The sequence below is a fragment of the Polymorphum gilvum SL003B-26A1 genome, assembly GCF_000192745.1.
Taxonomy (GTDB): domain Bacteria; phylum Pseudomonadota; class Alphaproteobacteria; order Rhizobiales; family Stappiaceae; genus Polymorphum; species Polymorphum gilvum.
This window is the reverse complement of the sequence record NC_015259.1, coordinates 1257953-1312740: the sequence shown is the minus strand read 5'-3', so window position 1 is coordinate 1312740 and position 54788 is coordinate 1257953. Positions and strand designations below refer to the sequence as shown.

At 66.9% G+C, this 54788-nt stretch carries 60 protein-coding genes and 1 riboswitch (2 of these 61 running past the window's edge); of the genes, 37 read left to right on the top strand and 23 right to left on the bottom strand.

Features of this window, described 5'->3' with window-relative positions; genetic code table 11:
- The 5 genes from SL003B_RS24160 to SL003B_RS06185 all read left to right on the top strand — a co-directional run.
- A protein-coding gene (locus SL003B_RS24160; protein ID WP_013651972.1) for a cold-shock protein crosses the window boundary here: on the top strand, positions 1 to 150 show its 3' portion. 603 nt of this gene lie to the left of the window's left edge; 150 of the gene's 753 nt are visible here — the last part of the coding sequence; the start codon falls outside the window, past its left edge; it ends in the stop codon at positions 148 to 150.
- A gap of 91 nt (positions 151 to 241) precedes the next feature.
- Positions 242 to 769 (top strand): GNAT family N-acetyltransferase, encoded by a 528-nt coding sequence (locus tag SL003B_RS06200; RefSeq protein WP_242390337.1) that lies wholly within the window; start codon positions 242 to 244, stop codon positions 767 to 769.
- On the top strand, positions 766 to 1614 hold the full coding sequence (locus SL003B_RS06195; protein WP_013651970.1) for a 23S rRNA (adenine(2030)-N(6))-methyltransferase RlmJ: 849 nt from the start codon (positions 766 to 768) through the stop codon (positions 1612 to 1614). Before SL003B_RS06200 ends, SL003B_RS06195 begins: the two co-directional genes overlap by 4 nt.
- Positions 1615 to 1707: 93 nt before the next feature.
- Positions 1708 to 2139, top strand: a complete 432-nt coding sequence (locus tag SL003B_RS23795) for a hypothetical protein (protein ID WP_013651969.1) — start codon at positions 1708 to 1710, stop codon at positions 2137 to 2139.
- Positions 2140 to 2167: 28 nt separating this feature from the next.
- Positions 2168 to 2836, top strand: coding sequence for a ribonuclease T2 family protein (locus tag SL003B_RS06185; protein WP_013651968.1), 669 nt, complete (start codon positions 2168 to 2170; stop codon positions 2834 to 2836).
- A 12-nt stretch (positions 2837 to 2848) separates the two neighbouring features.
- Here SL003B_RS06185 and SL003B_RS06180 read toward each other — a convergent pair whose 3' ends face one another.
- Complete coding sequence (locus SL003B_RS06180; RefSeq protein ID WP_148259259.1) at positions 2849 to 3121, bottom strand: hypothetical protein; 273 nt, start codon at positions 3119 to 3121, stop codon at positions 2849 to 2851.
- A 207-nt stretch (positions 3122 to 3328) separates the two neighbouring features.
- Here SL003B_RS06180 and SL003B_RS06175 point away from each other — a divergent pair, with 207 nt between their 5' ends.
- Positions 3329 to 3952: a glutathione S-transferase family protein gene (locus SL003B_RS06175; RefSeq protein ID WP_013651966.1), complete on the top strand. Its 624-nt coding sequence runs from the start codon at positions 3329 to 3331 to the stop codon at positions 3950 to 3952.
- Between the two features lie 10 nt (positions 3953 to 3962).
- Here SL003B_RS06175 and SL003B_RS06170 read toward each other — a convergent pair whose 3' ends face one another.
- Genes SL003B_RS06170 through SL003B_RS06160 form a run of 3 tightly spaced genes read right to left on the bottom strand, consistent with a single transcriptional unit; the run spans position 3963 to position 9620 of the window.
- Positions 3963 to 7145, bottom strand: coding sequence for an efflux RND transporter permease subunit (locus SL003B_RS06170; protein ID WP_013651965.1), 3183 nt, complete (start codon positions 7143 to 7145; stop codon positions 3963 to 3965).
- 6 nt (positions 7146 to 7151) lie between these two features.
- Complete coding sequence (locus SL003B_RS06165) at positions 7152 to 8939, bottom strand: efflux RND transporter periplasmic adaptor subunit (RefSeq protein ID WP_242390336.1); 1788 nt, start codon at positions 8937 to 8939, stop codon at positions 7152 to 7154.
- Between the two features lie 9 nt (positions 8940 to 8948).
- On the bottom strand, positions 8949 to 9620 hold the full coding sequence (locus SL003B_RS06160) for an outer membrane protein (RefSeq protein WP_013651963.1): 672 nt from the start codon (positions 9618 to 9620) through the stop codon (positions 8949 to 8951).
- A 337-nt stretch (positions 9621 to 9957) separates the two neighbouring features.
- Between SL003B_RS06160 and SL003B_RS06155 the strand changes: the two genes are divergently transcribed.
- The 6 genes from SL003B_RS06155 (at position 9958) to SL003B_RS06130 (ending at position 16069) form a co-directional block, all read left to right on the top strand.
- A complete protein-coding gene (locus SL003B_RS06155) occupies positions 9958 to 10944 on the top strand; it encodes a calcium/sodium antiporter (protein WP_013651962.1) in 987 nt (328 codons plus the stop codon).
- A 66-nt stretch (positions 10945 to 11010) separates the two neighbouring features.
- Complete coding sequence (locus tag SL003B_RS06150) at positions 11011 to 11775, top strand: SDR family oxidoreductase (RefSeq protein ID WP_013651961.1); 765 nt, start codon at positions 11011 to 11013, stop codon at positions 11773 to 11775.
- Between the two features lie 73 nt (positions 11776 to 11848).
- Positions 11849 to 13843 carry an excinuclease ABC subunit UvrC gene (gene uvrC / locus SL003B_RS06145; RefSeq protein WP_013651960.1) on the top strand — a complete coding sequence of 665 codons (1995 nt, stop codon included), beginning with the start codon at positions 11849 to 11851 and terminating at the stop codon, positions 13841 to 13843.
- Positions 13844 to 13914: 71 nt separating this feature from the next.
- Positions 13915 to 15003 carry an endonuclease/exonuclease/phosphatase family protein gene (locus SL003B_RS06140; protein ID WP_013651959.1) on the top strand — a complete coding sequence of 363 codons (1089 nt, stop codon included), beginning with the start codon at positions 13915 to 13917 and terminating at the stop codon, positions 15001 to 15003.
- A 139-nt stretch (positions 15004 to 15142) separates the two neighbouring features.
- A complete protein-coding gene (locus SL003B_RS06135) occupies positions 15143 to 15745 on the top strand; it encodes a thymidine kinase (protein WP_013651958.1) in 603 nt (200 codons plus the stop codon).
- Positions 15746 to 15781: 36 nt separating this feature from the next.
- Positions 15782 to 16069 (top strand): HlyU family transcriptional regulator, encoded by a 288-nt coding sequence (locus SL003B_RS06130; RefSeq protein ID WP_041375406.1) that lies wholly within the window; start codon positions 15782 to 15784, stop codon positions 16067 to 16069.
- Here the strand turns inward: SL003B_RS06130 and SL003B_RS06125 are convergent.
- Positions 16066 to 16773, bottom strand: a complete 708-nt coding sequence (locus SL003B_RS06125; RefSeq protein WP_013651956.1) for a GNAT family N-acetyltransferase — start codon at positions 16771 to 16773, stop codon at positions 16066 to 16068. The two genes, SL003B_RS06130 and SL003B_RS06125, sit on opposite strands and share 4 nt — an antisense overlap.
- Before the next feature lie 175 nt (positions 16774 to 16948).
- Between SL003B_RS06125 and pgsA the strand changes: the two genes are divergently transcribed.
- The 4 genes from pgsA to SL003B_RS06105 all read left to right on the top strand — a co-directional run bounded on the left by pgsA (position 16949) and on the right by SL003B_RS06105 (position 19686).
- Positions 16949 to 17521 carry a CDP-diacylglycerol--glycerol-3-phosphate 3-phosphatidyltransferase gene (gene pgsA / locus SL003B_RS06120; protein WP_013651955.1) on the top strand — a complete coding sequence of 191 codons (573 nt, stop codon included), beginning with the start codon at positions 16949 to 16951 and terminating at the stop codon, positions 17519 to 17521.
- 45 nt (positions 17522 to 17566) lie between these two features.
- Entirely contained in the window at positions 17567 to 17818 is a 252-nt protein-coding gene (gene moaD, locus SL003B_RS06115; RefSeq protein WP_013651954.1) for a molybdopterin converting factor subunit 1, read from the top strand.
- Positions 17819 to 17823: 5 nt separating this feature from the next.
- Positions 17824 to 18315 carry a molybdenum cofactor biosynthesis protein MoaE gene (locus SL003B_RS06110; protein WP_013651953.1) on the top strand — a complete coding sequence of 164 codons (492 nt, stop codon included), beginning with the start codon at positions 17824 to 17826 and terminating at the stop codon, positions 18313 to 18315.
- 108 nt (positions 18316 to 18423) lie between these two features.
- Positions 18424 to 19686, top strand: a complete 1263-nt coding sequence (locus SL003B_RS06105; RefSeq protein WP_013651952.1) for a multidrug effflux MFS transporter — start codon at positions 18424 to 18426, stop codon at positions 19684 to 19686.
- A gap of 79 nt (positions 19687 to 19765) precedes the next feature.
- Here the strand turns inward: SL003B_RS06105 and SL003B_RS06100 are convergent, their stop codons facing one another.
- On the bottom strand, positions 19766 to 20665 hold the full coding sequence (locus SL003B_RS06100) for a branched-chain amino acid aminotransferase (protein WP_013651951.1): 900 nt from the start codon (positions 20663 to 20665) through the stop codon (positions 19766 to 19768).
- Between the two features lie 267 nt (positions 20666 to 20932).
- On the opposite strand from SL003B_RS06100, the gene SL003B_RS06095 reads away from it, so the two are divergent.
- The 3 genes from SL003B_RS06095 to SL003B_RS06085 are packed head-to-tail and all read left to right on the top strand — an operon-like array spanning position 20933 to position 23659.
- Positions 20933 to 21529, top strand: a complete 597-nt coding sequence (locus SL003B_RS06095; RefSeq protein WP_013651950.1) for a MarR family winged helix-turn-helix transcriptional regulator — start codon at positions 20933 to 20935, stop codon at positions 21527 to 21529.
- On the top strand, positions 21526 to 22227 hold the full coding sequence (locus SL003B_RS06090) for a response regulator (RefSeq protein ID WP_013651949.1): 702 nt from the start codon (positions 21526 to 21528) through the stop codon (positions 22225 to 22227). The genes SL003B_RS06095 and SL003B_RS06090 overlap by 4 nt, the downstream gene beginning before the upstream one ends.
- Positions 22228 to 22264: 37 nt before the next feature.
- On the top strand, positions 22265 to 23659 hold the full coding sequence (locus SL003B_RS06085) for an ATP-binding protein (protein WP_013651948.1): 1395 nt from the start codon (positions 22265 to 22267) through the stop codon (positions 23657 to 23659).
- Positions 23660 to 23662: 3 nt separating this feature from the next.
- Here SL003B_RS06085 and SL003B_RS06080 read toward each other — a convergent pair whose 3' ends face one another.
- From SL003B_RS06080 to SL003B_RS06060, 5 genes are all read right to left on the bottom strand, one after another.
- Positions 23663 to 24019 (bottom strand): tRNA-binding protein, encoded by a 357-nt coding sequence (locus tag SL003B_RS06080; protein ID WP_193371724.1) that lies wholly within the window; start codon positions 24017 to 24019, stop codon positions 23663 to 23665.
- Between the two features lie 75 nt (positions 24020 to 24094).
- Positions 24095 to 24766, bottom strand: a complete 672-nt coding sequence (locus tag SL003B_RS06075; protein WP_013651946.1) for a TetR/AcrR family transcriptional regulator — start codon at positions 24764 to 24766, stop codon at positions 24095 to 24097.
- 80 nt (positions 24767 to 24846) lie between these two features.
- On the bottom strand, positions 24847 to 25665 hold the full coding sequence (proC, locus tag SL003B_RS06070; RefSeq protein WP_013651945.1) for a pyrroline-5-carboxylate reductase: 819 nt from the start codon (positions 25663 to 25665) through the stop codon (positions 24847 to 24849).
- The gene (locus SL003B_RS06065; RefSeq protein ID WP_013651944.1) at positions 25662 to 26162 is read right to left on the bottom strand and encodes a type III secretion system chaperone family protein; all 501 of its coding nucleotides are present in this window, start codon (positions 26160 to 26162) and stop codon (positions 25662 to 25664) included. The genes proC and SL003B_RS06065 overlap by 4 nt, the downstream gene beginning before the upstream one ends.
- Positions 26163 to 26433: 271 nt before the next feature.
- Positions 26434 to 26736: an accessory factor UbiK family protein gene (locus SL003B_RS06060; protein ID WP_013651943.1), complete on the bottom strand. Its 303-nt coding sequence runs from the start codon at positions 26734 to 26736 to the stop codon at positions 26434 to 26436.
- Positions 26737 to 26875: 139 nt separating this feature from the next.
- Between SL003B_RS06060 and lgt the strand changes: the two genes are divergently transcribed.
- From lgt to SL003B_RS06030, 6 genes are all read left to right on the top strand, one after another.
- Positions 26876 to 27697, top strand: coding sequence for a prolipoprotein diacylglyceryl transferase (lgt, locus tag SL003B_RS06055; RefSeq protein WP_013651942.1), 822 nt, complete (start codon positions 26876 to 26878; stop codon positions 27695 to 27697).
- Positions 27694 to 28788 carry a class I SAM-dependent methyltransferase gene (locus SL003B_RS06050; RefSeq protein WP_013651941.1) on the top strand — a complete coding sequence of 365 codons (1095 nt, stop codon included), beginning with the start codon at positions 27694 to 27696 and terminating at the stop codon, positions 28786 to 28788. The genes lgt and SL003B_RS06050 overlap by 4 nt, the downstream gene beginning before the upstream one ends.
- A 149-nt stretch (positions 28789 to 28937) precedes the next feature.
- Positions 28938 to 29708, top strand: coding sequence for a peptidoglycan editing factor PgeF (gene pgeF, locus SL003B_RS06045; RefSeq protein WP_013651940.1), 771 nt, complete (start codon positions 28938 to 28940; stop codon positions 29706 to 29708).
- 2 nt (positions 29709 to 29710) lie between these two features.
- Positions 29711 to 30868 (top strand): M24 family metallopeptidase, encoded by a 1158-nt coding sequence (locus tag SL003B_RS06040; RefSeq protein WP_013651939.1) that lies wholly within the window; start codon positions 29711 to 29713, stop codon positions 30866 to 30868.
- Positions 30869 to 31068: 200 nt separating this feature from the next.
- Positions 31069 to 31458, top strand: coding sequence for a hypothetical protein (locus SL003B_RS06035; protein ID WP_242390335.1), 390 nt, complete (start codon positions 31069 to 31071; stop codon positions 31456 to 31458).
- Between the two features lie 248 nt (positions 31459 to 31706).
- Positions 31707 to 32639 (top strand): ribose-phosphate pyrophosphokinase, encoded by a 933-nt coding sequence (locus SL003B_RS06030; protein WP_013651937.1) that lies wholly within the window; start codon positions 31707 to 31709, stop codon positions 32637 to 32639.
- 56 nt (positions 32640 to 32695) lie between these two features.
- On the opposite strand, the gene SL003B_RS06025 is transcribed toward SL003B_RS06030, so the two are convergent.
- Positions 32696 to 33268, bottom strand: a complete 573-nt coding sequence (locus SL003B_RS06025; RefSeq protein ID WP_013651936.1) for a cache domain-containing protein — start codon at positions 33266 to 33268, stop codon at positions 32696 to 32698.
- Between the two features lie 370 nt (positions 33269 to 33638).
- Between SL003B_RS06025 and SL003B_RS06020 the strand changes: the two genes are divergently transcribed.
- The gene (locus SL003B_RS06020; protein WP_013651935.1) at positions 33639 to 34241 is read left to right on the top strand and encodes a 50S ribosomal protein L25/general stress protein Ctc; all 603 of its coding nucleotides are present in this window, start codon (positions 33639 to 33641) and stop codon (positions 34239 to 34241) included.
- Between the two features lie 291 nt (positions 34242 to 34532).
- On the opposite strand, the gene SL003B_RS06015 is transcribed toward SL003B_RS06020, so the two are convergent.
- The gene (locus tag SL003B_RS06015) at positions 34533 to 35489 is read right to left on the bottom strand and encodes a LysR substrate-binding domain-containing protein (protein WP_013651934.1); all 957 of its coding nucleotides are present in this window, start codon (positions 35487 to 35489) and stop codon (positions 34533 to 34535) included.
- 102 nt (positions 35490 to 35591) lie between these two features.
- Between SL003B_RS06015 and SL003B_RS06010 the strand changes: the two genes are divergently transcribed.
- The 10 genes from SL003B_RS06010 (at position 35592) to SL003B_RS05965 (ending at position 44916) form a co-directional block, all read left to right on the top strand.
- Positions 35592 to 35792 (top strand): YdcH family protein, encoded by a 201-nt coding sequence (locus SL003B_RS06010; RefSeq protein WP_041375405.1) that lies wholly within the window; start codon positions 35592 to 35594, stop codon positions 35790 to 35792.
- Positions 35793 to 35808: 16 nt separating this feature from the next.
- Complete coding sequence (locus tag SL003B_RS06005; RefSeq protein WP_041375404.1) at positions 35809 to 36009, top strand: hypothetical protein; 201 nt, start codon at positions 35809 to 35811, stop codon at positions 36007 to 36009.
- A gap of 234 nt (positions 36010 to 36243) precedes the next feature.
- A complete protein-coding gene (pth, locus tag SL003B_RS06000; RefSeq protein WP_013651933.1) occupies positions 36244 to 36993 on the top strand; it encodes an aminoacyl-tRNA hydrolase in 750 nt (249 codons plus the stop codon).
- A gap of 95 nt (positions 36994 to 37088) precedes the next feature.
- The gene (gene ychF / locus SL003B_RS05995; RefSeq protein ID WP_013651932.1) at positions 37089 to 38189 is read left to right on the top strand and encodes a redox-regulated ATPase YchF; all 1101 of its coding nucleotides are present in this window, start codon (positions 37089 to 37091) and stop codon (positions 38187 to 38189) included.
- A gap of 99 nt (positions 38190 to 38288) precedes the next feature.
- On the top strand, positions 38289 to 40064 hold the full coding sequence (locus tag SL003B_RS05990; RefSeq protein WP_013651931.1) for an SLC13 family permease: 1776 nt from the start codon (positions 38289 to 38291) through the stop codon (positions 40062 to 40064).
- A gap of 82 nt (positions 40065 to 40146) precedes the next feature.
- Positions 40147 to 40359, top strand: a riboswitch (cobalamin riboswitch).
- A gap of 51 nt (positions 40360 to 40410) precedes the next feature.
- Complete coding sequence (locus SL003B_RS05985; protein ID WP_013651930.1) at positions 40411 to 41094, top strand: energy-coupling factor ABC transporter permease; 684 nt, start codon at positions 40411 to 40413, stop codon at positions 41092 to 41094.
- Between the two features lie 132 nt (positions 41095 to 41226).
- Positions 41227 to 42210 carry an iron exporter MbfA gene (gene mbfA, locus SL003B_RS05980; RefSeq protein ID WP_013651929.1) on the top strand — a complete coding sequence of 328 codons (984 nt, stop codon included), beginning with the start codon at positions 41227 to 41229 and terminating at the stop codon, positions 42208 to 42210.
- Positions 42211 to 42785: 575 nt separating this feature from the next.
- A complete protein-coding gene (locus SL003B_RS05975; protein WP_013651927.1) occupies positions 42786 to 43847 on the top strand; it encodes a cytochrome-c peroxidase in 1062 nt (353 codons plus the stop codon).
- A gap of 125 nt (positions 43848 to 43972) precedes the next feature.
- On the top strand, positions 43973 to 44431 hold the full coding sequence (locus SL003B_RS05970; protein WP_013651926.1) for a MaoC family dehydratase: 459 nt from the start codon (positions 43973 to 43975) through the stop codon (positions 44429 to 44431).
- Complete coding sequence (locus tag SL003B_RS05965) at positions 44428 to 44916, top strand: MaoC family dehydratase (protein WP_013651925.1); 489 nt, start codon at positions 44428 to 44430, stop codon at positions 44914 to 44916. Before SL003B_RS05970 ends, SL003B_RS05965 begins: the two co-directional genes overlap by 4 nt.
- A 10-nt stretch (positions 44917 to 44926) precedes the next feature.
- Here the strand turns inward: SL003B_RS05965 and SL003B_RS05960 are convergent, their stop codons facing one another.
- Genes SL003B_RS05960 through SL003B_RS05950 form a run of 3 tightly spaced genes read right to left on the bottom strand, consistent with a single transcriptional unit; the run spans position 44927 to position 46620 of the window.
- Positions 44927 to 45406, bottom strand: a complete 480-nt coding sequence (locus SL003B_RS05960) for a GNAT family N-acetyltransferase (RefSeq protein ID WP_013651924.1) — start codon at positions 45404 to 45406, stop codon at positions 44927 to 44929.
- A gap of 9 nt (positions 45407 to 45415) precedes the next feature.
- A complete protein-coding gene (gene bluB, locus SL003B_RS05955; RefSeq protein ID WP_013651923.1) occupies positions 45416 to 46069 on the bottom strand; it encodes a 5,6-dimethylbenzimidazole synthase in 654 nt (217 codons plus the stop codon).
- Positions 46070 to 46071: 2 nt separating this feature from the next.
- The gene (locus SL003B_RS05950; RefSeq protein WP_083812056.1) at positions 46072 to 46620 is read right to left on the bottom strand and encodes an adenine phosphoribosyltransferase; all 549 of its coding nucleotides are present in this window, start codon (positions 46618 to 46620) and stop codon (positions 46072 to 46074) included.
- A 91-nt stretch (positions 46621 to 46711) separates the two neighbouring features.
- On the opposite strand from SL003B_RS05950, the gene SL003B_RS05945 reads away from it, so the two are divergent.
- Positions 46712 to 46912 carry a hypothetical protein gene (locus SL003B_RS05945; protein WP_041375403.1) on the top strand — a complete coding sequence of 67 codons (201 nt, stop codon included), beginning with the start codon at positions 46712 to 46714 and terminating at the stop codon, positions 46910 to 46912.
- Positions 46913 to 46918: 6 nt separating this feature from the next.
- Here SL003B_RS05945 and SL003B_RS05940 read toward each other — a convergent pair whose 3' ends face one another.
- From SL003B_RS05940 to SL003B_RS05910, 7 genes are all read right to left on the bottom strand, one after another.
- The gene (locus SL003B_RS05940; RefSeq protein WP_041375402.1) at positions 46919 to 47794 is read right to left on the bottom strand and encodes an S-methyl-5'-thioadenosine phosphorylase; all 876 of its coding nucleotides are present in this window, start codon (positions 47792 to 47794) and stop codon (positions 46919 to 46921) included.
- Between the two features lie 180 nt (positions 47795 to 47974).
- Complete coding sequence (locus tag SL003B_RS05935) at positions 47975 to 48805, bottom strand: cytochrome c1 (RefSeq protein WP_242390334.1); 831 nt, start codon at positions 48803 to 48805, stop codon at positions 47975 to 47977.
- Between the two features lie 38 nt (positions 48806 to 48843).
- Positions 48844 to 50112 (bottom strand): cytochrome b, encoded by a 1269-nt coding sequence (locus SL003B_RS05930; protein WP_013651919.1) that lies wholly within the window; start codon positions 50110 to 50112, stop codon positions 48844 to 48846.
- 25 nt (positions 50113 to 50137) lie between these two features.
- Complete coding sequence (gene petA, locus SL003B_RS05925; RefSeq protein ID WP_013651918.1) at positions 50138 to 50698, bottom strand: ubiquinol-cytochrome c reductase iron-sulfur subunit; 561 nt, start codon at positions 50696 to 50698, stop codon at positions 50138 to 50140.
- 278 nt (positions 50699 to 50976) lie between these two features.
- Complete coding sequence (locus SL003B_RS05920; RefSeq protein ID WP_041375401.1) at positions 50977 to 52815, bottom strand: ABC transporter ATP-binding protein; 1839 nt, start codon at positions 52813 to 52815, stop codon at positions 50977 to 50979.
- 405 nt (positions 52816 to 53220) lie between these two features.
- Positions 53221 to 54564 (bottom strand): methyl-accepting chemotaxis protein, encoded by a 1344-nt coding sequence (locus SL003B_RS05915; protein WP_013651915.1) that lies wholly within the window; start codon positions 54562 to 54564, stop codon positions 53221 to 53223.
- Positions 54565 to 54783: 219 nt separating this feature from the next.
- Positions 54784 to 54788: the 3' portion of a DUF2177 family protein gene (locus tag SL003B_RS05910; RefSeq protein ID WP_013651914.1), read on the bottom strand. Its footprint extends 400 nt past the window's final position; only the last 5 of its 405 coding nucleotides appear in the window; the start codon falls outside the window, past its right edge; it ends in the stop codon at positions 54784 to 54786.

Sequence of the window (54788 nt, the reverse complement as noted above, 5' to 3'; positions counted from 1 at the left end):
TCCGGCTTCACGACGCTCGACAGCGGCCAGCGCGTATCCTTCGAGACCGAGCCGGATCGGCGCGGCAAAGGCCCGAAGGCCGTCAACCTCCAGGCCCTGGAAGGGGAAGCTGGCGGCGAGAACGAAGACAGCGACGGCTACGACGACTGACCTTCCCGGACAGTCGTCCTGAGGGAAAATCATCGGCGGCCCCGAAAGGGGCCGTCTTTGTTTGTTGCGAATACCAATGACCGACCGTCCCATGCCCCTCGAAATCCGGCCCGCACGAACGGACGACCTGACCCGGCTGCTGGAGATCAACAACGCGTCAACGCCCGGCGTGAACGGCCTCGACGCACACGGCCTCAGCACGCTCGCCGGCTCCGCCCTGCAATGCCTGGTCGCCGTCGCAGCCGGGGAACCGGTCGCGTTCCTGCTCTGCCTCGGCGAAGGCACGGACTACGACAGCCGGAACTATCGGTGGTTCTGCGAACGTCTTGCCCGCTTCGCCTATATCGACCGCATCTGTGTGGCGCCCGAGGGGCGCGGCGGTGCGATCGGCCATCGTCTCTATGCCGCCTTGGCCGACCGGCTTGCCGGATCGGGTCTGGACATGGTCTGCGAGGTCAACGAACGCCCGCCCAATCCCGGATCGCTGCGCTTTCACGCCCGGCTCGGCTTCCGGGAGGTCGGCAGGCAGGACCATGGCGACAAGGCCGTCGTCTATCTCCGGCATCCGACCGGCGTGGTCCCGGCGCTCCCTGCGGCAGTTGCGGAGCGGACCGGATGAACTATCGCCACGCCTATCACGCCGGCAATATCGGCGATGTCCTCAAGCACGCGGTCCTCGCCAGCTGCCTCGTCTATCTGCGCCGCAAGGAGGCCCCCTTCCGCGTGATCGACACCCATGCCGGCATCGGCAGCTACGATCTGCGCTCGGAGGAAACCACAAGAACCGGCGAATGGCAGCAGGGCATCGGCCGCATTCTGGCGGCGGCGCCGCCCGCGCCGGTGGCCGCGCTGCTCGCGCCCTGGCTCGACGTCGTCCGCGCCGCGAATCCCGCCGATGTTCTTGAGACCTATCCGGGCTCTCCGGCGCTGGCCCGGGCGCTCCTGCGCCGGCAGGACCGGCTCACCCTGACCGAACTGCATCCCCTGGACCACCAGATCCTTGCGGCACGCTTCGCGGGGGATCGCCAGGTCAAGGTGATCCACCTCGACGGCTGGCTTGCCCTCGGCAGCTTCGTGCCGCCGAAGGAGAAGCGCGGCCTGGTGCTGATCGACCCGGCCTTCGAGGTCCCCGACGAGTTCGAACGCTTGGCCGACGGCGTGATCAGAGCCTGGAAACGCTGGAGCAGCGGTGTCTATGCCGCCTGGTATCCGCTCAAGGACGCCAAGGCGGTCCGCCGTTTCCACGCGGCACTGGTCGAGGCCGGGCTGCGCGACGTCCTCGCGCTCGAACTCAGCGTCGGCCGGAGCGGCCCGGATCTGCCGATGCGGGGATCGGGCATGGTCGTCGTCAATCCGCCCTACACGCTTGCCGCCGACATGCGGCTCGTTCTGCCCTGGATCTGTGACGTTCTGGCCCAGGGGCCGGGGGCCGGCTGGCGGGTGGATACCCTCGCCGGAGAATGACCGGGCGGCTGATAGCGCTTGACGCTCCCCGGTGCGTGCCCCATCGTCGGACGCATCCTCGATCCATCGATCCGTACGCGGGAACAGCTGCCGATGTCCAGAGCCATGCGCGCCCTCGCCCTTGCCGTCCTCGCCGCCAGCCTCGCCGGCCCGGCGCTCGCCACGGAGCGCGTCTATTTCTCCTGGAATACGGAGCCGCGCTTGCCCGCCTGCGACGAAGGCTCGGTCCGCAGCGCGGTCGCGGGGACATTCGCCCGCGCTGACGCGGACTATTACGGCGGACGCATGATCGTCACGCTCGACCGCGTCGCGGAAGTCTCCCCTCGGCCGGGCGGCGTCAGCCCGCTCGCCCGCCGCTATTGCGAAGGGCGCGCGACGCTGACCGACGGCTCGGTCCGGCGCGTCTATTACAAGCTTGTCGAGCACGCAGGCTTCGTCGGCCTGAGCTGGAACGTCGAGGCCTGCCTCGCCGGGCTGGACAAGTGGTATGTCCACGATGCCCGTTGCCGTACGGTTCGGCCCTGACCCAAGCCGCAGACGGACGGCAGTGGCCGTGATCCGGACCGCCGGAACCGGCCTGCTGGCAGCCCGTCTGCTGGCGCTGATCGGCCTCGCACTGCTGTCTCCCGCCCAGGCACAGCACCGGCCGGGCGACTTCGATTTCTATGTCCTGGCGCTGTCCTGGTCGCCGACCTATTGCGCCACCGCGGGCCGCAACGCGGACCCGCTGCAATGCCGGGCAGCCAAGCCTCACCGCTTCGTCGTTCACGGGCTGTGGCCGCAGTACGAGCGCGGCTGGCCCGGCTTCTGCCGGACGGACCGAGCGTCCGGACCGAGCCATGCGGACGTGACGGCCATGCTCGACATCATGCCGAGCCGGGGCCTGGTCCAGCACCAGTGGCGCAAGCACGGTTCCTGTTCGGGCCTGACACCCGCCGCCTATTTCGAGAAGACCCGGCAGGCATTCGGCAAGGTGGTGATTCCGGCAGCGTTCAGCAGCCTGCAACAGGGCGGTCGCATTAGACCCGATGCCGTCGAGACGGCCTTCCGGCTGGCCAACCCGGGCCTTCACGATGCAGCGATGGCGGTCTCCTGCACCGATGGCCGGCTGAAGGAGGTCCTGATCTGCTTCGACCGGGATCTGAGGTTCAGGTCGTGCCGCTCGGTCGACCGGTCCGGCTGCCGCGCCCGGCACATCGACGTCCCCGCACCTGGACGCTGAAGCGCAGACCGCTCAGCGGGCGTTCGGCAGCCTGAAATGGGAAAAGCCTTCGTGGCGGAAGCGCTGGAAGGAGGCGCTGAAGGCAACGATCTGTCCATCCTTGACGCCGGTGCGGCCATCCTTGAGATCGTGGATCGCCTCGCGATACTGGGTCAGGGGGGCATCGAGAAAGTCGGGACGCATGGCGTCGAAAGCCGGTGAGCCATAGCCGTAGAAAAGAGCGGCAACGAGCGCGGTCTCGGCGAGTCCACGTCCGAAGGAAAACCTCTTTTTCACGCCGCTCAAGACCACTTCCGGGGATCCTTTTCCCTGTCTCGCGGCACACCCTAGGCCAATTCCTTTAAAAAGAGCTAAGAAGATTCGCTCGGATTTATGCAAAGTCCTATTCGAATTCTCGCGATTGCCCAGCGCCGCAGGAACCGCCGGAGGCGGCCTTGCGCAAACCGGGCGGCCATGCACAGTGGGGCAGCCATTATCGGGAGTCTTTCGTCCATGCTCATCCTGCGTTCGTCACCGGCTTCGCCCTTCGGCCGCAAGGTCAAGATCGCCGCCAGCGTTCTCGGCCTGCTGGACCGCATCGCCGTCGAGGCGGCAGACACGACCGATCCCGCCGATTCCATCCGCAACCAGAACCCGCTCGGCAAGATCCCGGCCCTGATCCTGGAAGACGGCAAGGTGCTCTACGACAGCCGCGTGATCGTCGAGTATCTGGACCATCTCGCCGGCGGTGGGCGGATCATCCCGGCCGCACCGCAGCGCTTCGACGTGCTGCGCCTCCAGGCGCTCGCCGACGGCATCTGCGACGCCTCGATCCTGCGGGTCTACGAGAAGCGGTTCCGGCCGGAAGAACGGCGGCATCCAGACTGGGTCGACTATCAGGCCGCCAAGGTCGACAGGGCGCTGGACGCGCTGGAGGCCGACCAGCCGGCGCGTGTGGACGCGGCCGGCGGGGTCGACATCGGTCAGATCGCCGTCGCCTGCGCTCTCGGTTATCTCGATCTGCGCTTCAAGGGCGCCTGGCGCGCCGGCCATCCCGGTCTGGTCGCCTGGCTTGACGCCTTCGAGGCGGCCGTGCCGCTGTTCGCCAAGACGCGGGTCGAACCGGTCGACTGGTGAGGCGCCAGCCTCAGCGCACGCCGAGCGGCTTGCGCCGCCTGCCGGCCAGCGCGGCAAGACGTCGGCCGGACCGCAGGGCACGGCCGATGTCATGCTGGACGGCCAGCAGGGCAGGTGTCAGGATCAGCACCAGCACCAGGCCGAAACCGAGACCATAGGCCAGCGTGATGACGGTCGGAAGCAGGAACTGCGCGGCGCGGCTGGTCTCGAACAGCAGCGGGGCCAGGCCGAAGACGGTCGTCGCGCTGGTCAGGATCACCGCCCGCAGCCGGTCGCAGACCCCGTCAATGAGCGCAGTCTGGAACGGCGCGGTACTGCGCTTCTCGTCGATCGTTGTCACCAGCACGATGGAATCGTTGATGATGATGCCGGCCATGCCGATGAAACCGATGATCGAAAACATGCTGAGCGGCAGGCCGTGCCAGTGGTGGCCCCAGACCATGCCGATCGCCCCGAACGGAATGACCAGCATGATCACGATCGGCCGCGTCCAGGATTCGAAAATCCAGGCCAGCGTCAGGTAGATGCCGGCAAGGCACAGACCGAGCCCGATCAGCGCATCGTTCAGGAAGTCCCTTTCCTGCTTGGCAAGGCCGCCGAGTTCGCTGTCCACGCCATAGGTCTCGGCCAGCCCCGGCAGAAGGTCCTGCCTGAGTGCGCGGCTGACCGCCTGAGCAGCATCCGGATCGTCGCCGGACACGTCGCCCGTGACCCGAATCGTGCGCAGGCCGTTCTCGCGCCGCACCGAGGCGAAGCCGCTGGCACTTTCGATGCGCACGATCTCGCCGAGCGCCACATAGGCGCCGCCCGGCGACCTGAGCCGGGTCTCATAAAGGAAGGACGCGCCCGTCTCCTCGTCCGGCAGGTTGACCTTGACCTTCGCCGTGCGCCGGTCGAGCGGGAATTCGGCCACCTCCACGCCCTCCAGGCGGTCGCGCAACTCGCGTGCGACCAGGTCGCTGCGGAAGCCGAGCGCTTCGCCCTTCGGCGTCAGGGTGACGGTGATCTCCGCCTTGTCGAAGGCCATCGTGTCTTCGAGACCACCGACGCCGGGCAGCGCCGACAGCGACTGCTTCAGGCTCTCGGCCGCCGCCTTGAGGATCTCGGTCGTGGCGCCGTAGAGGCGCACGTCGATGGCATCGCCGCCGGGACCGGAATGCATGCCGCGCAGCGACAGCGTCTCGAGCAACGGACCCGTCGTCACCTCGCGCTGCCAGTCGCCGAGGAACTTGAAGGCGGAATAAGGGCGCAGGTCCGGGTCGATCAGCTCGATGTCCAGACCGCCGAGCTGATCCGGATCCTTCGTCTCGCCTGCCCGGAAACCCCATCCGGCGCTGCCGCCAACCTGGGCGAGGGAGAAGAGAACCGGCTCCCGGCCGTATTCGGCGGCGTAGCGTGCATTGACCACATCCAGGGCGCGCTCCATCTCGGCGATCATAGCCCTGGTGTCGTCCCGGGTCGCGCCGGGCATCATGGCGATGTTGGCGCTGACCACATTACGCTCCGGTGAGTTGAAGAAACGCCAGGGCACTGTACCGCCGGCATGAAGCGATGCGGAGACCAGCAGCAGCATGACGCACAGGCCGATCACCGGGTAGCGCAGGAACACGACGACGCGCATGGACCGGCGCACGACGCGCTCGGTGAACCAGCGGAAGCCACGGTTGAAGACCCGGTTCGGCGCATCGTACCAGGTCGCCTTCTTCGCTCCCGCCGCAAGGGCATGGCGCATGTGCGCCGGCAGGATCAGGAACGATTCGATCAGGCTTGCGACGAGCACGACGCCGACCGTGAACGGGATGTCCTGGATGAGCGAGCCGAACCGGCCGTCGATCGCTGCCAGCGCCGAGAAGGCGATGATGGTGGTGATCGACGCGCTGATCACAGGAGCGGTCATCCGACGGGCCGCAAGGCTGGCAGCCTCGGTCGGTGAATGCCCCTTGCGGGCGAGAAAGTCGGCATGCTCGCCGACGACGATCGCGTCGTCGACCACGATGCCGAGGCAGATGATCAGTGCGAACAGGGACATCATGTTCAGCGTCAGGCCGCTGGCGTACATGATGCCGATGGTCGCCGCCATGGCGACCGGGATCCCGGCGGCGACCCAGAAGGCGGTGCGTGCCGACAGGAACAGGAACAGGAATCCGAGCACGAGGGCGAGCCCGAACAGACCATTCTCGACCAGGATGTTCAGCCGGTCGATGATGGCCTGGGACCGGGTTTCGGTCAGCGTGACGACCACCCCGCTGGGCAGGGATGGCTGCAGTTCGCCAACCACCTGCTCGACCGTGCGCTGGATCTTGATGGTGTCGCCTTCTGCGCTGCGGTCGACGCGCAGCACCACCGCCGGCATGCCCTTGTGGGAGAAGGCGAGCCCGGATTCGACGCCTTCCGTCACGATGTCGGTCACGGCACGCAGCACCAGCTTCTCGCCGCCGGCCTGCGAGCGCAGCGCGATATCACCGAGATCCTGTTCGCTGCGCCGGTTCTGGCCGGCCCTCAACCGGGCGGCGCCCGAGGCGATATCGCCGGCGGGAGAGGCTTCGATCTCGGTCCGGATGGCATCGGCGATGTCGCGCAGCGTCAGGTCATGGCGGATCAGGGTCGCCTCGCGCGCGGTCACGCGGATGATCGGATCGGCAACCCCGCGCAGCGTGGTGTTGGTGACGCCGGCCCGGAACAACCGAGTCTGCAGGTCGTCGGCAAGACGCACCAGTTGGTCGATGTCGACCGGCCCGTAGAGGACGACATTCGTCACCCTGTCACGGAATGCACCGCGCGTCACCACCGGCAGGTCGGCCCCTTCAGGGAGGTTCGAGCGGTTCTGATCGACGACGGTCTTGACGTCCTCGGCCGCGGCGGCCATGTCCCAGCCGGCCTCGAATTCGAGGATCAGGCGCGCCGAGCCCTCTCTGGCGACCGAACTTGCCTCCTCGACGCCGTCGATCGCAAGCAGTCCGGGCGCCAGCACCTCGACCACGGCCCGGTCCATGTCGTCGGGCCCTGCCCCCGACCACTTCACGCTGACGGTGACCGTCTCGTTGACCACATCGGGAAAGTACTGCGTCCGGATTTTCAGACCGGCCGCGATCCCGCCGATCAGCATCAGCACCAGCAGCAGGTTCGCCGCCGTGCCGTGCCGGACCATGTAGTCGAGGAGGGACCCGAAGCGGGCACCGCCGGGAGAGCGCATCGGCCGCTAGCCTCTTCTTCCGATGCCCGCTTCCAGGCGTTCCACCAAAGACCGGGACACCTCCGGCTGGTTCAGCGCCTCCAGAAGCCTCACCTTGCGGTCTTCCGGCATCCGGCTCTCGGTCAAGCGGGCGATGAGGGCGGCGCGGCGTTCCGGATCGAGCGAGACCAGTTCGACCGTTTCTTGCCCTTCTTGCCCCGCGCGAGGGTCCGGCGCCCGCCCGCCAGCCAGCGCCGGAGCGGCATCGGCGGGCTCGTTTCGCCTCGGACGGACCTTGAGGCCCGCGCCGAGCTGCGGCTGTCGCTGGGTGACGTAGTCCATACCGAAGGGCGCTCCAGCCACGATCAGGTCGTCGCCTTGCCGGCGCAGGATGCGCAGGGTGACCTCGCTGAGTCGATCGCCCTCCTCAACCACGAGAATGCGACCGTCCTCGGTCGCAGCCGCGGCCGGAATCCGCGCGACGTTGTCGAGCCTCGGTTCGGCGATGCTGACCGTCACGAAATCTCCGGGCCTCAGCACCGTGTCGCCGCTCGTCTCCAGGCTCGCGAACAGGGTACGGCCCGCCTCGCCCTCTCCGACCACCGCTGCGGCCCGGTCGAGCCGGCCCGGCACCTTGACGACGCGTTCGCCCAACTGGAGCGTCGCGGAGACGGCAGCCGACAGCAGTCGGCCATCGGCGTCGATCAGGCGGGAGAACTGCGCCGTCGACACGGTGAACCGCACTTCGAGGGCGCTCGGATCGATCAGTTCGGCAAGCGCCTCGTTGGGGCTGACGCGCCGGCCGAGCGTGGCGTCGACATTGTCGAGCAATCCGTCGAACGGCGCCAAAAGCGTGGTCTCCGCCAGGACGCGCTCGGCCTCCGCCAGAGCGATTTCGGCGCGCCGGACGGCGAATTCCATACGCTCGATCCGCTTGCGCGCGGTGATCACCGCCTGCTGACGATTGCTCAACGTCTGCTGAATGGAGGCGAGGCTCAGTTGCTCCTGCTCCACCTGCGCCATTGTGGAATAGCCCTTCTCCATCAGCTGCTTCTGGCGGTTGAATGCCTGTGTCCGGAGATCGACCTGCTGCCGGGTCGCCTCAAGTTCCTGCTCTGCGCTGCCGATGGCCTCCTCCGCCTCGGCCTTTTCCGCCTGGGCATCGGCAAGGGCGGCCTGGGCGTCGAAGAGCTTGGCCTGCGCATCGGAAGGATCGATGCGCACCAGCAGATCCCCCGCCTTGACGGCGGCACCGTCCCGGAACTTGTCGGCCATGGCGACCAACGGACCTTGGGACGTCGCCCTGATCTGCAGCGTCCGCCAGCTCCTGACCTGGCCGTAGGCGACGATCGTCGGTTGAACGCTGACGGGGTCTAGGCGTGCGACATTTGCGGCATAGACCCGCTCGTCCGGACGCATCCGGCCGGCCACGTCGCGGGTTTCGAGCGCGGTTCGCAGTTCCCAGGCGCCATAGCCGATGGCCGCGACCATCACGGCGAACAGGCCGAGCCCGATCAGACCCCGCAGCAGAAATCGCATTGCGATCGTCCTCTCCCAGTCTTTCTGTCCAGTCTTTCTGTCCAGTCTTGCGGTCCAGCCCTGCGTCCTGACCCAGGAGACGGCGCAGGATCTCGCCTTCCCCTCGAAACGACCCACCCGGAGACGGCGCCAGTCTCGCACTTGACCGGAATCCGGCGCGAGGCACGACCGCTCGAAATCGCATGTTTCAATAACGATAGCACCGCTTAACCCATCAGCGGCACACGAAAAAAGCCCGGCGATGGAGCGCCGGGCTTTTTCTGCTCGATCTTTCAAGCCGTTGCGTCAGAACTTGTAGCTGACACCGAAGCGCGCGATGCTGGCATCCAGATCGGTGCGATAGCGCGTGCCGCCAAGCGTGAAGCTCTCGCGGCCGAAGTCCTGATACAGGTATTCCAGGCGCGCCGTCACGTTGTCGGTCACCGCGCCTTCGATGCCGGCGCCAAGCGTCCAGCCGATCGCGGTCTCGTTGCCCTTCGAACCGGCGGCAGCGACCTCCAGATCCGCGATCGCAAGACCGCCGGTGCCGTAGATCATGAACCGGTCGAAGGCATAGCCCAGACGGCCGCGGATAGTAGAATTCCAGTCGGACGAGGTCTTGACGCCGACACCGGCGACGGAGCGGCGCTTTTCCAGATCGCTGAGTTGGAAGTCCGCTTCCAGGCCGGCGATGATGTTCGGCGTGATCGCGTGGTTGTAGCCCGCGTGCACGCCGCCATTGACGCCGCTTGCATCGCTGTTGAAGCGACCGGTCAGCGCCGAATTGGTGGTGAACTGACCCCAGCCCCAGCCCAGGTTGCCGCCGAAATAGAAGCCGCTCCAGTCGAAGCGGGCGGAGGAGACCTGATTGTCGTAGATAACCGGTTGCGCCGGCTGCGGAAGGTCGGCTGCGAAGGCCGGAAGGGATGCACCGGCGAGAACGGCGATCGAAACCCCTGCGGCGGCGAGACTCTTCATGGTAGTGCTCCACTCGATACTGGTTGCATTCGTCAAGACGACACCGAATGCGGATCGGCCGCACGCGACCGTCCCCATCCTCACCCGTCTCTAGATATGGGATGCGTTTGTGGCGCGAGCAGACGGGAAAAAAGGAAATTTCGTGGCATCGATGGGGCAATTTCGAGAAGGGTTAGCGAAGGGTTAATACACGCGCTGCAATCGATACCGCGTTGCGGGCCTTGCGGTGCCCTTCCGTCGACCCGATCTATTGCCTATAAGCCGCGACGTCGACACCCCTCAGGGCCGGCTTGACGCCGCGTCTGTCCCGCCATCCCATCCCGTCCGGATCCCCTCGATGCTTTTCAGTTACGTTAGCCTTATCGGAGGACTCGCTGCACTCATCGTTGCCGGCGACATCCTGGTACGAGGCTCGGTCGGCATCGCGCTGCGGCTCGGCATCCCCAATCTGATCATCGGCCTGACCATCGTCGCCTTCGGCACCTCGGCACCGGAACTGGTGATTTCCCTGCAGGCGGCGTTTGCCGGTTCCGGCGGTATCGCCATCGGCAACGTTGTCGGCTCCAACATCGCGAACGTGCTGATGGTCCTTGGCATGCCGGCCCTGATCGCGGCCACGCCCTGCGGCGAGAAAGGTGCGACTCGCAATGCGCTGTTCATGGTCGCCGTGACCGTCATCTTCATCGTCCTGTGCTTCAACAGCCCGCTGTCGCTGCTGAGCGGCCTCGTCCTGCTGGCCCTCCTCGCGCTGTTCCTCGGCGACTCCGTCCGCGCGACACGGAGCCACCGCAAGGCGGTCCGCGAGAATGGCAACGGGAGCGAAACCACTGACGACCTGCCGGAAGAGGTCGAAGACGTGCCACAGTCGGCGGTCACGGCCACCATCTACATCGTTCTTGGGCTGATCGGATTGCCGCTGGGCGCCCATTTCGTCATCGAGGGCGCGACGGACGTCGCGCGCAGCTGGGGCGTCACCGACGCGGTGATCGCCCTGACCGTGATCGCCCTCGGCACGTCGTTGCCGGAACTTGCCACGACTATGATGGCCGCTGTCCGCAACCAGGGTGCGGTGGCGATCGGCAACGTAATCGGCTCGAACGTGTTCAACCTACTGGCGATCATCGGCATCACCGCCGCGGTGGTTCCGGTCGACGTGGCTCCGGAGTTCCTGCGGCTCGACGTCTGGATCATGCTGGCCTGCGCCGTGCTCCTGCTGTTCCTTGCCGCGCGCAAGGTCGAACTCCGGCGTTTTTCCGGTCTGGCCCTTGTCGGCGCCTACTGCCTGTACATTTTTGTCGTCTACTGGATGGGTAAGGTGGCCTGACCGACCTGACCGGCCCCGACACCATGCCGGGGATCCTGCAACGACAGAATAAAGGGGGCGGCCGCCATGGCCAATCATCCCGCGACTGCGCTGATCACCGGCGCCTCGAGCCGCATCGGCGCCGCGATCGCAACCGACCTCGCGAGCAACGGCTGGTCCGTGGTGCTGCACGCCCATCGCTCGCTCGACAAGGTGCGCGACCTCGAGAACCGGATACTCGGCGCCGGCGGCACGGCGAGCGTGATCTGCGCCGACCTCACCGATCCGGACCAGCTCTCCGACGTCCTCGCCCGGGCGAGCGCGCCGTTCGGCGTTCCGGACCTGGTCGTCAACAATGCCTCGATCTTCGAAACGGACGGTATCGGCGATCTGGACGGGGACCGCTTCGACCGGCATTTCGCCATCCACGTCAAGGCCCCCTGCGTCCTTGCCGACAGCCTTGCCGCTACTCTGCCGGCCGACCGGAAGGGACTGATCGTCAACATGATCGACCAGAGGGTCTGGAAGCTGACGCCGCAATATCTCAGCTACACGCTGTCCAAGGCGGCGATGTGGGCGGCGACGCAGACGCTCGCCCAGGCGCTCGCGCCGCGCATCCGCGTCAACGCCATCGGCCCGGGGCCGAGCTTCAGGAACGAGCGCCAGACCGAAGACGACTTCCGCCGGCAGACCCAGGCGGTGCTCCTGCGCCACGGCCCCGATCCGGCGGAATTCGGCCGGACCGTCCGGTTTCTCTGGGACGCCGCGTCGATGACCGGCCAGATGATCGCCCTCGACGGCGGCCAGCACCTGGCCTGGGAAACCGCGGACGTCGTCGGCGTGGGGGAATGACGAATCTGCTAATCTTGTCGAGGTTCTGCGGAGCGCGCGTGACGAGCCGCCGACGAGCACCCACATAAGAAGCATGCCGATCACCAGCAACAGAAGCGACACACCGGAACAGGCGGAGGACATCGTCGAGACCGCCTTCGACGACGTCGCCTTCACCGTCCCCGAAACCGCCGGGCCGGCGGGCAGGGCCGGCGTGGAGGTCATCGCCGACCTGGTCAAGCGCCTGCCCATGGGGCCGGGCGTGTACCGCATGCTCGACGAAAACGGCGACGTCCTCTATGTCGGCAAGGCGCGCAGCCTGAAGAAGCGGGTGACCAGCTACACCCGCCTTCAGGGCCAGTCGAACCGCATCCTGCGCATGATCATGGCGACGGCGGCGATGGAATTCGTGCTCACGCGCACGGAGACCGAAGCGCTGCTGCTGGAAGCCAACCTGATCAAGCGGCTGCGCCCGCGCTTCAACGTGCTGCTGCGGGACGACAAGTCGTTCCCCTACATCCTGCTGACGGCCGATCACGCCGCACCCGCCATCGTCAAGCACCGCGGCGCACGCAAGCGCAAGGGCGACTACTTCGGCCCCTTCGCCTCCGCCGGCGCCGTCAACCGGACGATCAACGCGCTGCAGAAGGCGTTCCTGATCCGCAACTGTTCGGACAGCTACTTCGAGAACCGCTCGCGACCCTGCCTGCTGTACCAGATCAAGCGCTGCGCGGGCCCCTGCACCGGCGAAACCGGGCCGGAGGACTACGCCGGCCTCGTCGCCGAGGCGCGAGCCTTCCTGTCCGGACGTAGCCAGCTCGTCAAGAAGGACCTCGCCGCCCAGATGGAGGCTGCAGCCGAACAGCTCGACTTCGAGCAGGCGGCCGTCTACCGCGACCGCCTGGCGGCCCTGTCCCACGTCCAGGCGCACCAGGGCATCAATCCGCAGGGTGTCGAGGAAGCCGACGTGTTCGCCGTCCACCAGGACGGCGGCCAGACCTGCGTGCAGGTGTTCTTCTTCCGCACCGGCCAGAACTGGGGCAACCGGGCCTATTTTCCCAAAGCCGACAAGTCGCTGGACGAGGCGGCCGTGCTGGAGAGTTTCCTCGCCCAGTTCTACGACGACAAGCCCGCACCGCGCCTCATCCTGCTGTCGCACGCCATCGAGGAGCAGGATCTGCTCGCCCGGGCACTGAGCGAGCGCTCGAACCGCAAGGTCGAGGTCTCCGTGCCCAGGCGAGGCGAGAAGAAGGCTCTTGTCGACCACGCGCTGACCAACGCCCGCGAGGCACTCGGCCGGCGCCTCGCCGAGACCTCGAGCCAGGCGCGGCTCCTGGAAGGCGTCGCAAAGGTGTTCGGCCTGGCTGCGCCGCCGCGCCGGATCGAGGTCTACGACAACTCCCATATCATGGGCACCAATGCGGTCGGCGCGATGATCGTCGCCGGGCCGGAAGGCTTCGCCAAGGGCCAGTACCGCAAGTTCAACATCCGCTCGCAGGAACTCACCCCGGGCGACGACTACGGCATGATGCGCGAGGTGCTTACCCGGCGGTTCTCCCGCCTGCTCAAGGAGCACCAGCGTCCGGGAGCGGAGGTCGCGGACGAGGCTCTCGCCGGCGCGGCGGGCGCGTCGGACGTTCCGGCATGGCCCGACCTCGTGCTGATCGACGGCGGCCAAGGACAACTCAATGCCGTCCGGGACATCCTTGCAGACCTCGGCGTCACCGACGTGCCGCTGGCAGGCATCGCCAAGGGACCCGACCGCGACGCGGGCCGCGAGAAGTTCTTCATGGAGGGACGCCCCTCGTTCATGCTGCCGGAGCGCGATCCGGTGCTCTATTTCGTCCAGCGCTTGCGCGACGAGGCCCACCGCTTCGCCATCGGCTCGCATCGCGCCCGGCGCAAGAAGGATATTGCCAGGAACCCCCTTGACGAGATCGCCGGCATCGGCCCGACGCGCAAGCGCGCCCTGCTGCGCCATTTCGGCACCGCCAAGGCGGTCTCCAAGGCCGGCATCGAGGATCTCGTCGCCGTTGCCGGCATATCCGAAGCGGTAGCCAAACAGATCTACGATCATTTCCATGACTAGCCGGGCGTGCTAGGAACGCGGCCAGCCTGTGCTGCATTGCAATATCCGTTGTCCTGACCGTAGCGAGTTCGATGACCGAGGATGCCGTCTTCCCGCCGCGCCGCTTCACCCTGCCTGGCGCCCTGGTCTGGCTGTGCGGCTGGGGCGCAGCAGCCGTCGGGCTCGGCGCTGCTGGCCTGGTGTTCCTGCCCTTTGCCGAGCCCGAGCACTGGTTCTCCGACAACCTGAGCTTCTTCCTGCCGCAACTGCTCGGCATCGGCCTCGCCGCCCTGGCCGTCGCCGTCCTGTCGCTCGCCGGTCCGCATCGCAAGCGCTGGCGCCTGGCTGTCGCGACCGGCCTCCTCGCTACCCTGCTGGCCGGAGCAGCAACCCTCACCGTCGCCCGGACGCTCGCGGTCAGCGTTGATGACGCCGAGGTCGGCGACGCCGCCAAGCGCCTGCGCGTCGTCTCGATCAACACGGCGACCCTGTACCTCGGCACGCCCGACCTGCTGGACTATCTGAAGACCGTCGCCGCCGATGTCGTCGTCCTTCAGGAAGCGACCTGGAGGTGGCAGCTCCGGCGCTGGGAGAAGCGCGAGGGCAACCGCCGGATCGCCGGCCATGGCCCCTATTTCGAACACTTCGCAGTCGGGCCGGAGGGCGATGTCGTCGTCTTTTCCCGCTATCCGATCATCAGCCGTCGCGGCATCGATCCTGCGGTTCCCGGCGTCCTGCGCGAGGTGGCGCATCGTGAATTCCTTGACATCGAGCTGGACGTGGCCGGCAGGCCGGTCCGCATCGTCGCGATCCATCCCGCCAGCCCGCGCGGGGCGCGCCTATGGGAGGCCCGGCAGGCCTATTATCGTCACCTGTCGGAAGCGCTGCGCGGCCCGGCCGCAGGGACGGATCTTCCGACGATCCTGATCGGAGACTGGAACCTCTCGCCCTGGTCGGCACACTTCCGGGCCCTGCTCAAGGCGGGCGGGCTCAAGGCCGCGTTCCCGGACACCATCCCGCAGACGACGCGCTACTTCGCCGACTATCGCCTGCGCTGGCTGCTCGGCGCCCCGGTCGACCACGTCGCCGTCTCGCCCGGGCTCGGCGTCGATCGGGTCGGCATCGGACCGGACATCGGCTCCGATCACCTTCCGCTCCTGGTCGATATCGCCCTGCCCTAGTTCTCTGTCCGGGAGACGGCAAATAGGCCTGAAAAAGCCGTTCTCGTGGATTGAGCCTGTCGGGCCACGAGCCGACAATCGCGACCGTCGCCCGATTCCCTGTCGGCGGCGAGGCGTCGATCTCCAGTCTGTCCGAGCCATGGCCAAGCTTTACTTCAACTATTCCTCAATGAACGCCGGCAAGTCGACGGTCCTGCTGCAGGCGTCTTACAACTATGCCGAACGCGGCATGACGGCCCTGCTGCTGACCGCTGCCGTGGACGACCGGGCCGGACACGGCAAGATCGCTTCGCGCATCGGTCTAGCCGCCGCGGCCGACACCTTCCGCAACGATGACGACCTTTTTGGTCATGTGTCCGCAGCCCTTGCCAAGCGGCCGATCCACGCCGTCTTCGTCGACGAGGCGCAGTTTCTGACCGAGACACAGGTCTGGCAGCTGGCAAGCGTCGCCGACACGCTCGCCATCCCGGTGATGTGCTTCGGCCTGCGCACGGACTTCCAGGGCCGGCTGTTCCCCGGCAGCCAGGCGTTGCTGGCGATCGCCGACAGCCTGAAGGAAATCAAGACGATCTGCTGGTGTGGTCGCAAGGCGACGATGGTCGCCCGGCTTGACGCCGCCGGGCGCGTCGTGGAGGAAGGCGAACAGGTGGTGATCGGCGGCGAAGAGTCCTATGTTTCGCTGTGCCGGCGCCATTGGGTCGATCGGGACCTCGGGTCGGGCGCGCAAGCCGCCGGCGAATGACACCCTCGGCGACAACCACAAAGCGAGGATCGATCTGTGTTGGGCAAGATTTTCGGCTCCCTGTTCAAGGGCGACACCAAGGGCGACCGCGAACCGGAGACGGTCGAGGTCGAGTACAACGGCTACAGGATCGTCGCCGCGCCGCGACAGGCCAACGGCCAGTGGCAGGTCGCCGGCCGCATCGTGCTGGAAACCGAGGGGACACTCCGCCAGCACGAGTTCGTGCGCGCCGACCACCTCTCCTCCCGCGAGGACGCTGCCGACTTCACCGTCCGCAAGGCGAAGCTGATGATCGACCAGCAGGGCGAACGGATTTTCGGCTAGCCCCCGGTACGCAGGTCCGCCAGTCGTCGTCTCTGGCGTCCCTCCTCGTCGAAATTCTCCGGCGCCAGCCAGGCTTCGAAGGCAGCCTTCAGCCCCGGCCATTCGCTGTCGATGACCGAAAACCACGCCGTGTCGCGGTTCCGGCCCTTGTAGACCGTCGCCTGGCGGAACAGCCCTTCGTAGGTGAACCCCAGCCGCTCGGCGGCCCTGCGCGAACCGGCATTGAGGGCGTCGCATTTCCACTCGTATCGCCGATAGCCGAGCTCCTCGAGAACGCGTCGCATCATCAGGTACATGGCTTCGGTCGCGACCGGCGAGCGCTGCAGGGCCGGGCCATAGTTGATGTGGCCGACCTCGACCACGCCGCTCGCCGTGTCGATGCGCAGGTAACTCGCAACGCCGAGAGCCTTGCCGCTGGCCTTGTCGACGATAGCATGAAACAGCGGATCCCTCCGTCCCGCCATCGCGTCCAGGAAGGCGCGGCAGGCGTCGGAGTTCTCGAACGGACCGTAGCCCAGATAGGTCCAGTTGCGGCCATCGGCATCCGCCTGCCAGGACGCGAACAGGTCGGCGGCATGACGGTCCGCATCGAGCGGCTCGACCCGGCACAATCGCCCCTCCATGGCGATTGCGTCAGGCGGCCTGACGCCCGTCCAGTCGGCGACGTCCGGCCCGATCGGCTGGCCGAGAGCATTGATCGGCATGCAGGTCTCCTGTCGCCCCTATGCGGTGGAAACAGCAGTAGCTGGCCTCGCCGCCCTTGCAAAGAGGTCGCGTCCAATCGCCCCGGCAGCGGACGTGAACTTGCGTTGACACCTGTCCGCCGCCATGCTTGTTTTCGCCGCATCGCCCCAACTGCCGCGCTGACCCAGATCCTTCATGGCCCGAAACGTTGCCTTCAGCCTGCCGAACCTGCTGACATACGCACGCATCCTTGCGGTTCCAGCGGTGACGGCCTGCTTCTATTTTGACGGCATGACTCCGCGCTGGATCGCCCTGGCCATCTTCATCGTTGCGGCGGTGACGGATTTCTTCGACGGCTATCTCGCTCGTGCATGGCAGCAGCAGTCGGCCCTCGGCCGCATGCTTGATCCGATCGCCGACAAGCTTCTGGTGGCTGTCTGCCTGCTGCTTCTGGTCTACAAGGGCGACATCGGCGGCTGGTCCCTGATCGCGGCGATCATCATTCTGTGCCGCGAGATCCTGGTGTCCGGCCTGCGGGAGTTCCTCGCCGAACTGCGCGTCAGCGTGCCTGTGACCAAGCTGGCGAAGTGGAAGACCACGGTCCAGCTCGTCGCTCTCGCCCTGCTGCTCGCCGGCCCGGCCGGCGAAGTGATCCTGCCCGGCACGACCCTGGCCGGCCTCGTCGCACTTTGGATTGCCGCCATGCTGACGCTATATACCGGATATGACTATTTCCGCGCCGGCATCGGTCACCTCATCGAGGAATGAGGCGTAGCCGCAGGCGGCGCAGCACCGGGATAGGGAGGCGAAGCCATGAAGATCCGCTACTTCGCATGGGTCCGAGAGCGAGTCGGCGCAGACGAGGAGACGGTAGCGCTGCCCGACACGGTCGCCACCGCAGGCGACCTGATCGCCTGGCTGTCGACCGTCGACGACCGGCACGCCTCGGCCTTCGCCGAGCCGGATGCCATTCGCGTTGCCATCGATCAGGTTCATGTAGAGCACGATGAGCCGATCGCCGGTGCTGCGGAAATCGCCTTCTTTCCGCCCATGACGGGAGGCTGACGGTCATGCCCGCCAAGCCGCTGGTCCGCGTTCAGGTAGAGGATTTCGACGTCGCGGTCGAGAGCGCACGACTTACCGAGGGCCGCCGCGACATCGGTGCCGTGGTCGCTTTCACCGGCCTGTGCCGGGACGAGGGCGGCCGTCTCGAGGCGCTGATGCTGGAACACTATCCCGGCATGGCCGAAGCGGAAATGACCCGCATCGCGGAACAGGCCTGCAGCCGGTGGCCCCTGAGCGGACTGACCGTCATCCATCGGTTCGGCGAGATCCGTCCGGGCGCCAACATCGTGCTGGTCGTCGCCGCCTCCAGCCACCGCCGGGCGGCGTTCGAGGCGGCCGATTTCCTCATGGACTATCTCAAGACACGGGCGCCGTTCTGGAAGAAGGAAATCGCCGCCGGGCAGTCGGATGGCGGCTGGGTCGCCGCCAAGGACGCCGACGACGCCGACGCCGCGCGCTGGCAAGGCGCCGACGACAACGCCCCGCGCCAGCCTTGACGCGCCGCGGCTTTTGACCCAAAGCTTGGGCGCTGCAGAGAATTCCTCCCACTTCTGCGACCGCCGAAGACGGCTCAAGCCGCTGGCAGTCATTCGCTAGGTTGAAAGATGCGTCGTTCGTCACAGCGGCTCGACACGCGCGAGTCTCCGCATCCGGGTCTGTCGTTTCCCGAATTCGTCATCATGATTGCGGCGCTGATGGCGCTCAACGCCCTTGCCATGGACATCATGTTGCCAGCCCTGCCGCAGATCGGCGACGCGCTGAACATCCTGCGCGACAACGACCGCCAGCTGGTGCTGATTTCCTACCTGATCGGCTTCGGCGGCGCCCAGCTCGTCTACGGCCCGGTGTCCGACGCCTTCGGCCGCCGCACGATCCTGCTGGCCGGCCTCGGGCTTTACACCGCCGCCAGCGTCGGCGCCCTGTTCTCCCAGACGCTCGACCAGTTCCTGTTCGCCCGCCTGATGCAGGGCGTCGGCTGCGCCGCCACCCGCGTCATCGCCGTATCGGTCGTGCGCGACTGCTATTCCGGACGCCAGATGGGGCGGGTCATGTCGCTGGCCATGATGATCTTCATGGCCATCCCGATCGTCGCCCCCTCGATCGGACAGGTCATCCTGCTTGTCGCCGACTGGGTCTGGATCTTCAGCCTGCTGCTGGTCGCCGGCATCATGATGCTGGTCTGGTGCGCGCTGCGCCTGCCCGAGACCCTGCCGCCGTCCCGGCGGCAGCCGTTCAGCCCGCGCGTGGTCGGCGCCGCCTATTTGACCGCGGTGACGACACGCCTCAGCATCGGCTACACCCTCGCCACGACCTTCATCTTCGGCGTGATCTTTTCTTTCATCTCCATGGCGCAGCAGATCTATGTCGACATTTTCGGTCTCGGCGTCTGGTTTCCGGTGGTCTTCGCGGCGGTCGCCATCACCATGTCGGTTGCCTCCTTCCTGAACGCCCGCCTGGTCGGGGCGCTCGGCCTGCGCCGCCTGTCGCACAGCGCCGTGCTGCTCTACATGGTGCTCGGCTTCCTGCAGCTTGCCCTTGGCCTGTCCGGTCTGGAGGATGTCGGCCTCTTCACCGCTTCCATGGCCCTGCTGATGGCCTGTTTCGGCTTCATCGGCCCGAACTTCAATGCCATGGCCATGGAGCCGCTCGGCGCGATCGCCGGCACCGCCTCCTCGGTGATCGGGTTCGTCACCACCCTTGGCGGTGCCCTCCTCGGCTTCGCCGTCGGCCAAGTCTTCGACGGAACCCTCGTGCCGCTGGGTTCTGCCTGCGCCCTGTTCGGCACGCTCGCCGTCGCCTGCGTGCTGTTCGCGGAGAACGGCCTGCTGTTCAGAGCGCGCGAAGGCGCACCCGGCACGAAAGGTTGATCGCGGCAACCGGAACGGAAACGGCGGACCCTTTCGGGCCCGCCGTCCGTTCGCTCGGCTGTCCTGCCTCCGTGACCTCTCAGCCAGCCGCCTTGAGGGCCGGCGTGCCCGGACGCACCGTTGCGTCGTAGTCTTCCATCAGCGTCTTGGTGATGGAACCGACGGTGAAGCTGTACGGACCGATCTCCGACACCGGCGTCACTTCGGCCGCCGTACCGGTCAGGAAACACTGCTCGAAGCCGTCCAGTTCCTCCGGCAGGATGACGCGCTCGACGACCTCGAAGCCGCGGGTCCTGGCGAGACCGATCACCGTCCGCCGGGTGATGCCGTCAAGGAAGCAGTCCGGCACCGGCGTGTGGATCTTGCCCTCCTTGACGAAGAAGACATTGGCGCCGGTCGCCTCGGCGACCTGGCCGCGCCAGTCGAGCATCAGGGCATCGGCATAGCCCTTTCGCTCCGCCTCGTGCTTGGACAGCGTGCAGATCATGTAGAGACCGGCCGCCTTGGACTTGTAGGGCGCGGTCTGCGGATCCGGGCGACGGTACTTCGCCATGTCGAGGCGGATGCCCTTCAGCCGCTCTTCCGGCTTGAAATAGCTCGGCCATTCCCACGCGGCGATGGCCAGATGAATGGTGTTGTGCTGGGCCGAGACGCCCATCATCTCGCTGCCGCGCCAGGCGACCGGACGCAGATAGGCGTCGACGAGGTTCATCCGCTTCAGCAGCTCTTCCTTCGCCGCGTTGATCGCTTCGCAGCTGTAGGGGATCTCGAAGCCCAGCACGCCGGCCGAGGCATGCAGCCGCTCGGTGTGTTCCGCGCTCTTGAAGATGCGCCCGCCATAGGCCCGCTCACCCTCGAACACGCAACTGGCGTAATGCAGTCCGTGGCTCAGCACATGCAGCTTGGCCTCGCTCCAGGGTACGAACTTGCCATCGTACCAGATTTCGCCGTCGCGTTGATCAAAAGGCAGTCCAGCCATCGTTCAAACTCCTGCGCCGCTTCCCCGGCGCCGTTTGCACCACGCCCGCTTCGGGCATTCGGCGGTTTGCGGATCGGTCCGCAGGGCGTCGCCGCGAACCTCGTTTTGCACGCCGCCGTAACAATCGGTATCTTGTTTTTACGAGACGATCCGCCGCGATTCCACTAGGAACGTGATCCAAGGATTGTTGCCGAATAAGGCGGCATTCGGACCGATCATTTCGTCAGGGGCGCGCCCTAGGTAACAATCGACCAGAAATAAGTCAATATGGCTGACATAAACATCCGGAAAGCATCGCAGACCGACGCTGCCCGGCGCCTCGCCGAGGCCCATGCCGCCTCCGATACGCCCGTGCCGCCCTACGATCTCATCGAACTGCTGTTCTTCGCCTACCGCGACTTCACCTCCGATCCCGACACCGTGCTTGCGGATTTTGACTTCGGTCGTGCGCACCACCGGGTTCTGCATTTCGTCGATCGCAATCCCGGCATCCGGGTCACCGACCTGCTCGGCATCCTGCGCATCACCAAGCAGAGCCTGGGACGGGTGCTCAAGCAACTCCTCGACCAGGGTTTCATCGTCCAGCGCCCGGGCGAGGTCGACCGTCGGCAGCGTCTGCTTTACACGACAGAGAAAGGCCATGCGCTTGCCCGCAGGCTGTCGGAACTCCAGGCGCGGCGCCTTGACCTCGCCATAAAGGCCCTGCCTGATCGGGGCTCTGAAATCGTCAGGCAGTTTCTCTTCCAGATGATCGACCCGGACCTGCGCCCGGAGGTAGCCCGCATCATCGCCGACAAGCGGCGCCACCGCGATGCGCCCGCCCGCAGCGGCGCCGGCCCTGCTGAAGAGGAAGCAACCGCGTGAGCGCGCTCAAGGCACCGGACGACAACGCCAGCCACCTGCTGCTGGTCGACGACGACAGCCGGATCAGGGACCTGCTCAGTCGGGTGCTCCGCGACTCCGGCTATCGCGTCACGTCGGCCGCCAATGCCGCCGAGGCCCGGCGCTGCATGGCCGGTCTGGAATTCGACTTGCTCATCCTCGACGTCATGATGCCCGGCGAGACCGGCCTGGACCTCGCCCGCACCATCCGTCGAGAAAACACGGTTCCGATCTTGATGCTGACAGCGCGCTCCGACGCCGCCGACCGCATCGCCGGCCTGGAGGTCGGGGCGGACGACTACCTGGCCAAGCCGTTCGAGCCGCGCGAACTGATGCTGCGCATCGCCGCCATCCTGCGGCGAGGCGGACAGCGTCGCACAGAGCGGACGCCCGAGATCCGTTTCGGCCCGTTCGTGTTCATCGCCGAACGTGGCGAATTGCGGCGCGGCGAGGCGTCGATCCGCCTGACCGACCGGGAAAAGCAGATCCTTTCCATTTTCGCCGAGCAGCCCGGCGCCACGGTACCGCGCCACAAGATCGTCGGCGACGACAGCGGCCTCGGAGAACGGACCGTCGACGTCCAGATCAACCGGCTGCGCCGCAAGATCGAAACCGATCCGAGCAACCCGGTCTTTCTCCAGACCGTGCGCGGCATCGGGTACCGGCTGGCATGCGACTGACCGCTCCGCCCCTTCGACGCGCCTGCGCGGAACAGCCATGGCCGAGGTGACGCCTCCCGAGGACACGGCGCCGGTCGCCCCGCCCCTGCGCCCGGTTGTGGCTGTCTACCGTCGGCTGGCCACGGCGCTCTACCGGCGCATGCCGAAGGGCCTCTACACCCGCGCCTTGCTGATCATCGTCGTCCCGATCGTCGTGCTGCAGTCCGTGCTCGCCTTCGTCTTCATGGAACGGCACTACCAGCTCGTCACCGGCCGCCTGTCGGAAGCGGTGGTGCGAGAGATAGCCGCCGTCGTCTATGTCCTCGAAACCTACCCGCAGGACGCCGAATTCAAGCGAATCGAGGAGATGGGCGTACGCAGTCTCGACATGTCGGTAACGATCCTGCCGCCCGATCCGCTGCCGCCGCCGCGACCCAAGCCGTTCTTCGATCTCATCGACCGCAATCTCAGCCGCGAGATCTCCCAACGGATCGGCAAGCCGTTCTGGATCGACACCGTCGGCCGTTCCCGCTTCGTCGAGATCCGCATCCAGCTCAAGGACAAGGTCCTGCGCGTGGTCACCCGCCGCAGCCAGACCTACGCCTCCAACTCGCACATCTTCATCGTCTGGATGGTGTGCACCTCCCTGGTGCTGATCGTCATCGCGATGCTGTTCCTGCGCAACCAGATCCGTCCGATCGAACGGCTCGCCAATGCCGCCGAGGGCTTTGGCAAGGGACGCCCCATGGAGGACTTCCGCCCGAGCGGCGCGCGTGAGGTCCGCCGCGCCGCCCAGGCCTTCATCGAGATGCGCCGGCGCATCGAGCGCCAGATGGAGCAGCGCACGACCATGCTGGCCGGCGTCAGCCACGACCTGCGCACCATTCTCACGCGTTTTCGCCTGCAGCTTGCCCTGATCGAGCAGACGCCTGAGACCGCCGGGCTCAAGCGCGATGTCGACGAGATGAGTCACATGCTGGAGGACTATCTCGCCTTCACCCGCGGCGACGGCGACGAATCCGCCCAGCCGACGGACATGGCGCTGATGCTGGAGGAACTGGAGGAGTCGGCAGAGATCGCCGGGGCGAGGGCGAGTTCTTCGTTCGTCGGCGAACCGGAGGTCGTGCTGCGCCGCAACGCGGTCAAGCGCAGCCTTGGCAACCTCGTCTCCAATGCCGCCAAGTACGGCACCACCGTGGCGATCAACGGCCGCCATGCGGACGGCTGGCTGACCATCGTCGTCGACGACGACGGCCCCGGCATCCCGGAGGAAGAACGCGAGAACGTGTTCCGCGCCTTCTATCGGCTCGACGCCGCACGCAATCAGGACTCGACCGGCAGCGGCCTCGGCCTCGCCATCGCCCGCGACGTGGCACGCAGCCACGGCGGCGACATCCAGCTTGAGGACAGTCCGCTCGGCGGCCTCAGGGCGCGCTTCAGGATTCCCGGCTGAGGTTCAGAAAAGCCGTCCGCCGAGCGGGACCTCCTGATCGGGCCGCAGCAGGACGACCTCGCCGTCGGCGTCCGGCACGCCGAGCGTCAGCACTTCGGACATGACCTTGCCGATCTGGCGCGGCGGGAAGTTCACCACCGCCATCACCTGGCGGCCGACAAGGTCTTCCGGCCGGTAGTGCCTCGTGAGTTGCGCCGAGGTCTTCTTGATGCCGATCTCCGGTCCGAAGTCGATGCGCATCTTGATGGCCGGCTTGCGCGCTTCCGGGAACGGCTCCGCCTCGACGACGACACCAACCCGGATGTCGACCTTCAGGAAATCGTCAAAGGAAATGGTCTTGTGGTCGGACACGGGCGGCATTCCTCGGGCTCGGAACAGTTGTAGGACCGCCGCAAGGTGCCCGCTCCGGCCCGGGAAGGCAAGCCAACGGGACGCTCACTCGGCCGCCACCGCGTGGTCGTCCGCCTCGTCGCGCCCGGCGCGTCGGCGCCGCCGCCCACCCGCCACCGCCTGCCAGAGCGGCGTGGCCAGCTTCTCCAGTCCGCTCAGCCGGCCGACCCAGGTCTCGCCCCGGTCCAGTTCCCGGTCGAGCCTCGCCATGGTCTTCGGCAGACCGGCATCGTCCTCGTCGAGCCACACCTCCACCACGCGCGCGAAGGCCAGCGCCAGGCCCTGCGCCGTCAGCCGTCCCTTCAGGCCCGGCATGTCGATTGCCGCTGCGGCCAGCATCCAGCCGTGCGAGCGCACGGCGATGGCGTTGAACTCCAAGGCCAGCGCCGGATCCTGAAGGGCCGCATCCTTCAGCCGGCGCAGCACCCGTTTGCGCGGCTCGAGCATGTCGAGACGCGTCATCAGCACGTCGAACAGCCGATCGCGGGCAGGCTGGTCCGCCATGTCCTCGCCGGTGGCGTCGAGAACCGCCTTGTCGATTCCCGCCGCGAAGGCCGCGATCATATCGGTCTTGGAGGAGAAACAGTCGCGCAGGACCGACAGCTTCACGCCGGCGGTCTTCGCCACCAGCGGCAGGCTCACGTCCTGCCAAGGGTGTTCCTCGAGCAGGTCGAGGAAGACGGTCAGGATCTTCTGCCGGGTTTTCTCGGTCGCCATGGCACACCTCCGCTGGAAGTCCTTGACAACATAGGAAGCGGATGCGGGCGCGGAAAGGGCGACGGCGCGCCGCGGCCGCGTTAGCCCGCCAGTTCCCGCGCCCGCCGGGCAGCGGCCGCCACCGCGGCGTCCATCAGCGGCTGCAGGCCGTCCTCGGCCATCAGAACGGTCAGTGCCGCCGCGGTCGTGCCGTTCGGCGAGGTCACGTTCCGGCGCAGCGTCGCCGGCGGTTCGCTGGACCGGTGCATCAGTTCGCCGGCGCCCGAAACGGTCGCCTCTGCAAGCCGCGCGGCGAGATCCGCCGGCAAGCCGGCCTTGCGCCCGGCCTCCGCCAGGCATTCGGCGAGCAGGAAGACATAGGCCGGACCCGATCCGCTGACCGCGGTCACCAGGTCGATCTGCGCCTCGCTGTCCAGCCACTCGACCGTACCGATCGCCGACAGCAGCCGGTCGACCGTGTCGCGCTGCGCCGCGCTTACCCGCGTCGTCGGGAACAGCGCCGTGATGCCGCGCCCGACCATCGCCGGCGTGTTCGGCATGGCCCGCACGATCGGCACCGGCCCGAACGCCGCTTCGAAGCGCGCGACCGGGGTGCCCGCGGCCACCGACAGAACCAGCGTCTCGTCGCCGACCGCCGGCTTGAGACCCGGCAGGACAACATCCATCAGCTGCGGCTTGATCGCCAGCAGCACGACGCCTGCGGTCAGTCCCTGCGGCACTTCGGTCACGTGCCGGATGCCGTGCCGGGACAGCAGGGCCGCCATCTCGGGCGACGGCGCCGGATCCTGTACCACGATCGCCGCCGCGTCGATGCCCTGCGCCATCCAGCCGGACAGCATCGCCCCGCCCATCTTGCCGGCACCGACAAGAAGGAACGGCCGTTCCCTGGAAAAGATCATGCTTCGCCCGCTGTCTCGAACAGGGCCGTGTCGACCGCTTCCGACGCGCTCTTGCCGGCCCAGACCACGAACTGGAACGCCTGGTAGTACCGCTCGCAGGACTCCAGCGCGTTGGCCAGCAGTCCCTCGATCTGGGCGCCGGTCGCCTCCGCACCGCCGGCCAGCAGCAGCGACTGGCGGAACATGACCACGCCTTCCTGGTTCCACAGGTCGAAATGGCCCATCCACATCTGCTCGTTGACCAGCGCCAGCAGGCGCACCACCTCGGTCTTGCGCGGCTCGGGCACCTTCAGGTCGAAGGCGCAGGCCAGATGCAGCGCCTCGAGGTCCTCCATCCACGAGAAGGAGAGGTGATAGTCACACCAGTGGCCGCCGATCGATATGGTGATCTCGTCTTCGCCGGAGCGTTCGAAGGACCAGTCGTTCAGCGCTGCGACATGTTCGATGACATCGACGGGATTGTCAGGACGTTCGAAGTCGAATTCGATGAGGCTCATGATGATCCTCTCCCGTAGAATTGTGGCAGCACCACGTCAAACGGGTTCCGCCGGGGCTTTCGCCCCCAAGACAGGCAGAGCGCCAGAGCTGCTTCTACGGCAAATACCGGACGCGCCAACGAATCCCTGTTAAGAATCAGTATAAAAGGTTCGACCGTGAAAGCAGTATATTTCCTGTCAGCGCCACGGACCAAACCTGTGGACGACGCAGGCCTTCGATCTGTAGGGGGCGCGGCGATCGGGACGACGATCGATGGCGCTCCCCCAGCACTCAATCGCCGGCCTTGTCCGCCGCCTTCGGCTTGCGCCCCGGTTTGGCCGGCTGTTCCGCGAGCCGCGCCTCAAGCTCGGCGACCCGGCCTTCCAGGACCTCGACCCGGTCGAGCGCCCGCACCGCCATTTCCTTGACCACCTCGAACTCGTCGCGCTTGACGATGTCCATGTCCGACAGGAAGCGCTCGGCCTGCGCCCTGAAGGCGGCCTCGACCTCGCGCCGGGCGCCCTGGGCGACGCCTGCGGCATCCGTCATGAGTTTGGCGAATTCGTCCAGCAGTCTGTTCGGGCCCTGGGTCATGACGGTCTCCTGATGAGTGGTTCCGACACACAGGTATTGGCCTTTCACGACAAGTTCAAGGCGGCCCGCCCTTCGACTTGACGGCCAAGGCACGAATGCGCAACGTCTGCGCGCCCGCTGACCAGGATCCGTTGACGCCATGCCGATGCTTGCCCTGCCCTTTCCGACCATCGATCCGGTCCTGATCGAGATCGGCCCCTTTGCCCTGCGCTGGTATGCCCTGTCCTACATCGTCGGCATCCTGCTCGCCTGGCGCTACATGCGCGCCGCGGCGACCAACGATCGGCTGTGGGGAACCGCGCCGCGACCGTCGCCGGCTGACATCGACGATTTCGTCATGTGGGGCACGATCGGCATCGTCGTCGGCGGCCGCCTCGGCTACGTGCTGTTCTACAACCCGGCCTATTACCTCGCTCATCCGCTCGAAGCCTTCGCAGTGTGGACCGGCGGTATGTCCTTCCATGGCGGCTTCGCCGGCACCGTGATTGCCATGGTCTTATTCACGCGCGCGCGCAGATTTCCAGTCTGGACGCTGTTCGACCTCGCCGGCATCGCAGCCCCCATCGGCCTGTTCTTCGGCCGCCTGGCCAACTTCATCAACGGCGAACTGTGGGGCCGGATCACCGACGTGCCGTGGGGTGTCGTCTTCCCGACCGGCGGACCGGAGCCCCGCCATCCGAGCCAGCTCTACGAGGCGGCGCTTGAGGGCGTGCTGCTGTTTTTCGTCCTTCGCCTGCTGTCGCACCGCTTCGGGCTGCTCTGCCGGCCGGCCTTCCTCGCCGGCGCCTTCGCCTTCGGCTACGGCGTCACGCGCTCGGTCTCCGAACTGTTCCGCATGCCCGACGCGCATATCGGCTTTTTCGCCGGCGGTCTCACCATGGGCATCGTGCTGTCAGTGCCGATGATCCTCGCCGGCCTGGCCGCCATGCTCTGGGCCTGGCGCAGGAGCGACGCCCGGTGAGCGCCACGCCGCTGTGCGACCGGCTGATCCGCCGCATCGCCCTGTACGGCCCGATCACCGTCGCCGACTACATGGCCGCCTGCCTCGGCGACCCGGATCACGGCTACTACACCACTGCCGCCGAGCCCTTCGGCCGCGCCGGCGACTTCATCACCGCACCGGAAGTCAGCCAGATGTTCGGCGAACTGATCGGCGCCTGGACCGTCGCGGCCTGGCAGGCGATGGGTGCGCCGGCGTCGGTCCGCCTGGTCGAACTCGGCCCCGGGCGCGGCACCCTGATGGCCGACCTGCTGCGCACTGCCGCTCTGCGGCCCGACTTCCTGGCCGCCGCCACACTGCACCTGGTCGAGACCAGCCCACGCCTGGGCGCCGTCCAGGCAAAGACGCTGGCCGGTGCGGCGCTCGCACCGATCTGGCACGACCGCCTCGACGACGTGCCCGACGGGCCGTTGCTGCTCGTCGCCAACGAATTCTTCGACGCCCTGCCGATCCATCAGTACGTCAGGACCCCGACCGGCTGGCGCGAACGCTGCGTCGGCCTGTCCGAAGAAGGGAGTCTCGCCTTCGGCATCGGCGTCGCCCGCCTGCCCGACACAGCGATCCCTGGCACCGCGCGCGCGGCCCCCGATGGTGCCATCCTGGAGACGGCGCCGATGGCCGCCGGCATCGCCCGCCGCATAGGGGCTCGGCTGAAGGCCCAGGGCGGCGCCGCGCTGATCGTCGACTACGGCCATATGCACACCGCGCCGGGCGACACGCTGCAGGCGCTCCGCCGGCATGCCCATGACGACGTGCTGGCCAGTCCGGGCGTCGCCGACCTGACCGCTCATGTCGACTTCGAGTCCCTCGCTCAGGCTGCCCGCGACGGCGGTGCGCATTCGTTCGGACCGCTCGAACAGGGCGATTTCCTGCTCCGTCTCGGCCTGCTGGAACGTGCCGGCGCGCTCGGCGCGGGCAAGTCTCCGGACGTCCAGGAGCGCATCCGCGCCGATGTCGAACGCCTGGCCGCGCCAGAGCGGATGGGCAGCCTGTTCAAGGTCCTCGCGCTGACCGACGGGCGCTTCGTGCCGGTACCGTTTGACAGCCGCTGACCGACGCAGCACCATCCGCCCGGCGACGCGCCCGGCCCGGGCGACCGCTGGCGACTGCTCAGGCGAGCGCTCTGGTAACGTTCTGGCGACCGTTCTGGTAACCGTTCTGGCGACCCCACGTCCGACAAGCCCCGACCAGGAGACAGGACATGATCACCGCACCCGAACTGATGGCCGAGGACAGTGTCGCGCACGGCTTCTTCACCCGGCAGGGCGGCGTGTCCGAGGGCATCTACGACAGCCTGAACATCGGCCTCGGCTCGTCCGACCGGCGCGAGGCCGTGCTGGAGAACCGCGCCCGCATCGCGGCACGGCTCGGTGTCGATGCCGGGCGCCTGGTCTCGCCCTATCAGGTTCACTCTGCGGACGTCATCGCCGTCGATACCCCGTGGCGCGAGGACCAGGACCGCAAGGCCGACGCCCTGGTCACGAACAGCCCCGGCCTCGCCCTGGGCATTTCCACCGCCGACTGCGGTCCGGTCCTGTTCGCCGATGTCGGGGCGCGGGTGATCGGCGCCGCCCACGCCGGCTGGCGCGGCGCGCTGACCGGCGTCTTGGAAAACACCCTCGACGCGATGGAGCGCCTCGGCGCCCGGCGCAGCCGCATCGTCGCCGTGGTCGGCCCGACCATTTCGGCTGCCGCCTACGAGGTCGGCCCCGAATTCCACGAACGCTTCACGGCCCGCGATCCCGACTATTCAGGCTTCTTCTCGCCCTCGACCCGGGCCGATCATTTCATGTTCGACCTGCCGGCCTTTATCCTCATGCGCCTGCGCGCGGCCGGGGTCGGCCGGGCCACAAGCCTCGACCTGTGCACCTACGCCAACGAGGAGCGATTCTTTTCCTACCGCCGCACGACGCACCACGGCGAGCCCGACTACGGCCGCCTGATGTCCGCCATCGTGCTGACAGGAGACTGATCATGGCCCTGCATTTTTCCGAGGACGAATTCGCCGCCCGCTTCGACAAGCTGAAGGAGCGGATGACCGACGAGAAGCTCGACGCCATGTTGCTGTTCGCCCAGGAGAGCATGTACTGGCTGACCGGATACGACAGCTTCGGCTTCTGCTTCTTCCAGTGCCTCGTCGTCACCGCCGACGGCCGCAAGGTGCTCCTGACCCGCTCCGCAGACCAGCGTCAGGCCCGCCACACGTCGAACATTGCCGACATCCGCGTCTGGGTCGATCGCGGCGAAACAAGTCCGGTCGGCCAGCTTAAGGACCTGCTGTTCGAGATGGATCTGCTCGGCTGCCGGCTCGGCATCGAGTTCGACACCCATGGCCTGACCGCCGGGATCGGCCGGGCGCTGGAGGACGCCCTGCGCAGCTTCGCCGATCTCGTCGATGCCTCGTCCATCGTGCCGCGTCTGCGCGCGATCAAGAGTCCGGCCGAGATCGTCTTTGTCCGCCAAGCGGCGCGGCTCGCGGACGCGGCCTACGAGGCTGGTCTTGCCGAGATCCGTTCGGGCGCCGACGAGGGCCGGATCCTCGCCGCCATGCAGGGCGCGGTGTTTGAGGGCGGCGGAGACTATCCGGGCAATGCGTTCATCATCGGCTCGGGCAGGGACGCCCTGCTGTGCCGCTACAAGTCCGGCCGCCGCACCTTGGCGGAACGCGACCAGATCACCCTGGAATTTGCCGGCGTCTACCGCCACTACCACGTCGCCCTGATGCGCACGGTCATCGTCGGCGAGCCGACGCCGCGTCATGTCGAGATGTATGAGGCCGCCGTTGCCGCCCTGGCCGCCGTCGAGGAGCGCCTGCGTCCAGGCTGGACCTTCGGGGACCTGTTCGATGCCCATGCCAAGGCGATGGACGACCGGAACCTGCTGCCGCACCGGCTCAACGCCTGCGGCTATTCCCTCGGCGCACGCTTCGCGCCGAGCTGGATGGACTGGCCGATGGCCTATCGCGGCAATGCCGCGCCGATCGAACCGAACATGGTCGTCTTCATGCACATGATCCTCGCCGATTCCGGCAGCGAGACCGCCATGACCCTCGGCCGCACCTACCTGACGACCGAGGCCGCCCCGGAGTGCCTGTCCGCGCTGCCTCTCGACCTTGCGGTCAAGTCAGGCTAAACCAAATCGGAATGAAGGAGCGCAGCCCGACACTTGGCGGCGCACCGGCCACACTGCGATCGTGAGAGATGATGCCGACGACCAGCACCCGTTGGGCAAAAGGCTTTACCGCCGCCGCCCTCCTTCTTGCCATCGCGGCCTGCGGTCCGACGCCGAGGCCGCCGTCAACGGTCGGCGGCGCGGCGCCAGGTGCTCCCGCCGTGGCCCCAGCACCCGCCGTTCCGGCCGCTCAGGCAACCTTCGCCTTCGAACCCTTCACTGGCGCACCGGGCAACATCGCCGACGACCTGTCCCGCGCGATCGGCACCAAGGCGCGCGTCGAGGGGCTGACCCTCGTGCGTCGGGTCGGCGCCGACGCAAGCTACCGGGTCAAGGGCTATCTGTCGGCGACCGGGGACCCCTCGGCGTCCGCGATCTTCTATGTCTTCGACATCTTCGACGCCAACGGCGTGCGCATGAACCGGATCACCGGCACCGAGGCTGCACCCGGGGTCAACGGCGACCCGTGGGAGAGTGCCGATTCGGACACGCTCGACCGCATCGCGGCTCGCGCCGTGCTGGCCATCAAGGCCTGGCTCCACAGCCGCTGACCCCTTCGATGCCTAAGCATTAGGCATAGTTGCAGGAGAACTGAAAAATCCGCGCACCGGGCATTGACCGGTGTTGTCGGATGCCGATCCGGTTGTTACAACGCCGCCGCCTGACACGATCAGGACCGAGGCGGGTCGATGCCGCGCAGGAGCTCGATCTCGACACGCAACACCGACACCCTCCGGACCCGACCCCGCACCCGGCGTGCGCAACCGGTCCGGCGTCGCACCAAGAGGACTGGTGGCCCATGAAAATCGTCGCGGGCAATTCCAATCGCGCGCTCGCCGAAGAAATCTCCAGGTACCTCGACGTCCCGCTGGCCGCCTGTCAGGTCCGGCGTTTTGCCGACCAAGAGATCTTCGTCGAACTTCAGGAAAACGTTCGCGGTGAGGACGTCTTCGTCCTGCAGTCGACCAGCTACCCGGCGAACGACCATCTGATGGAACTGCTCATCATCATCGACGCGTTGCGCCGCTCCTCCGCGCGCCGCATCACGGCGGTGATCCCCTATTTCGGCTACGCCCGTCAGGATCGGCGCGCATCGGGCCGCACCCCGATCTCCGCCAAGCTGGTCGCCAACCTGATCACCGAGGCCGGTGCCGACCGCGTGCTGACGCTCGACCTTCACGCCGGTCAGATCCAGGGCTTCTTCGACATCCCGACCGACAACCTGTTTGCCGCACCGGTCATGACGCGCGACATCAAGGAACGCTACGCGACCGACAACGTCATGGTGGTCTCGCCGGACGTCGGCGGCGTGGTCCGCGCCCGCGCCCTAGCCAAGCGCATCGATGCTCCCCTCGCGATCGTCGACAAGCGTCGTGACAAGCCTGGGGAATCGGAGGTCATGAACATCATCGGCACCGTCGACGGCAGGGACTGCATCCTGGTCGACGACATCGTCGACAGCGGCGGCACGCTCTGCAACGCTGCCGAGGCGCTGCTGAACAAGGGTGCCCGCTCGGTCACCGCCTACATCACCCACGGCGTCCTGTCGGGCGGCGCGGTCGCCCGCGTATCCGCGTCCAAGCTCAAGGAATTGGTGATCACCAACTCCATCGAGCCGACTGCGGCCGTCGTCGCATCGGCCAACATCCGCACGGTTTCCATCGCCCCGCTGATGGGCGAAGCGATCAACCGGACCGCTCTGGAAGAATCCGTCTCCAGCCTGTTCAACTGAACCGGCTCCAGGCGCATGGCAGGCTCGGCTCCGTCGCGCCTGCCATGCGCCCGTCCTTACAGCTTTTCCACGTCTACGCCGAAGGTGATGGCACCGATTGGCTGGCCGTCGTCGGGATCGAGCACGGGCACGCTGACCTGGCTCTGCAGAGTCTGCGTCGATTCGTCGAATTCGAGTTCGCCTATGTGGACGGCCCCAGCGTCTGCTCCGAAGGTCTCCTGCCACTTGGCCTCGTCGCCCTGCCAGTAGTCCGTGGTGATCAGGCTCTGGCCGACGTTAAGGCCCTTGGCGTCCATCGCAAAGATCTCGGTGAACAGGCCATCGCTCTCCACCTGAACCTGAGCCAGGAACCTCGACAGGGGATTTTGCAGCACCTCGTCGATCATCGGCCGGGAGGCCGCCCTAGCCTGCGCCCGCCACGCTTCGTCCAGAGCGTCGATTCGGGACTGGTCGTAATCGGCCGTCAGGGCGTTCTGAACCCGGATGGCTTCGACCAGCGCGGGGTCGGCTGCGATCCGGGCGATCCTGCCTTTGGCCAGTTCGGTCAGTTCGACCCGGAACTCGTTCGCCCCTCCTCCGCCGCCTGACAGAGCGAGGGAGAACGCCGCTATCACCATCGATTTCCACACGTCGCAAGAGCCTCCGCAGCCGCTTTCCGGCACTGATCAGCTTTGCCATAGATAGTTCCCGGTTTCCCTGATCCATGAAAGATCTTTATTGATTGTAATTTCTTACGATGACCGAACCTTCTCCGACGGGCGAACCTGCCCCCGGATCGACCTCGACTCCGGCGGGCATCGGCCCTCGCACGGCCGCTTCCGCCGGGCTGCTGGTGTCGGCCCTGCTGCCAACCATTGCACCTTGCCCTTGCGGCGTCCTTCCGCTATAGACCTCGCGCGCCTGCACCCCTGGAGGAGGCGCGAATGGGCCGATCCCGTTCCCCGAAAGATCCCTGAGGGAAGCGCCGGCCCGCCATCAAGCATCCGAAGGAGTATTGCCATGGCTGCCAGCTATGAGCTGAAGGCGTCGGCACGGAACCGGGTGGGCAAGGGGGCCGCACGGGCACTGCGTCGCGAAGGCCTTCTCCCCGCCGTCATCTACGGCGACAAGAAACCCGCCCTGCCGATCACCGTGCCGATCAAGGAATCGACCCTGAACCTGCACAAGGGCGGCTTCCTGACCCACATCGGCGTAATCGACGTGGACGGCGAAAAGCACCAGGTCATCGCCAAGGACTACCAGTTGCATCCGGTGCGCGACGAACTGATGCACATCGATTTCCTGCGCGTGTCGGCCAACACCACGCTGACCGTCGACATCCCGGTGCACTTCCTGAACCAGGAAACCTGCCCCGGCATCAAGCGGGGCGGCGTCCTGAACATCGTCCGCCATGCGGTCGAGATGACGGTTCCGGCCAACGCCATTCCGGAATTCATCGAGCTCGACCTCGCCAAGGCCGACCTCGGCGACAGCCTGCACATTTCTGCCGTCGCCCTGCCGAAGGGCTGCCAGCCGACGATCACGGACCGCGATTTCACCATCGCGACGATCGCCGCGCCGGCCGGCCTCAAGGAGGTGACCGAGGAAGAGTCCGAAGACTGATCTCCGGATTCGTCTCGGTTTTCCGATTGCGAAGGGGCGGATATTCTCCGCCCCTCAGCGTGTCGACACACCCGCAGCCTCTCCGGTGTCATTCCGGCCAAGCGTGAGCTGCGAGCCGGAACCGGAGGGCCGCGATATCGATGGTCTCGATGAAGGAGACCGAGAGGTCCCGGCTCGCCGATGCCCCATCTTCGCTTCGCTGCATGCGGGATGACGCGTTTGGAGGGGTGTCAGCAGTCTGAGGGGCGGATCTTCCGCCTTTTTCGTCGCCCCTGGCGCATGCGGGACCGCTCAGGCACCCGGCCCGTCCGCATCCAGGCCAGCCACCGCCAAACCGTCTGCATGCATGTCCGCCACCGCCTGACGCGCCACGTGCGCCAGCGTGGCAAAATGGCTGCGCCGCGGACTGTTCCGGCGCCATGCGAGCGCGATCGACCGGCGCATCGGCCATCCGGCGAGGTCACGCGGGATGACCTCGCCGTCCTTCGGAAACTCCATCGCCACATAGGCTGCCGGAAACAACGACAGGCCCATGCCGATGGAGACCATCTGCCGCAGGGCGTCGAGACTGGTGCCCTCGTAGTCCTCGCTCATGCGCGCGCCGGACGCGCTGCACAGCACCTGGACATGATCGAACAAGCGATGGCCCCGGCCGAGCGTCAACATCCGCTCGCCAGCAAGATCCTCGACACTCACCGTCCCCGGCCCCGCGAGACGGTGGCGGGCCGGCACCCCTAGATAGATCCGCTCGTCGCACAGCAGCATGACCTCGAAGCGCTCCGTGTCCAGCGGCAGCGGTGTCAGGATGCAGTCCAGCATACCCTCCGCCAGCGTCGGTTCCAGAACCGCGGGCCGTTCCTCACGGATATAGATCTCGAGCCGCGGATAGCTGTGGTGCAGCCGCGACAGGACGCCTGGCAACAGATAGGGGCCGATCGTCGGCGCCACGCCGAGCCGCACCAGGCCGCCGAGCATCTCGGCGTCGGCGCCGGCCACGGCGACGAGCTCGTCGAGCGTTTCCAGCGCGCTGCGCGCCAGCGGCAGGATCGCCCGTCCCGCCGGCGTCGGCTGCACCGTCGCACCGCTGCGGTCGATCAGCACCACCCCCAGCCGGTCCTCCAGCAGCTTGAGCTGCGCGGACAGCGTCGGTTGCGACACATGGCACGCCCGCGCCGCCTGGCCGAAATGGCCGTGGTCCGCGACGGCGACTAGATACTCGAGCTGGCGGTGGGTCGGGCGATAAGGCATTTGATAGTTTTCCTCTATCGGATTGATACAAGCAATGTATTTCAACAATCATCACCCTGGCACCATCTCTGGCCTGTCGCCACCATGGCCAAGGAGGAGCCCATGCATCGCAAACTGGTCGCCCTGCGCGTCCGTCACGCCATCCTGGATGCCAAGATCGGGCGGGAGGAGCGCCGACCGCATCCGGACAGCCTGCGGATCATGTCGCTGAAGAAGATCCGCCTGCGCCTCAAGGAAGAAATCGTCCAGCTGGAGCGGCGCGTCCATCGCCCCCATCCCGCCGTTGCAACAGCGACGGCCTGACCGCAGGAGAACGCCCATGTATCCGCTCTGGTTGGCTTTTCCGGTCTATCGCCGCCATTTCGGCGCGCCGTCGACCGCCGAGCGCCTGCGCGACCTCGACAGCCGCATGGCGGACTTCCTGCGCGACAAGGAACGCACCGCCAGCCGCTCCCTGCTCGATCACGTCGCCGCGGAACGCGAGCAGATCCGCTGCCGGACAGAGGCTGGGGACGACTGAAGCCCCTCGGGCCGGCACGCCGGCGCGCGCGGGATTGCCCGAAATCCCGCCGCGCCCGGCGCCAGACTCCCGCCGGACTCCCGCCGGACCGGTGCCGACCCACCGCCGGAGTGGCGCCGGAGGAATGCCGGACCTGCGCAGGCCGAGTCAGCCTCGCCCGTTCCGCCCCGTCTCGACACGAGAGCCGGCTCTGCTATAAGCGGCCCGAAGGCTGGCGGACCGGGAGAGCAGGGCATGAAACTGATCGTCGGATTGGGCAATCCCGGCGGCAAGTACGAACGCAACCGCCACAACATCGGCTTCATGGCCGCCGACGCGATCCATCGCCGCCATGCCGGCTTCGGCCCTTGGCGCGCGCGCTTCCATGCCGAGGTCGCCGAGGGTCAGCTCGGCGCCGAGAAGATCCTGCTGATGAAGCCGGCCACCTACATGAACGAGTCCGGCCGCGCCGTCGGCGAGGCCGTGCGCTTCTTCAAACTCGCGCCCGAGGACGTTCTCGTCATCTACGACGAACTCGACCTGCCGCCGGCGAAATTTCGCATGAAGGCGGGCGGCGGTCACGGCGGTCACAACGGCTTGCGCTCGATCTCCGCCCATATCGGCGACGCCTATCGCCGGCTCCGCCTGGGCATTGGCCATCCGGGCGACAAGAAACTGGTCTCCAACTACGTCCTCGGCGACTTCGCCAAGGTCGATGCCGAGTGGCTCGACCCCCTGCTGGAGGCCATCGCCGACAACGCCGGCCTGCTTGCCGAGGGCAAGGACAGCCAGTTCGCCAACAAGCTCACCCTGCTGCTCGAGCCGGAGAAGGCGAAGCGCAAGCCCGCCGGCGAGGCGGCATCCGCCGCGGCCCCGTCCCCCACCCGGCCGAAGGGCCAGAGCCACATCCGCCAGGCCCGGCAGACCAAGCCCGCCGCCCTGCCCGCCTCCGGCCCAATGGCCGCCATGCTGAAGAAGCTGCTCGGCGGACCGGAGCGGGACTGACCCGGGCGCAGGCGGCGCGCCGCGCCCCTTGACCTCACCCCGCCCCTCGGGCAAGAAGCGGCAACTCTCGAAAGACCAACCGAAAGCGATCTCCCATGGGTTTCCAGTGCGGCATCGTCGGGCTGCCCAATGTCGGCAAGTCCACGCTCTTCAACGCGCTCACCAGGACCGCCGCCGCCCAGGCCGCGAACTATCCCTTCTGCACCATCGAGCCGAACACCGGCGAGGTCGCCGTGCCGGATCCGCGCCTCGGCGAGATCGCCAGGATCGCCGGCAGCAAGGAGATCATCCCGACCCGTATCACCTTCGTCGACATCGCCGGCCTGGTGCGCGGCGCGTCCAAGGGCGAGGGCCTCGGCAACCAGTTCCTCGCCAACATCCGCGAGGTCGACGCCATCGTCCACGTCCTGCGCTGCTTCGAGGACGACGACATCACCCATGTCGAGGGCAAGATCGATCCGATTTCCGACGCCGAGACGGTCGAAACCGAACTGATGGTGTCCGACATGGAGAGCCTGGAGCGCCGCATCGCGCCGCTGCGCAAGAAGGCGTCCGGCGGCGACAAGGAGGCCAAGGCCGTGCTGCCGGTGATGGAGGCCGCCCTCGCCCTGCTCCAGGACGGCAAGCCGGTTCGCTTGCTCGAACTCGCCTCGCCCGACGAGAGGAAGATCCTCCAGGGCCTGAACCTGCTCACCTCCAAGCCGGTGCTCTACGTCTGCAACGTCGACGAGGGCTCCGCCGCCACCGGCAACACCCTGTCGACGAAGGTCGAGGAGATGGCCAGGGCCCAGGGCGCCGGCGCCGTCGTCATCTCCGCTGCCATCGAGGCCGAGATCTCCCAGCTCGACGACGCCGAGCAGGCGGAATATCTGGAAACCCTCGGCCTCAGCGAACCCGGCCTCGACCGTCTGATCCGCGCCGGCTACGATCTGCTCGGCCTGATCACCTATTTCACCGCCGGCCCGAAGGAAACCCGCGCCTGGACCATCACCCGGGGCACCAAGGCGCCTGCTGCGGCCGGCGTCATCCATTCGGACTTCGAGCGCGGCTTCATCCGCGCCCAGACCATCGCCTACGACGACTACATTTCGCTCGGCGGCGAGGTCGGCGCCAAGGAAGCCGGCAAGGCCCGTGACGAAGGCAAGGAATACGTCGTCAAGGACGGCGACGTGATGCTGTTCAAGTTCAACACCTGACGCCGCCGTCACGGCGGGCCGCCCGTCAAGGGAACCACGCGCGGCCCGCATCGTTGGACGGACTGGGCCTGCGCGACACGGAACGGACGGAGCCACGACGTGACGATCGATCAAGCCTCGCTGTTCGCGATCTTCGGCTTCGTCTTCGCACTGCTGATCTGGGGCCGGATCCGCTACGATCTGGTCGCCTTCACTGCCCTGATCGTCGCGACGGCGGCGGAGCTGGTTCCCACGGATCAGATGTTCGCCGGCTTCGGCCATCCCGCCGTCGTCATCATCGCCCTGGTGCTGATCGTCTCGCGCGGACTGATGAATTCGGGCGCCATCGAACTCGTCGCCAGCCGCCTGATTGCGACGGGCAACGGCGTCTCCAGGCATATCGGCGTCATGTCGATCGTCGCCGCGGCCCTGTCCGCGGTGATCAACAACGTCGCCGCCCTCGCCCTTCTCATGCCGCTCGACATCGAGGCGGCGCGCAAGGCGAAGCGGGCCGTTGCGCTGACGCTGATGCCGCTCTCCTTCGCCACCATCCTCGGCGGCATGATCACCCTGATCGGAACGCCGCCCAACATCGTCATCGCCCAGTACCGGCAGGACGCGCTCGGTGCCCCCTTCTCGATGTTCGACTTCGCCCCGGTGGGCGCCACGGTCTCGATCTTCGGCGTGCTGTTCGTCGCGCTCGTCGGCTGGCGCCTGCTGCCGGCCCGGGTCAGGACCGCGCCGGCCGACACCGAAGCGGCCGAAACCCTCTATGTCGCCGAACTGCGCGTCGGCCAAGGCTCGAAGAGCGAAGGCTTCACCCTTGGCGATCTCTATCCGCTCGCCGACGAGAAGGACATCAATGTCCTCGGCCTGGTCCGCAACGGCCGCCGTCTGCCAGGCTTCGCTCGCCGCGAACCCGTACGGGAAGGCGATTTCGTCATCGTCGAGGGCAACCCGAAATCGATCGAGTCCTTCATGGGCGCCGGCGACCTGGAGTTCGAAGGCTCCGAAAAACACGAGGCCGGGGTCACCGGCGGCAGCCTCACCCTGATGGAAGCCATCGTGCCCGAGACCTCCCGCATGGCCGGGCGGACGGCGACCGGCATGCGCCTGCTCTATCGCCATGGCGTGACACTGCTCGGCGTCTCCCGCCAGGGCAGGCGCTTCCATGACCGCGTCCGCCGGCTGACACTGCACCCGGGCGACGTGCTGCTGCTGCTCGGCACGCCCGAGAACCTGGAGACGGCAACCTCCTGGCTCGGCGTGCTGCCGCTCGAGGGACGCCGGACCGGCGTCGTCCAGCGCAACAAGGCCGGCCTGGCCGTCGGCGCGTTCCTGTTCGCCATCGCCGTCACCGTCGCCGGCATCACCTCCCTGCCCGTCGCCCTGGCCGCCTGCGCGGTGTTCTACGCCGCCACGGGTCTGGTCGACGGCACGGAAGTCTACGAGGCCGTGGAGTGGCAGGTGGTCGTGCTTCTGGCCTCGCTGATCCCGCTCGGCATCGCCTTCGAAACCTCGGGCGGCGCCGAACTGATCGCATCCGGCATCGTTGCCCTCACCTGGGGCGCACCGGCGTGGGTGGTTCTCCTGGCCCTCATGGTCGTCACGATGACGCTGTCGGACTTCCTCAACAACGTCGCCACGGCCCTGATCGCGGCGCCGATCGGAATCCAGGTCGCCCGCACGCTCGACGTCAATCCGGACGCCTTCCTCATGGGTGTTGCGGTCGCCGCGTCCTGCGCCTTCCTGACCCCGATCGGGCACAAGAACAACACCATCATCATGGGCCCCGGCGGCTACCGCTTCGGCGACTACTGGCGCATGGGCCTGGCGCTGGAACTGATCGTGCTGGCCGTCGCCGTGCCGTCCATCCTCGTCTTCTGGCCCCTGTAGGGCCCTGGCGCTCACCGCGCCCCTCCCCATCTGCCCGGATTATTACGTATGGCCGGCAGGCTTGCCCCCGGCTGCGCGCGGGTGCACGATTTCGCGTGATGGTTCCGCCAAACATGACGCGCGGCGGATGAAAAGGGAACACGGTGAGGATTACCCATCAGGGACCGAGACCGTGGCTGCCCCCGCAACTGTGAGCGGCGAGCGCACCTCTACGAGCCACTGGCCGGACGGCTGGGAAGGCGAGGGCGCGCAACGCGCCGCAAGCCAGGAGACCTGCCATCGGACCGGGCCCAGCCGCCCAACAACGCAACCGCCGCCGCACGGAGGGTGCGGCAAGGAGAACGACATGCATATCGAACCCGGCGTCGTCGACGGCGCCAAGATCGTGCTCAGCTACGCCACCGCGGGAACGGCCTTCGTGCTTGCGGCCAAGATGATCGGATACACCGTCCGCCACGATGGCGGTTTCCAGGCCGTGGCCCTGCGCAGCCTGGTGACCACGGCGCTCGTCTTCGCCTTCTTCGAACTCCTGCCGCACCACCCCGTCGGCGTTTCGGAAGTACACCTGATCCTCGGATCGACGCTCTATCTCGTCTTCGGCGCCGGACCGGCCGCCATCGGCCTCGCGACGGGGCTCCTGCTGCAGGGCTTGCTGTTCGCGCCGTTCGATCTGCCCCAGTACGGCATGAATGTGACGACCCTGCTGGTGCCGCTGTTCGCCGTCAGCCTGCTGGCGAAGCGGATCATTCCGGCGAAGACGCCCTATGTGGACGTGAAATACTGGCAAGCTCTCGCGCTTTCGACGTCCTACCAAGGTGGCGTCGTGGCCTGGGTGGCGTTCTGGGCGCTCTACGGCAGCGGATTCGGTACGGAAAACCTCGCTTCGATCGCTGCCTTCGGCGCTGCCTACCTGACCGTGATCCTGATCGAACCGCTCGTCGATCTGGCCGTCCTGGCCGCCGCCAAGACGATCTCCGGACTGTCCCTGTCGCCTCTGCTCTATCGACGCCTCTACCACGAGGCGGTCTGACACCGCGTCCCGCGGCGGCCGGTCTGCGGGTCTCCCGTGCTCTGCGGCATCTTGCCTGCGGGATGATCCCTGGCCTTGGCTCGGGCGGATGAACAGCCTATAATTCTTTAGAATTACTCTAAAGAGGTTCGCATGTTCAGCCGCCTGCTCGGCTTCGGCCGCCGCGAGTTCGCCTCGCTCTCCGAACAGGAGATCCTTGCGCTCGCCATCTCCTCCGAGGAAGACGACGCGCGCATCTACAAGGCCTATGCCGACGGCTTGCGCGAGCAGTTTCCGCAGTCCGCCAAGGTGTTCGACGCCATGGCCGAGGAGGAGAACGAGCACCGCCAGCACCTGATCGAGCTGCACCGCGTGCGCTTCGGCGACACCATCCCCCTGATCCGGCGCGAACACGTACGCGGCTACTACGAACGCAAGCCGGACTGGCTGGTGCGCCCGCTCGGTCTCGACAAGGTACGCGCCATGGCCGAGCGGATGGAGGATCAGGCCTACCGCTTCTATCTGGAGGCGGCCAAGCGGGTTTCCGATGCCTCGACGCGCAAGCTGCTCGGCGACCTGGCGCTGGCCGAGAAGGGCCATGAAAGCCTCGCCATCCGCCTGGGGCGGGAATTGACGCCGCAGGACGTACGCGATGAGGAAGGCCGTACCGAGCGGCGCCAGTTCATCCTGACCTACGTCCAGCCGGGCCTCGCCGGCCTGATGGACGGCTCGGTGTCGACGCTGGCGCCGATCTTCGCCGCCGCCTTCGCCACCGGCGACACCTGGCAGACCTTCCTGGTCGGGCTGTCGGCCTCGGTCGGCGCCGGCATCTCGATGGGCTTCACGGAAGCCGCCCACGACGACGGCGTGCTGTCGGGACGCGGCTCGCCGGTCAAGCGCGGTCTCGCCTCGGGCGTGATGACGGCCGTCGGCGGCCTCGGCCATGCGCTGCCCTATCTGATCCCGCATTTCTGGACCGCGACCACCGTCGCGGTGATGATCGTCTTCGTCGAGCTGTGGGCGATCGCCTGGATCCAGAATCGCTTCATGGAGACGCCGTTCCTGCGCGCCACCTTCCAGGTCGTCCTCGGCGGCTCGCTGGTGCTGGCCGCCGGCATCCTGATCGGCAACGCCTGAGACGCATCCTGTCCGCCTTCTCGCCTTCGGTGCGATATCGCGCCCTGTCAGCGGCAGGCTGGTCAACGGCAGACTGGTCGACGGCAGGTTGGCAACGGCAGGCTGGACCCGATCTGCCCGAAGCCTGTCGCCGGCCGAGTCGGCTTTACGGCAAATCTGCGGCAATAGGACGCCGGATTTTTCGGTCGATTCCGGCCCGGCTGCGGCCAGATGGTGCAACCGGCCTTCATCCTCATGCCCTTGTCCTTGACCAAAGTCAAGACGACACGATCGGACGGCAAATCGAACCGATGACGATCCTGGGTCAGCCGGACAAGACCGCAAGACATAGCCAGTACTGAACCGTTTTTCTGGGCTTCATTGTCCGCAACAAAGGAAAATCAAAGCTCCCTAGAAGAGCCATTGAACGGAAAGGCGTTCCTCTTTCTTTCAGGGTCCAGACTCAGCCGAAGATCATGGATCGAAGCGATAAGTTGAGTATATTTATCCGATTTTTTCCTTGTCAAGCGGCTGCCGCAATGCCGCGAACTGGAACTGCTATAAACTGGCCGCACCTCGATCCAACGGAGGTTGATATGACCAGAGCCAGCTTACTCCTTGCCAGTCTTTCGGTTTTTGCCCTGTCGCTAACCCCGGCGCAGGCCCAGTCCGAGCTTCTGACCGAGGCACGTGATTACTTCCAGCCGATTCCCCACTCGGTCCCGACCGTCGCAGACAACCCCGTGACGCGCGAGAAGATCGACCTCGGCCGCATGCTGTTCTTCGATCCGCGCCTGTCGCGCTCGGGCCTGCTGTCCTGCAACACCTGCCACAACGTCGGCATGGGCGGCGACGACAACCTGGAGACCTCCATCGGCCACGGCTGGCAGAAGGGTCCGCGCAACGCCCCGACGGTGTTCAACGCCATCTTCAACACGGCCCAGTTCTGGGACGGCCGCGCAGACGACCTGAAGGCCCAGGCCAAGGGTCCGATCCAGGCCGGCGTCGAGATGGCCAACACGCCCGACCGCGTCGAGGAGACGCTGAAGAGCATGCCGGAATACGTCGAGCGCTTCCAGCGCGCCTTCTCCGGCGAAGCGGATGCGGTCACCTTCGACAACATGGCCCGCGCCATCGAGGCCTTCGAGGCCACGCTGATCACGCCGGCGTCGAAGTTCGACCTGTACCTGGAAGGCAACGAGGCCGCCCTCAACGACCAGGAGAAGGAAGGCCTGAAGCTGTTCATGGACACCGGCTGCGCCAGCTGCCACGGCGGCGTCAACTTCGGCGGCGAGGGTTACTATCCGTTCGGCGTCGTCGAGAAGCCGGGAGCGGACATCCTGCCGCCCGACGACAAGGGCCGCTTCGCCGTGACCCAGACGGCGGACGAGGAATACGTCTTCCGCGCCGCGCCGCTGCGCAACATCGAACTGACCGCCCCCTACTTCCATTCCGGCATGGTCTGGGATCTGAAGCAGGCGGTCGGCATCATGGCTACCTCGCAGCTCGGCGCCGACCTGACCGACGAGCAGGTCGAGGCGATCACCGCCTTCCTGCTCACCCTTACCGGCGAGCAGCCGGTGGTCGAGTACCCGATCCTGCCGGTCAGCACCAGCGCGACGCCCCGTCCGGAGCTGATGGAGCCGATCAAGAACTGACGGGAAAGACCTGAGGCGCCCGCATGGCGCCACGGCACGGGCCGGTTCGCCGGCCCGTGCTTTTTTGTGCCCTGCCGCGCCGCTGCCATCGCCAAGCCCGCTGAAATCCGCTAAGAAATCCGGCCATGACAAGCTACAGATACTTCGAGGATTTCCGCCCCGGCGAGCGAATCCCGCTCGGCGAAAAGGCGGTCACGCGCGAGGAAATCGTCGCCTTCGCGCGCGAATTCGATCCCCAGCCGTTCCACCTCGACGAAGCGGCCGCCGAGGCCTCGCTGCTCGGCGGGCTCGCCGCCTCCGGCTGGCACACGGCCGCCATGTACATGCGCCTGCTGGTCGACGGCCTGCTCGGCTCCTCCGCCGGACAGGGCGCGCCGGGCATCGACCGGCTCGTCTGGCGCCGGCCGGTGCGCCCGGGCGACGTACTCAGCGCCGAGGCCGAGGTGGTCTCCGCCCGCCCGCTGCGCTCCCGGCCGGGCCTCGGCATCGTCTCCTTCCGCTTCACCGTCACCAACCAGCACGGCGACACGGTCATGACGGTCGAGAACCCGATCCTGTTTTCCTGCCGGAGCCAGCCCGCATGAGCGCCTTTTTCGAGGACATCGTCGCTGACGAGCGGATCGAGCTTGGCAGCCATCGCTTCACGGCCGAGGAGATCGTCGACTTCGCCGGCAAGTACGATCCCCAACCCTTCCACCTCAGCGAGGAAGGCGCCGCGGCCACCCATTTCGGCCGCCTGTGTGCCTCCGGCTGGCACACCGCTGCGGTCTTCATGAAGCTGTTCGCCGCCGCCCAGGACCGCGCCGAGCGCGAGGCCCGCGCGCGCGGCGAACCGCCCGTGCGCCGCGGCCCCTCGCCCGGCTTCGAGAACCTGAAGTGGCTGAAGCCCGTCTATGCCGGCGACACGATCTCCTACGCCAGCACTGTCACCGGCAAGACAGAATCGCGCAGCCGGCCCGACTGGGGCATCGTCCATGCCCGCAACGAGGGCGTGAACCAGCACGGGGACCTGGTCTTCAGCTTCGACAGCAACGTCTTCGTCGAGCGCTGCGCGCCCTCGGCGGGCTGAACGTCCGCGCTCACAGCGTGCGGGCGAACACGATCTCGTCGTGCATGGGAATGCCGTGCTGGCCGGAAACTGGGATTTCCGGCTTAAGCTTGCGCTCCTCGTCGATGACCCCGTGCACGACCCGCTCCAGGCGGAAGCCGCGCCGCTGGTAGAAGCGGAATGCATCCAGGTTGTCGTTGGACGTGCGGGTCATGACGCGCGCCAGCCCGGCCTTGCGCGCCTCCTCGACCACCGCCTGCAGCAACTGGCTCCCGGTGCCCGCCCACCGGTTGAGCGAGTCAAGCGTGACAATCTCCCACTCGTCGGGGCGCTTGATCACGGTGACGAGGCCGACGAGCTGCCCGCCGTCTTCGGCGACGAAGCCCGGCAGCGCGGAGGCGTCGATCATCTCGCCGTCGATCAGGATCTCCGGGCCCGCCCAACGCTCTTCGAGCAGGCGGGTGAGCGCGGGCCGGTCCTTGTCTTCAATGGGTCTGACGGTGACTGCCAAAGATGCCTCCTAACGGGTCAGGATCCGCCCTTCGAGCGGGGTGCGGGCCTGCCAGCCCTCTCGCTCCAGCTCCGGCACGAGGTGATCTTCCTCGGGAAAGCCGAGGCAGAGATAGCCGATCAACTCCCACGCGGCCGGCACGCTCAGAACTCCTTTTACAGCCTCAGGCTCGATGATCGAGACCCAGCCGAGCCCAACCCCGTGCATGCGCGCTGCGAGCCACAGGCACTGGATCATGCCGACAGCGGAGAAAGCAAGAGTTTGCGGCATCGTCGCACGGCCAAGACCATGGCCCTGCTCCGGATCAGGGTCGCAGAAAACGGCAAGATGCACCGGCGCTTCGCGCAGTCCCGCGAGCTTGAGCTTTGCGTAGATCGCGGCCTTTTCCCCCTCATAAGCGGTCAGGGCCAGGGCATTCTCTGTTTCGAAAAGGCCCGTTATGGCGGCCTGGCACGCCGCGCTCTCCACCTTGACAATGCGCCAGGGCTGGCTGTTGCCGACGGACGGCGCCAGATCGGCCAGCGCTAGGATCTCATCCAGAAGGCCTTCCGGCAGGCTGTCCTTGCGGAAGCGGCGCACATCGCGCCGCCAGCGCATGAGATCGGCAAAGACGACCCTGAACGCAGGCGGAAACTCCGGGCCGTGTTCGCTCGGCCCTGTCATCGTCAATGCCCCGGAAACGCGACCAGCGTGCGCACCGGAACGTCTAGCGCTTCCAGCTTCTTGCGCCCTCCCAGGTCCGGCAGGTCGATGATGAAGCACGCCGCCACGATCTCCGCCCCCTGGTTGCGCAACAGCCTGCAGGCGGCCTCCGCCGTGCCGCCGGTGGCGATCAGGTCGTCGACCAGGATCACCTGGTCGCCCGGACGGATCGCGTCCTTGTGCATCTCCATCTCGTCGAGACCGTATTCCAGCGAATAGGCGATGCGCACGGTCTCGTGCGGCAGCTTGCCCTTCTTGCGGATCGGCACGAAGCCGGCGGACAGCTGGTGCGCCACGGCGCCGCCCAGGATGAAGCCGCGCGCCTCGATACCGGCGATCTGGTCGACCTTCGAGCCGGCCCAGGGCTGGACCAGCGCGTCGACCGCGCGGCGGAACGCCCTGGCGTTGCCGAGCAGGGTCGTGATGTCGCGAAACAGGATGCCCTTCTTGGGGTAGTCCGGGATGGTCCGGATCGCCTGCAGCAGCTCGTCCGACACGCTCGGCATTTCCATGGTCGCACCTTTCTGATTGCGTTCCGCCGGGACTCCCAACACGCTGCGCGGGATCGGCATTCGGTCAACGAGCGGAAAAGGAAACAGGGAAATGGAACAGAATCAACGCATGATCGTCGTGGACGTCGAAATTCCGTTCACCCGTCTCGTCCTCATCATGATCAAGTTCGGTCTGGCCGCGATCCCGGCGGCGATCATCGTGTCGATCATCGTCTCGGTGATCATGGCGTTTATCGGCGGCCTGTTCGGGGGAATGGGCGGCTTGTGGATGCACGGCGGCCGCAGCCTCTGATCCGCCTCAGCGATTGAGGATGCGCCCGGCCACCGCGTCCAGTTTCGCCATCAGCGCCGGATCGCGCTTGTCGGGTGCGGTCATGAGCGCATATTCGAGCGCCGTATCCGACCCGATCGGGCACGGTTCATGCTCGCGCGGCAGGTCGCGGGCAAGGCGCGCGACCAGGCGCTGCGCGTTGTGCGCATTGTCGTTCAGCACCTTGATGATGGCCTGGATGTCGACCTCGCCGTGCTCGGGATGCCAGCTGTCGTAGTCGGTCACCATGGCGATCGTCGCGTAGCAGATCTCCGCCTCGCGGGCGAGCTTGGCCTCCGGCATGTTGGTCATGCCGATCACGTCGCAGCCCCAGGACCGGTACATGTGGCTTTCGGCCAGCGACGAGAACTGCGGTCCCTCCATGGCGAGATAGGTGCCGCCGCGCCGGTAGGCGAGGGTCTCCGCCCGCGCCGCCGCCTCGACATGATCGATCAGCCGCGGACTGACCGGATAGGCCATGGAGACATGGGCGACGCAGCCGTTGCCGAAGTAGCTCTTTGGCCGCGCGAAGGTGCGGTCGATGAACTGTTCGACCAGCACGAAGGTTCCCGGCGCCAGTTCCTCCTTGAGCGAACCGCAGGCCGACACCGAGACGAGATCCGTCACGCCGCAGCGCTTCATGACGTCGATGTTGGCATGGTAGTTGATGTCGGTCGGCGAGTAGACGTGCCCGCGGCCGTGGCGCGGCAGGAAGACCACCTTGAGCCCGTCCACCTCGCCGATCCGGACCTGGTCGGACGGCGTCCCCCACGGGCTTTCGACCGTCTTCCATTCCGCGTTCTCCAGACCCGGAAGGTCGTAGATCCCCGATCCTCCGATCACACCAAGCACGGCCCTGGCCATTCTCGCCCCCTTGCGGTTTCCACCATCGACGTCGCGCAGCCCTCGCGACGTCCTCATCTGCGACTTTACCCGACTCGCTCGCGTCGGGAACCCCTTGCGCGGCCGGCAGAGATCCGCTCACCGACGCAAAAGGCCGCCGTGTCGCCACGGCGGCCTTTTCGAAACGGACGGGATCGTCGCTCAGTGGGCGACGTTGCGCCACAGCTTCTGCTTGGTGAAGTAGAGCAGCGAAGCGAAGATGATCAGGAAGACCATCACGCGGAAGCCCATCTTCTTGCGCGCTTCCAGATGCGGCTCGGCGGCCCACATCATGAACGCGGCGACGTCGCGCGAGTACTGGTCGAGCGTCATCGGCGTGCCGTCGGTGTATTCGACCAGTTCGTCGCTCAGCGGCGGCGCCATGCCAATGAACTGGCCGCCGAGGAAGCTGTGGTTGTAATACTGCCCCGACGGGACCTCGATGCCTTCCGGGTCTTCCTCGTAGCCCGTCAGCAGCGCGTAGATGTAGTCAGCGCCCTGCTCCTGATACTGGGTGAAGGCGTCGAACACGAACCACGGGAAGCCGCGGTGCGCCGCGCGCGCCTTGGCCAGCAGCGAGAAATCGGGCGGGTAGGCGCCGCCGTTCGACGCGCGCGCCGCCTGCTCGTTGGGGAACGGCGAGGGGAAGCGGTCGGCGAGAACCGCCGGTCGCTCGAACATGTCGCCGTCCTCGTTCGGACCGTCGACGACCGTGTAGTCCGCCGCGATCGCCTTGGCTTCCTCCTCGGTGAAGCCCGGACCGCCCTCTTCGGCGAGGTTGCGGAACGCGACCAGCCGCACGCCGTGGCACGACGCGCAGACTTCCTTGTAGACCTTGAAGCCGCGCTGCAGCTGGGCCCGGTCGTACTGGCCGAACGGTCCGGAGAACGACCATTGCTGACGTTCGATGTGCGGGGTCTCGCCCGCCGCGAAGGCCGGCGCCGCGACGGCGAGGCTGGCGGCGGCGGCAAGCGCACGAACCGACTTGATCATGGTGCTCATATCCTAAAACTCCCGATCCTGTTCGTGGCTCACTTCGTCTCGGGAGCCGCGGCGGCACCCGCCGGCTTGCCCGATCCGCTCTTGGCCAGCACCGCCTCCGAGATCGACGCCGGCAGCGGCAGCGGCTTCTCCAGGAAGCCCAGCAGCGGCAGGATGATCAGGAAGTGGGCGAAGTAGTAGATCGTCAGGATCCGGGCGAGGATCACGTAGATCCCTTCCGCCGGCATGGCGCCGAGATAGCCGAGGCCGACGCAGACGGCGGCGAAGATCCAGAAGAACTGCTTGAACAGCGGCCGGAACGTACCGGAGCGGACCTTCGAGGTGTCCAGCCACGGCAGCACGAACAGCACGGCGATGGAGCCGAACATGGCCACAACGCCGCCGAGCTTGTCCGGCACGGCGCGCAGGATCGCATAGAACGGCAGGAAGTACCATTCTGGCACGATGTGCGCGGGCGTCACCATCGGGTTGGCTTCGATGTAGTTGTCCGGATGGCCCATGTAGTTCGGCACGTAGAACACGAACCAGGCGAACAGGATCATGAACACGACGATCGCGAACAGGTCCTTCATCGTGTAGTACGGGTGGAACGGTAGCGTGTCCTGGCTGGACTTCGGCTGCACGCCGGTCGGGTTGTTGTTGCCGGTGGTGTGGAAGGCCCACACGTGCAGCAGCACGACGCCGAAGATCATGAACGGCAGCAGGTAGTGCAGCGAGAAGAACCGGTTCAGCGTCGGGTTGTCGACGGCAAAGCCGCCCCACAGCCAGGTCACGATGGCATCGCCGACCAGCGGGATCGCGGAGAACAGGTTGGTGATCACCGTGGCGCCCCAGAAGGACATCTGGCCCCAAGGCAGCACGTAGCCCATGAAGGCGGTGCCCATCATGATCAGGAAGATGATCACGCCGAGGATCCACGAGATCTCGCGCGGCGCCTTGTAGGAACCGTAGTAGAGGCCGCGGAAGATGTGGATGTAGACGGCGATGAAGAACATCGACGCGCCGTTGGAATGCAGGTAGCGCAACAGCCAGCCGAAGTTCACGTCGCGCATGATGTGCTCGACGCTGTCGAACGCCATGGCCGTGTTCGGCGTGTAGTGCATGACCAGCACGATGCCGGTGACGATCTGCGCGATCAGCACGAAGAACAGGATGCCGCCGAAGGTCCACCAGTAGTTCAGGTTCTTCGGGGTCGGGAAGTCGATGAAAGAGCCGCGCATGAGCGAGATGACCGGCAGGCGGCTCTCGAGCCACTTAGCCGCCGCGCTCTGCGGTACGTAATTGGAATGTCCAGCCATGGCTGCCTCCTGGAAAGTCTGCCGGTCAACCGATCTTGATCGTCGTGTCGCCGACGAATTCGTACGGCGGGACGAGCAGGTTCTCGGGCGCCGGGCCCCTCCGGATGCGGCCGGCGGTGTCGTAGTGCGAGCCGTGGCACGGGCAGAACCAGCCGCCGAAGTCGCCGGCGTCGCCGAGCGGCACGCAGCCGAGGTGCGTGCAGATGCCGACCTGCACCAGCCACTCCTCCTTGCCCGCCGCCGCGCGGTTCGCGTCGCTCGCGTCGGCGGTGTCGGGCAGGTTGGCGTTGCGGGCGAACTTGTCCGGCAGGTCGCCGAGCGGCACCGCCTTGGCTTCTTCGATCTCCGCCGCCGTACGGTAGCGGATGAAGACCGGCTTGCCGCGCCACTTGACCGTGATCGACTGGCCTTCCTCGACGGCGGACACGTCCACCTCGATCGAGGCCAGGGCGAGCGCCGAGGCATCCGGGTTCATCTGGTCGATGAACGGCCAGGCCAGCGCGCCTACGCCGACAGCGCCCATGGCGCCGGTCGCAATGTAGAGGAAGTCGCGGCGGGTGGGTTCCGCCGAATCCGAATGTGCCAAGGTCGCGTCCTCTCGAAACCTGTTCAACCTGTAGTGAATGCCCGCAGGCAGCCCGGCATCGCTCCTTTGGGAACGATAGGCGGGCCGGCACGGGCTTCAACGGTCAAAGGGTGCGGCACAGATCCACACCACTCCAAGCGGCTCGTCTTTTTGCACCGTTCTGCCGCGTTGTCCAGATCGTCGATGGCGCAGACATTCAAATGTCGCACCCGCACGTGCCGTTTTTGCGCCTTTTTCGTGCCGCCCCGCCGCCCCGCTTCCGCCCCGTCCCGGTTCGCTCAGCCGCCGCGCGCCGGATCCAGGAATCCGCCCGACTGGTGCGCCCACAGCTGGGCATAGAGGCCGCCGCGCGCCAGCAGGTTGTCGTGTGTGCCCTCCTCGGCGATTCGCCCCCGGTCCAGCACCACCAGCCGGTCCATCGCCGCGATGGTCGACAGCCGGTGCGCGATGGCAATCACCGTCTTGCCGTCCATCAGGTCGAACAGGCTGTCCTGGATCGCCGCCTCGATCTCGGAGTCGAGCGCCGAGGTCGCCTCGTCGAGCACCAGGACCGGCGCGTTCTTCAGCAGCACCCGCGCGATGGCGATGCGCTGGCGTTGGCCGCCCGAAAGCTTCACACCCCGCTCGCCGACATGGGCGTCCAGCCCGCGCCGCCCGTCGCGATCCTCCAGGGTGTCGACGAAGTCGAGCGCATGTGCCTTCTCCAGAGCGGCGACGACCTGCGCGCGGCTGACCTCCGGACGGCCGTAGGCGACGTTCTCGAAGATCGAGCGGTGCAGCAGCGAGGTATCCTGCGTGACCACGCCGATATGGGCGCGCAGGTCGTCCTGGCGCACCCTCGCGATGTCCTGGCCGTCGATCAGGATCCGCCCGCCCTCCAGGTCGTAGAAGCGCAGCAGCAGGTTGACCAGCGTCGATTTGCCCGCCCCCGAGCGTCCGATCAGGCCGATCTTCTCGCCCGGCCGGATGGTCAGGTCGAGCCCCTCGATCACCCCGGCCTCCTTGCCGTAGTGGAAGCGCACCGCCTCGAACACGATCTCGCCGCGCGTCACCTTGAGCGGCCCCGCCCCCGGCGCGTCGGTCACCTCGCGCTCGCGCGCGATGGTGGCGATGCCGTCCTGCACCGTGCCGACGTTCTCGAACAGGCCCGACACCTCCCACAGGATCCATTGCGACATGCCCTGCAGCCGCAGCACCAGCGCCACCGCGATCGCGATGTCGCCGGTGCTGACCACGTCGCGCTGCCACAAGAGGATCGACAGCAGGCCGACGGCGAACAGGAGCAGCGTGTTCAGCGCTGTCAGCGTCGTGTTGAGCACCGTCACCAGCCGCATCTGGCGGAACACCGTGGCCATGAACGCGGTCATCGACCCCTTGGCATGGGCCTCCTCGCGCGCGGCATGGGAGAACAGCTTGACCGTGGCGATGTTGGAATAGGCGTCGACCACGTGCCCGGTCATGATCGAGCGCGCGTCGGCCTGCTCGCGGGAGACGTCCTTGAGCCTCGGGATGAAGACGCGCAGCACCAGAACATAGGCGACGAGCCAGGCCAGGAACGGCGCGGCCAGGCGCACGTTGGCCTCCGCGACCACCACCACCGCCGCGGTGAAATACACCGAGACATAGACCAGGATGTCGGCGACGCGGGTCACCACCTCGCGCACGGCGAGCGCCGTCTGCATCAGCTTGTTGGCGATCCGGCCGGCGAAGTCGTTCTGGTAGAACGCGATCGACTGGCGCAGCAGGTATCGGTGGACGCGCCAGCGCACCGACATCGGATAGGTCCCGACCAGGCCCTGGTGGAACAGCAGCTCCCACAGGAGATGCGCCAGCGGCAGCAGCACCAGGATCACGGTCGCCATCCAGGCGAGCCGGCCCCAGTTGTCGGAAAAGAAGCTCTCCCGGCTCTCCGTCCCCAACCAGTTCACCAGGTCGCCGAGGAAGGTGAAGATCGTCACCTCCAGCACGGCGATCACCGCGCCGAGCGCGGAGACGGCGGCTAGGATCGGCCACACCGGCCTGGTGTAGTGCCAGCAGAAGGCCACGAATCCCTTCGGCGGGACCGTCAGGGTCTCGTCCGCGAACGGATCGACGAGACGCTCGAAGCGGCGGAACATGGCTGTCTCCTTGCGAACGGGCCGGCGCTGTCCGCCCGGACCCGTCATCGGATTGCGGCGGAACGGATCGGCGTCGCGGCTGCCCCGCCATGGGCAGGTGCGCTGGCCGGCAGACCCGTTCTGGGATCGGAAGATGGAAACGGCAGGCGCTAGGCCTGCCGGGGCGACCGGACGAGGGCGGCGGATGGAATGCACGAACACATGATGCGCATTGAGGCCCTCCTTCGGCAGCTGGAAACGAAAAGGGAAAAACGGGAAACGGAAACGGCGCCACCCTGTCGGCGACACCGGTCCTCAATTACAGCAAAGGGGACCTGCGGAAAAGCGCCGTCCCCCGGAAGCAGGCCGTTTCGCGGCGCCTTGTGACCGCGAGGCCACAAGGCAGACCGCAGCATCGCGAGCGCGTCAGGCGGCCCGGATGCTGGTGAGGAACTGGCTTACCTTGCTCTGAAGGTCGCCGGACAGGCCGTCGAGGTCGTCGGCGGCCTCCTGCATCGCCGTCGAGGCGGAGCGGCTGGCCGCCATCGCATCGGCCAGGCGCGAGACGTTGTCGCCGACCCTGTCGGTGCTGGTGTTGGCGATCGCCACACTGCGGCCGATCTGGCTGGTCGCCACGCCCTGTTCCTGCACCGATGCCCGCACCGTGCAGGAGATTTCGTTGATGCGGTCGATGGTGCCCGCGATCGAGCGGATGGCCTCGACGGCCTGTTCCGCGACGGTCTGCACCGATGCCACCTGAACGGTGATCTCCTCGGTCGCCTTGGTCGTCTGTCCGGCGAGCGCCTTCACCTCGCTGGCGACGACGGCGAAGCCCCGACCCGCCTCGCCGGCACGCGCTGCCTCGATAGTGGCGTTCAGCGCCAGCAGATTGGTCTGGCTGGCGATCTGGCTGATGAGCTCGACCACTTCGCCGATGGCGCGGCCCGTCTCGGACAGGCGGCCGACGATCGCATCGGTCTTGCGCGCCTCCTCCACGGCGGTTCCCGCGATTTCCGAGGCCAGCGTGACGTCTCGGCCGATGCCGTCGATCGAGCGGGCCAGCGTTTCCGTCGCCGCGGAGACCGAGGTGACGGACTGGCTGGCCTCCCCAGCGGCAACCGACACGCCGTCGACCGCATGCGCCGAGGTGGCGACCGCCGACTGGAGGTGTTCCGAATTCTCGCCGACCACGCGCGCCGCCTTGGACAGGGCATCGACGACGCCGATGACCGAGCGCTCGAAATCGACCGCCACGTCGTCCATCAGCGCGCGACGCTCGTCCTCCATCTGTTGCTGCTGCGCGGCCTGGCGCGCCATGTCTTCCTGGGCACGGGCAGCCAGCTTGCCGCGGAAGGCGACGACCGAGCGCGCGATCGCCCCGATCTCGTCACCCCGGTCGGCGCCGTCAATGTCGATCTCGAAATCGCCGTCCGACAGGCGGTCGAGGCCCGACTGCAACCGCTTCAGCGGCCGCGCCACGCCGAGCGCCAGCATGACGGCGAGGGCAAGAAACAACGCGCCCACCGGCATACAGACGAGAACGATCTGCACCATCTGGTCGAGGATCAGTCCGTCGACGCGGCTCGCGGCGTCGGGACCGGTGAAACTCGCGGCCTGGCTCGGGTCGCCCAGCGCCTCGGTCAGCGCCTGACGGAAGACGTAGAAGGCATAGGCCGTTCCCGCCACCATGATGGCCGCCGCCGTGACGACCATGACCAGGAACCGGCCAAGCACCGTAAGCCGCAAGGCCTCGCGAAGAAGATTGATCATTGACTCGCTCGCTCCGGAAGCGTTCGCCCAACAGTCGCGGAGCTCCCCACCACAAGGCTCCCCACCGGAGATCCTCGCCACGAGCCGTAAAGATTGTGTAGCCGAAAGCTCCGCAATCGACACTTTTCACGATCGAGACCCGGAAGGTGCGTCGTAATGTCGTCGCGCCGAGCTCCGAGGACTGGCAATTGTCCGTGCCGGCGACCGGCACGCGCCGGTTCAGC

What these genes read in the sequence shown, in the direction of transcription:
- SL003B_RS06200 (WP_242390337.1), top strand. Translation starts at nt 242, where the DNA reads ATGCCCCTCGAAATCCGGCCCGCACGAACGGACGACCTGACCCGGCTG.
- SL003B_RS06195 (WP_013651970.1), top strand. Translation starts at nt 766, where the DNA reads ATGAACTATCGCCACGCCTATCACGCCGGCAATATCGGCGATGTCCTC.
- SL003B_RS23795 (WP_013651969.1), top strand. Translation starts at nt 1,708, where the DNA reads ATGTCCAGAGCCATGCGCGCCCTCGCCCTTGCCGTCCTCGCCGCCAGC.
- SL003B_RS06175 (WP_013651966.1), top strand. Translation starts at nt 3,329, where the DNA reads ATGCTCATCCTGCGTTCGTCACCGGCTTCGCCCTTCGGCCGCAAGGTC.
- SL003B_RS06170 (WP_013651965.1), bottom strand. Translation starts at nt 7,145, where the DNA reads ATGCGCTCTCCCGGCGGTGCCCGCTTCGGGTCCCTCCTCGACTACATG.
- SL003B_RS06160 (WP_013651963.1), bottom strand. Translation starts at nt 9,620, where the DNA reads ATGAAGAGTCTCGCCGCCGCAGGGGTTTCGATCGCCGTTCTCGCCGGT.
- SL003B_RS06155 (WP_013651962.1), top strand. Translation starts at nt 9,958, where the DNA reads ATGCTTTTCAGTTACGTTAGCCTTATCGGAGGACTCGCTGCACTCATC.
- SL003B_RS06150 (WP_013651961.1), top strand. Translation starts at nt 11,011, where the DNA reads ATGGCCAATCATCCCGCGACTGCGCTGATCACCGGCGCCTCGAGCCGC.
- uvrC (WP_013651960.1), top strand. Translation starts at nt 11,849, where the DNA reads ATGCCGATCACCAGCAACAGAAGCGACACACCGGAACAGGCGGAGGAC.
- SL003B_RS06140 (WP_013651959.1), top strand. Translation starts at nt 13,915, where the DNA reads ATGACCGAGGATGCCGTCTTCCCGCCGCGCCGCTTCACCCTGCCTGGC.
- SL003B_RS06135 (WP_013651958.1), top strand. Translation starts at nt 15,143, where the DNA reads ATGGCCAAGCTTTACTTCAACTATTCCTCAATGAACGCCGGCAAGTCG.
- SL003B_RS06125 (WP_013651956.1), bottom strand. Translation starts at nt 16,773, where the DNA reads ATGCCGATCAATGCTCTCGGCCAGCCGATCGGGCCGGACGTCGCCGAC.
- pgsA (WP_013651955.1), top strand. Translation starts at nt 16,949, where the DNA reads ATGGCCCGAAACGTTGCCTTCAGCCTGCCGAACCTGCTGACATACGCA.
- moaD (WP_013651954.1), top strand. Translation starts at nt 17,567, where the DNA reads ATGAAGATCCGCTACTTCGCATGGGTCCGAGAGCGAGTCGGCGCAGAC.
- SL003B_RS06110 (WP_013651953.1), top strand. Translation starts at nt 17,824, where the DNA reads ATGCCCGCCAAGCCGCTGGTCCGCGTTCAGGTAGAGGATTTCGACGTC.
- SL003B_RS06105 (WP_013651952.1), top strand. Translation starts at nt 18,424, where the DNA reads ATGCGTCGTTCGTCACAGCGGCTCGACACGCGCGAGTCTCCGCATCCG.
- SL003B_RS06100 (WP_013651951.1), bottom strand. Translation starts at nt 20,665, where the DNA reads ATGGCTGGACTGCCTTTTGATCAACGCGACGGCGAAATCTGGTACGAT.
- SL003B_RS06095 (WP_013651950.1), top strand. Translation starts at nt 20,933, where the DNA reads ATGGCTGACATAAACATCCGGAAAGCATCGCAGACCGACGCTGCCCGG.
- SL003B_RS06085 (WP_013651948.1), top strand. Translation starts at nt 22,265, where the DNA reads ATGGCCGAGGTGACGCCTCCCGAGGACACGGCGCCGGTCGCCCCGCCC.
- SL003B_RS06080 (WP_193371724.1), bottom strand. Translation starts at nt 24,019, where the DNA reads ATGCCGCCCGTGTCCGACCACAAGACCATTTCCTTTGACGATTTCCTG.
- SL003B_RS06075 (WP_013651946.1), bottom strand. Translation starts at nt 24,766, where the DNA reads ATGGCGACCGAGAAAACCCGGCAGAAGATCCTGACCGTCTTCCTCGAC.
- proC (WP_013651945.1), bottom strand. Translation starts at nt 25,665, where the DNA reads ATGATCTTTTCCAGGGAACGGCCGTTCCTTCTTGTCGGTGCCGGCAAG.
- SL003B_RS06065 (WP_013651944.1), bottom strand. Translation starts at nt 26,162, where the DNA reads ATGAGCCTCATCGAATTCGACTTCGAACGTCCTGACAATCCCGTCGAT.
- SL003B_RS06060 (WP_013651943.1), bottom strand. Translation starts at nt 26,736, where the DNA reads ATGACCCAGGGCCCGAACAGACTGCTGGACGAATTCGCCAAACTCATG.
- lgt (WP_013651942.1), top strand. Translation starts at nt 26,876, where the DNA reads ATGCCGATGCTTGCCCTGCCCTTTCCGACCATCGATCCGGTCCTGATC.
- pgeF (WP_013651940.1), top strand. Translation starts at nt 28,938, where the DNA reads ATGATCACCGCACCCGAACTGATGGCCGAGGACAGTGTCGCGCACGGC.
- SL003B_RS06040 (WP_013651939.1), top strand. Translation starts at nt 29,711, where the DNA reads ATGGCCCTGCATTTTTCCGAGGACGAATTCGCCGCCCGCTTCGACAAG.
- SL003B_RS06030 (WP_013651937.1), top strand. Translation starts at nt 31,707, where the DNA reads ATGAAAATCGTCGCGGGCAATTCCAATCGCGCGCTCGCCGAAGAAATC.
- SL003B_RS06020 (WP_013651935.1), top strand. Translation starts at nt 33,639, where the DNA reads ATGGCTGCCAGCTATGAGCTGAAGGCGTCGGCACGGAACCGGGTGGGC.
- SL003B_RS06015 (WP_013651934.1), bottom strand. Translation starts at nt 35,489, where the DNA reads ATGCCTTATCGCCCGACCCACCGCCAGCTCGAGTATCTAGTCGCCGTC.
- SL003B_RS06010 (WP_041375405.1), top strand. Translation starts at nt 35,592, where the DNA reads ATGCATCGCAAACTGGTCGCCCTGCGCGTCCGTCACGCCATCCTGGAT.
- SL003B_RS06005 (WP_041375404.1), top strand. Translation starts at nt 35,809, where the DNA reads ATGTATCCGCTCTGGTTGGCTTTTCCGGTCTATCGCCGCCATTTCGGC.
- pth (WP_013651933.1), top strand. Translation starts at nt 36,244, where the DNA reads ATGAAACTGATCGTCGGATTGGGCAATCCCGGCGGCAAGTACGAACGC.
- ychF (WP_013651932.1), top strand. Translation starts at nt 37,089, where the DNA reads ATGGGTTTCCAGTGCGGCATCGTCGGGCTGCCCAATGTCGGCAAGTCC.
- SL003B_RS05985 (WP_013651930.1), top strand. Translation starts at nt 40,411, where the DNA reads ATGCATATCGAACCCGGCGTCGTCGACGGCGCCAAGATCGTGCTCAGC.
- mbfA (WP_013651929.1), top strand. Translation starts at nt 41,227, where the DNA reads ATGTTCAGCCGCCTGCTCGGCTTCGGCCGCCGCGAGTTCGCCTCGCTC.
- SL003B_RS05975 (WP_013651927.1), top strand. Translation starts at nt 42,786, where the DNA reads ATGACCAGAGCCAGCTTACTCCTTGCCAGTCTTTCGGTTTTTGCCCTG.
- SL003B_RS05970 (WP_013651926.1), top strand. Translation starts at nt 43,973, where the DNA reads ATGACAAGCTACAGATACTTCGAGGATTTCCGCCCCGGCGAGCGAATC.
- SL003B_RS05965 (WP_013651925.1), top strand. Translation starts at nt 44,428, where the DNA reads ATGAGCGCCTTTTTCGAGGACATCGTCGCTGACGAGCGGATCGAGCTT.
- bluB (WP_013651923.1), bottom strand. Translation starts at nt 46,069, where the DNA reads ATGACAGGGCCGAGCGAACACGGCCCGGAGTTTCCGCCTGCGTTCAGG.
- SL003B_RS05950 (WP_083812056.1), bottom strand. Translation starts at nt 46,620, where the DNA reads ATGGAAATGCCGAGCGTGTCGGACGAGCTGCTGCAGGCGATCCGGACC.
- SL003B_RS05945 (WP_041375403.1), top strand. Translation starts at nt 46,712, where the DNA reads ATGGAACAGAATCAACGCATGATCGTCGTGGACGTCGAAATTCCGTTC.
- SL003B_RS05940 (WP_041375402.1), bottom strand. Translation starts at nt 47,794, where the DNA reads ATGGCCAGGGCCGTGCTTGGTGTGATCGGAGGATCGGGGATCTACGAC.
- SL003B_RS05935 (WP_242390334.1), bottom strand. Translation starts at nt 48,805, where the DNA reads ATGATCAAGTCGGTTCGTGCGCTTGCCGCCGCCGCCAGCCTCGCCGTC.
- SL003B_RS05930 (WP_013651919.1), bottom strand. Translation starts at nt 50,112, where the DNA reads ATGGCTGGACATTCCAATTACGTACCGCAGAGCGCGGCGGCTAAGTGG.
- SL003B_RS05920 (WP_041375401.1), bottom strand. Translation starts at nt 52,815, where the DNA reads ATGTTCCGCCGCTTCGAGCGTCTCGTCGATCCGTTCGCGGACGAGACC.
- SL003B_RS05915 (WP_013651915.1), bottom strand. Translation starts at nt 54,564, where the DNA reads ATGATCAATCTTCTTCGCGAGGCCTTGCGGCTTACGGTGCTTGGCCGG.